Below are 56,053 nucleotides of genomic sequence, written 5' to 3'. Positions count from 1 at the left end.
GCTGGTTGAGTGCGTCGAAATCTGCATGCGACATATAGACCTCGCCACGAACCTCTAGAATAGCGGGTGCATTCTCAATGGTTTGGGGAATATCGGCCAGCGTTCGCGCGTTGGCTGTGACATTCTCACCAACCTCTCCATCGCCGCGCGTAGCCGCTTGAATCAGCTTGCCGTTTTCATAGCGCAGCGAAAGGGATAGGCCATCGATCTTGGGTTCCGCAGTATAGGCGAGTGGTGCTGCGTCATCCAGCCCGAGGTATTTGCGGATCGACCGGTCAAAATCGGCCACATCCTCATCGTCGAACGCATTGCCCAGTGACATCATGCGCACGGCATGGGTGACCTTGGAAAACCCGTCTGCTGCCCGGGCACCGACCTGATCACTGGGGCTGTCGGCGCGTTTGAGATGTGGGAATCGCATCTCGATTTCGGCATTGCGCCGTTTCAGCGCATCGTAGTCTGCATCCGAAATCTCGGGCGCATCTGCGCCGTGATACAGTTGATTGGCCTGCAAAAGCACCTTGGCCAGTTGAGCAAGCTCGGCCCGGGCCTGGTCTTCGGTCAGGTCTGCTGTTGGAATTGAATTGCCCATGGCCTCGCCCTGTCACGTCTTCTTGGACATCAGTGATAGGGCGAGGCCACGGCTAGGTCCAGACGTGCTGAGCCGTGAGTGTGGGTGCCGCCCTGGACCAACAGCGGCACAAGTGTTCGGATGTCAGGCGCCGACTGCGATACGGGTATCGTCCATGCTGTCGGATTGCGGATCACGCAGCACATAGCCGCGGCCCCAAACCGTTTCGATATAGTTGTCGCCGCCGGTTGCATTGCTGAGTTTCTTGCGCAACTTGCAGATAAACACATCGATGATTTTCAGTTCTGGCTCATCCATGCCGCCATAAAGGTGGTTCAGGAACATCTCTTTTGTCAGGGTTGTGCCCTTACGCAGGCTCAACAGCTCCAGCATCTGATATTCCTTGCCAGTCAGGTGAACAGTCTGGCCATCAACCTCAACCGTCTTGGCATCCAGGTTAACAGCAACGCGCCCGGTATGGATCACCGATTGTGAATGCCCTTTCGAACGTCGGATAATCGCATGGATACGGGCAACCAGTTCTTCGCGATGGAACGGCTTGGTCAGATAGTCATCCGCGCCAAATCCAAAGCCCTTGATCTTGCTTTCCGTATCGTCAGCCCCAGATAGGATCAGGATCGGAGTTTCCACCCGCGCGATCCGCAATTGGCGCAGTACTTCATGCCCGTTCATGTCCGGCAGGTTCAGGTCCAGCAAAATGAGATCGTAATCATAGAGTTTTGCCAGATCGATCCCTTCTTCCCCCAAATCCGTCGCATATACATTCAAGTTTGCATGTGTCAGCATCAATTCGATGCTTTTGGATGTGGTTGGATCATCCTCGACAAGAAGTATTCTCATTTCACTGCTCCAATTCAGGTCATAAAACTTCAATTCAATTCAAACCTGATCAAAAATGGTTAATCTGACGTTACCGTTGAATCATTTATTCACTTTCATCTTTAGGTTGTCGATATTTTTTTAGGGCTGTTACTTTCAATGCCTCGATTCCGTGTTCGGCGACGGCAGATACCCATGTGTTGAACTCTTCATCGCTGATGCCATATCGTTTCTTGGCGTCCGACAGAGTGATCAGGCCGTAAAGAACGCCACGCACAACAATGATTTTGCGAGACGCGACCCAGCGTCGTGTGTCAGCGGGTGGAAGATCTGCGCGCGACAGAACCGAGCCATCCGGCAAGGTAACAGATCGCGGCCCTTCAACTTTGTGCAAATACATCTTTCTACCCTTTTCCTGCTGCGACAAAGCTGACATCAGCCTACTTAATGCCGCGTGAAACCGCCCCTTGAGAGTGTGTAGAATTTTCCTATATTCTGCCGGTCTTTCTTAATCCGAACGGAATCGCCATGGCCCTCGCCGCCGAGACCCAACTCAATTCGCTTGGCTTTGCCAAACCGCCCTCGGAAACGCGGGTGGTTGTTGCCATGTCCGGTGGTGTCGACAGCTCGGTCGTTGCTGCCTATCTGGCGGACCAAGGCTATGACGTGGTCGGTGTGACACTACAGCTTTATGACCATGGCGCGGCGCTGGCCAAAAAAGGCGCGTGCTGTGCCGGGATCGACATTCATGACGCGCGGCGCGTGGCCGAAGAGCGTGGTTTCCCGCATTACGTTCTGGACTACGAGAACATCTTCAAAGACGCGGTGATTGATGAATTCGCCGACAGCTATCTGGCAGGCGCGACCCCAGTGCCCTGTATCCGCTGCAATGAGCGGGTGAAATTTAAGGACCTTTTGGAAACTGCCAAAGACCTTGAAGCCGATTGCATGGCCACTGGGCACTATATTCAGCGCATGATGGGCCCTAGTGGCCCGGAACTGCACAGCGCCGAGGATGCGAACCGCGACCAGTCCTATTTCCTGTTTTCGACCACGCCCGAGCAGCTGGATTTCCTGCGCTTCCCTCTGGGGCACCTGCCTTCGAAGGATGCGACCCGCGAAATGGCGGCGCAGTACGGGCTGGCCGTGGCGGACAAACCCGACAGTCAGGATATCTGTTTTGTGCCCAATGGCGACTATGCCAGCGTGATCGAGAAACTGCGCCCGGGTGCTGCGGAACCGGGTGAGATCGTGCATGCCGATGGCCGCGTTCTGGCGCGACACAATGGCGTTATTCACTATACGATCGGCCAACGCCGCGGCCTGGGCATTGGCGGCCTGAGTGAGCCGCTTTATGTGGTCAAGCTGGATGTGGACAAGAAACAGGTTGTCGTCGGCCCCAAAGAAATGCTGGCCACCCGAACTATTCCAGTGCGTGAAATCAACTGGTTGGGGGATGAGCCCTTCACCGCGCGCAGCGAATGGCATTTGTCGGTCAAAGTCCGCTCGACCCGACCCCCGCGCGAGGCGATTATTCGCCCCCTGTCCGACACGACCGCCGAGGTGGAGCTGCTGACGCCCGAGGAAGGGATCTCTCCGGGTCAGGCCTGTGTGTTCTATGCGAATGAGGGCAGCCGTATCTTTGGCGGTGGCTGGATCTGGCGCGGTTACTAAATCGCGTCAGTCCACGAGTTGCTGAGGATGTAGATCCCGGCGCAGATCATCACGTAAGGTACGAGCGTCTCAAGCCGTTGCGCCAAGCCTCCGGTCATGATTGGCGCGCGAGCGCCCAATAGTGCGAGCACACCCAGGGTCAGCGCCGCTGCTATGGCCCCAGCAACCCCGGCAAAGCGATAGCTTGGGGTGGAATCCGCCAAGAGCGGCGCGAGAACCGCAAACGTGTCCATCGACATACTGACAAACAGCAGCATGGTCACCAAGGTCGAAGCACCTGCAGATAAGCGCGCAGCCTGCTGCATCTCCTCCCCCCGGAATTGACGGAGTATTCCGATGATGCCAAGCCCCAAAGGGATCAATCCCAAATAGCCCGCCCAGTGCGGCACCACGTCATCGACCCCCAATGCCAGTAGGAAAGCGATGGTGATCACGATTATCTGCGCAAACAGGAACCCTGCAATGGCGCGACGTGGACCAGATACCATCATCAGCGCAACTAACGCGGCAAGATTGTCGAGATTGGTCAATATCTGCGCCGCAAAGGCCGAAGCAGCAAAGATCACATGATCCAGCATCACGCGTTCATTCTGTCCAAAACGGCCCTTGCTGCGCGCAGACCCGGTGCCTCGCCACCGCGCCCAAGACGCTCCATGGTCGTTGCCATGGCCCGGTTCTGAGCATCCGGTGCGCCGGCCACTTGCTTTAACGAATCCGCGATCTTCGTTGGATCACAATCCTCAAGCAGGCATTCGGGCACGGCATGGCTGTCCGAGACCAGATTGACCAGAGTGACCGTATCCAGCTTCACCATACGTTTGGCGATCTGCGTGGTCAGCCAGTTCAGGTTGTAAGCGATCACCATGGGCGTCGCCTGCGCTGCCAATTCCAACGAGACCGTACCCGAGGCCGCCAATGCCAGATCGGCGGCGGCAAAGGCTGCTCTTTTCTGGCTCTGCGCTTCGTCCGAGGGCAGTTTGCGCGGATCGACAACAACCGGGTGACCAGGCCAGTCGTTGATGTGGTCCGAAACCATATCGACCATATGCGCAACCGCCGGAACCACGACGCGGGTGTCGGCGCGATCTTTCAGGAACTCATCCAGTGCCGCACCGAAGATCGGGGCCAACCGTTCGACCTCCCCTCTCCGGGAGCCTGGCAACGCCAGCACGATTGGCGCATTGCCCAGATCATGATCCGCACGAAATTTCTGGATGTCCTGATCAGAGGCAAGCGGTTCGTTCACCACGGGATGGCCAACGAAATCACATTCCATCCCCGCGCGTTCCATATAGGGCGGCTCAAATGGCAGCAACGCCAGAACGTGATCAATCACCTTGGCCATTTTATTCGCCCGCCCCGGACGCCACGCCCAGACGCTTGGGGCTACGTAGTGAACGGTGCGAATGTCGCTGGAGGCTTTGACGATCTTGGCCACACGCAATGAGAAGTCCGGACTGTCGATGGTGATCAGCACATCCGGCTGCGTGTCCAAAACCGCCTGCGCGGTTTCAGCGATCCGGCGCTTTAGGTGAAAGAACTTGGGCAGGACCTCGACAAGGCCCATAACGCTGAGCTCGGACATCGGGAACTGACTGTTCAGGCCCTGTGCCTCCATCAATGGCCCGCCAACTCCACTGAATTCAACGTTTGGAACAAGGGTCTTCAACCCTTCCATCAGCGCACCGCCCAACCGGTCACCCGAAGGTTCACCGGCGACCAGAAAGACGCGCATCAGACCGCCCTTTCACGGACGAACAGGAAAAGGCCCAGACGGTTGCATTCGGCGATCACCCGGTCGCGCTGCAATACCATGACACCGCCCTTTTCGATGACAATACCGGTCAATCCGGCTGCCACGGCGCTGGCCACGGTTTCGGGGCCTATTGCAGGCAAATCCACCCGCCGATCCTGAGCTGGCTTTGGCGCTTTGAACAGAACGCCACCACCTGCATCCGGACGTTGGGTCAAGGATTGCAACATCCAGGCGGTGCCAAAAATGCTTTCGACAGCCAAAGCCTGCCCTTTGGACACGGCGCAAGCCTGCCCGATATCGGCGCTGCCCATGGCACGTAGAACACCGGCCGCCCGGTCTGCATCGACCAAATCGGCGTCAGATGGTTGCGCCTCGGTCAGGCAGCCCACAGACGGCAATAAGTCCGGTGCTATCTCATGAGCGGCTTTGACCGACAGGCCCGCATCCTCAAAGATACCAATGACCGCGCGCAACGCCCCGTCGTCGCCAGAGGTCATCGCCTTTTGCAAGATCGGAACCAATGGCAAGGTCGCCGCATCAATGCGCGCGGGATCAACCCGCGGTCGCCGAACTGCCCCGGCCATGCAAAGCTCGGTCACACCGCGCGCTTTCAACTCAGCGATAAAGCTGCCTAGCTGTTCGAGCGGAAACACGATGTCTGGTCCTAGCGTATCCGGCTCAAACCCTTCCATCGCACAGATCAACGGGCGCTCTGGCAAAGCGGCGACGACCTCATCCGGCAAGACACCTGTGCCTGCGATCAATGCCAGCATGCGCTTACTTCCTTGGTGTCAGGAAAGAACGATCCGTGTCACCGGTGACAAACTCGACAATGCGCCGGACATATTCGCTGTTGGTGCCTTCACCTGCCCGATGGGCACGTTCCTGAAACGTCCCCTCTCCACCGGTCAGTTCCTTGAACGCAGCCCGCAGCGCCGAGATATCCTCGCGTGATACGCCGCGCCGTTTCAGGCCAACCAGGTTGAGCCCGTCCAGTTCCCCGCGCGGGGCCTGGACCAAACCGTAGGGAATGACGTCGTTCGGCACCATGGTCAGCGCGCCGATGATGGCGCCGCGACCAACCCGCACCCATTGATGCAGGCCCGAGATCCCGCCGATTATCACATCATCCTCAATGACACAGTGACCGGCCGCGCCCGCGTGATTTACCATGATCACCCGATCGCCCATCTGAACGTCATGGGCCACATGCACGCCCGCCATCAGCAGGCAATCATCACCGATACGCGTCACGCCACCACCGCCATCGGTGCCGGTGTTGATCGTCACATGTTCCCGAATCCTGTTGCGCTGGCCGATTTCCAGCCGCGTGTTTTCACCCCCGAATTTTAAATCTTGAGGGATCTCACCGATGACCGAGAAGTTGAAGATGACCGTATCTCCACCGACCGAAGTGTCACCCGTGACAACCACATGCGATTTCAACTCGACCCGGTCGCCCAAACGCACCTGAGGCCCGACATAGCAGAACGGGCCGATCGAACAGCCCTGCCCGATCTGAGCGCCCTCTTCTATGATTGCGCTGGGATGAACACCGCTCATGCCGTTTTTTCCATGTCCCAATCAACATAGGCCGAGAACTCGGCTTCGGCGGCGACTTCTCCATCGACGGTAGCCCGGCCATTGAACTTGAACAGCTTTCCGCCTTTCTTGCCACGCAGGGTTTCCACATGCATCTCCAGAACATCGCCGGGCACAACCTTGCGGCGGAATTTGCACTTGTCGATGCTCATGAAGTAGATCAGCAGTTCCGTGTCGATCACATCCATGCCGACACCCAGCATGACGCCGGCCGTTTGCGCCATCGCTTCGACGATGGTGACACCTGGCATGATCGGAGTACCGGGGAAATGGCCCTGAAAATGAGGCTCGTTCATGGTGACATTCTTGATGCCTATGGCAGATTGATAGCCCTCGATATCAACCACCTTGTCGACCAGTAGAAACGGATAGCGATGCGGCAATATGCGCTGAATCAGCTGAATGTCGGCGCTTTTGGTTTCCGAGGTCATAAGTCACAAATCCCGTCTTGGAAGTCTCAGTTCTCGCGTGGTTAGCAATACAGGCGCGTAAGGGCAAGCAAACCTGTTTATTCGCCTTGTCCGTCCTGCAAGCCGGTTCCATCCCCGATGACCGCATTGATCCGGTCTATCGCAACATCGGTGATGTCCGATGCGTCCGAGCTGAGCAGCACACTTGAGCGTTCCAGAATGATCGAGCCGCCGCTTTCCCGCAGAATATCGATCAGAACCGGGCGCGCCAGTTCGTAAAACTGTTGCCGACTGTCTTCGCTGAGACGGGCCAAAGCGTCCAGTTTGGCCCGCTGACCTTCGCGGTGAGATTGCACTTTGATATCAAACGCTTCAGCCAAGGGGCGAAACTCTTCCGGCGTCAGTTCGCTACGCTTCTCAGTCAGAGTTTTTTCTTCAGTGCTCAGTTCAGCGACGATGCGTTCATTTTCCTCGCCCAGCAACGCGCCTTCCTGTTCAATCTCGCGTAGGACGCGCTGACCAAATTGGGATTCCGTAAACAAGCGATCACTAGAGATCGTTACGACTTCGCTTTGGGTCACACCCAACTGCTGTGCAAAACCGGGGATAGACCAAGCGCAGGCTAGAAAAACACACAGGGCCCGAAGGGGGCCCTGTAGGAGGTTGAAACCGTAATCAGCCATGAAAGATCAGAACCTGGCCTGAACGGTCAGATCAAAGCTGCGTTCTTTATCGAACTCTTCTTTCTTCAAAGCATGCGAGAAGTTGAATCGCAGCGGACCGAAGGGTGTTTCCCACAGGACGGACACGCCGATAACCTGACGGATCGATCCGTTTGCACCGACGATATCCGCGCCGGCGGTGTTGACGTTGCTGATATTGTAGAGATTGCCAATATCGTAGAACACACCCCCGCGCAGACCCAATTCTTCGGGCAAGCCCAATGGGAAGTCCGACTCGAAGCGCGCAACCCAGTAATAATTGCCACCAATGGCGTCATCCTGACCATTGGATAGATCACGGGGGCCAAGGCCGGCGGGTTCAAACCCACGGAAGACGCTGGGCCCCAACAAGAAACGGTCAACTGTGCGGCTAAAGTCGTCCCCTCTCCAGTGTAGTGCACCCATTTCAAGTGTGGCGCGCAAAACGACCTCTTCGCTTAGGATGCGCGTCTGCGCGATACCGCGTGCCGTCGTCTTAAAAAACTCATTGTCGCCACCCAGACCCGCCGCATCCACACCGACCTCGAACAAAACGCCTGCATTTGGGTTCAAACCACCGATGCGGCTATCATAGATATACGACACGCCAATCGAACTGCTGGTTCGTTTTCCCTGTGCGATTTCAGACGAAATAACAGCACCGTTGATCTCATCATCCTGCTGCGTCATCTCGCTGCGTTCCCAGCCATAGCGAAGGCGCAATGCGGACAGCTCCCCTATCGAGTAGGTCAACTGGGGATTAAAGAATAGGCGCTGGGTGTCGTAGCTCGCAAAACCGGAGTTGGTCCCCGAGAGGCCAAGCCCAAGATCAAAGCGTAATCTACGACCTAACAGGTAAGGTTCTGTAAAATTGATGGTGTACTGTTCGGATTCCTGCGCGGTCGAGATGGAAAAACCAAGATTCTGACCACGGCCAAGGAAATTGGATTCGTTCAATGCAACAGCAAGTCCGATACCGTCCGATACCGAGTAGCTACCGCCCAGCGAAAGCGAACCCGTGGGCTGTTCTTCAACATCCACGTCCAAAATAACCTGGCTTGGGCTTGACCCTTCGCGCGGCTCAACACTCGCTGTGGCAAAGAAACCCAAAGCGTTGATGCGCTCTGACGCCTGACGGATCGCTCGCGGATTGAACGGATCACCTTCGACAGTGTCAAACTGACGACGGATCACCTGATCCAGCGTTGTTGTGTTCCCTTCGATATCAATCCGTTCCACAAAGACGCGCGGGCCCTTGCTGAGTACGAATTCGATATCCAGTGTCAGGTCGCGATCATTCCGGGTGACACGCGGCTCGACCCGAAGAAAATCGACGCCCTGTTTCACGCCCAACCGTTCCTGCCGAGCGATCGAATTTTCGATCAGCGTAGGAGAATAAGTCACGCCGGGCTTGATCTTTAGCGCGTCCTGATAGGCTGCCGGGTCCACGCCAGGGATTTCACTTACCGTTGTGATTTTGCCGAATGAGAATTGCTGTCCCTCGGTTACATTCATCACCAGGAAGAACGCATCGCGTTCGCGCGTGAACTCTACATTGGCACTGTTTACACGGAAGTCGATATAGCCGCGCGATAGGTAGAAATCACGAATGACCTGCTTGTCGAATTCGATCCGGTCGCCGATGAATGTATCGCTGCGAAAGAACGTACGCAGGATGGTGGCCTGTTTCGTCTCCAACACGCGGCGCAAGCGGCGATCAGAATAGGCGCGATTGCCGACAAAGCTGACACGCTCGACCTCAATCGTGGTGCCTTCAGAGACTTCGAACACCAAATCAACCCGGTTTTCGCTACGGCGGATGATGCGCGGAATCACAGTCGCCGCCACACGCCCCTGCGCCGAGTAAACCTCGGCGATCAGATCGGAGTCGGCCTCGGCGGCCTGAGGCGTAAACACCCGACGGGGCTGCGATGAAATCACTTCGAGCAAGACGTCGTCTTTGACACGCCGATTCCCCTCGATACTGATCTGGTTGATTGTTGGGTATTCCTGAACCTCGATCACCAGGGTCGTGCCGCGTGGTGTCAATTCGACTGTTTCAAAAACACCACTGTCAAGCAAACGCTGATAGGCGTCGTTCAGCTGACCGCTTGTCACCGTCTGGCCCGGTTCGATCCCGGTTCTGGCGATGATCGTACCGGTCTCGATACGCCGGTTTCCATCTACGTCAAACGAATTGATCGTGAAACTTTGCGCGGTCGCAACGTTTGGCAGTGCCAGTAAACTTGCCGCAACAAAAAGGAAAAGAAACGTGAGCGTTTGCCACAAAATCTTGTTTGAAGACTTACGCCCCCCGCAGGATGTGCCCGCGCCTCGCCCGTCGGTCATTTTTATCTCAACCCAGAATTCTAAGACTTTAATGCTGAGTAACGGGTCTGGATGTGCTTGTCAAAAGGCCAAAATGCCCAACTGGCATTTGATTACCTTTGTCTTGCGCCGATACGCTGGGCCAGAATCAGAAACCGGCCAGATAAGCACCTAAACCAAGGGCCAAAGCGGTGACTGCAAAACTCAGCAACACATCCCAGTTCAGCATGAACAGGAAACTGAAGCTTTTATATGATTTGCGCAGTGCTTGTGTCATGGATCGCCCTCAATCTGGCGAAAATACTAACGTCAGATTGAGGCAAGAATGCGGCTTTGTTGTGCGCGAGACGTCACAATCAGCAGAACAAATCGTTTGTTACCGAAAACAGCATCAGGCTAAGAATCAGGGTAATTCCCACCGTCATCAAAATTCGCAGCGCTCGGTCACTGGGTGGCTTTCCAGCGACGGCTTCATAGGCATAAAAGACAAGGTGCCCGCCATCCAAAGCCGGAATTGGGAACAGGTTCAGCAAACCAACCGCGGTCGACAAAACCGCGATAAAGAAGATGAAGTTCTGCGCACCCTGACTGGCCATGGCACCCGAGGTTTCGGCAATACCAATCGGGCCAGAGATATTGCAGGTGCTGATCGCGCCAGTAATCATATGCCACATCCCCGACAGCGATCCGTCGATAATGCGGATGGTCTGCCTAACACCTCCGGTCAGCGAATCCCAGATGCCAGCGGGTTGGGTCGCAGGTTCCAGCATCATGCCGCCTACGATCCCGATACGCCAATGGGTGACAAAGCCGCCTTCGGATTGCGGTTCATCTGTGCGTCGCGGGGCCAGAGCAAATTCCAGATCAGCCCCATCGCGCCAGACGTTCAGCAGCAATACGCGTCCATCCGAACTTTCGACAAATTCCTTAAGCTGGTCGAAGGCAAAGATTGGCTGCCCATTAACGGCGGTGATTACATCCCCCTGTTCCAATTGGATATCCATCGCGGCACTGCGGGGTGCAACCTGACGGATCAGCGGCGGGAACAACCAAGGCGCTTCGACATCCAGCGTCTCACCATCGCGGATTACGGTATAGTCCAGAACAGGTTCAACAGGCAGCGATCCGGTGAATTCGCTCCAGTTGCTTTCCTCATCGAAATCAGGCGTGGTGATACCGGCAATCGCGACGATCTCATCGCCAACCTGAAGGCCTTGAACGGTTCCCGGCAAAGGTTGCAATTCACCCACTGTCAGAGGTTCGCGCGAGACGCCTTGCGACCAAAAGATCATCCCGAAGACGATGATCGACATGGCAAAGTTGAATACCGGACCCGCTGCAACGGTTGCAGCACGGGCCCAGAGCGGTGCGCCATGCATGGTACTGCGCAGCTCTTCCGGGCTTTGTTCGGCGATTTCTTCCATCGCCTCTTCGTCCTTACCCGAGGCCGCGTTGGAATCGCCCTTGAATTTGACGTAGCCCCCAAACGGCAGCAGCGCGATCTGCCATTTTGTGCCACGCTTGTCGAACCGGCTCCATAACACCGGGCCGAACCCTATGGAAAACACGTCTGCATGAATGCCGGACCAGCGACCAACGATATAATGCCCGTACTCGTGCACAGCCACGATGGCGGACAAAGCGATCACAAAGGCCACAATCGTCCAAAGCAAATTGCCGAATTGCGGGATCAGGGAAAGTACGTCCAATATTCTATCCTGCTCGTTTGTGCACGGCGTCATCTGCCCATTGCCGTGCCAGATGGTCCGTTTGCTGTACGTTATCAAGTGTCAAAGGGGCATCAATAAGACATTGTTCCGCATCAAATCTGTCCAGAACCATGGCGACACAATCTGCCATGTCCAGAAATCCGATCCGACGCGCGATGAAATGATCCAGCGCCCGCTCTTTAGCGGCGTTGAAAACCGCGCCCGACAATCCTCCGCGTTCCATGACATCCCACGCCAGCCGAAGCGCGGGGTAACGGGCCAGATCGGGCTTTTGAAAGTTCAGCTGGCCAATCGCCGCCAGGTCAAGCCGTTCGACCGGCAGGCCTTGCCTGTCCGGCCAGTGCAGCGCATAGCCAATCGCGTGGCGCATATCGGGCGCGCCCATATGGGCCATCACCGCGCCATCCCGGAACCCAACCAGCGCATGCACGATAGATTCGGGATGCACCAGAACTTCGATCCGCTGCGGGTCTAACCCAAAGAATTCTTTGGTCTCGATCACTTCAAGCGCCTTGTTGAACATCGAGGCGCTGTCGATGGTGATCCGCTGCCCCATATCCCAGTTCGGGTGGCTTGAGGCCTGTTCAACCGTCGCTTTGCCCAGATCTGAGACGGGCCAGTCCCGAAAGGCCCCGCCACTGGCCGTGATGATGATCCGCTCAACCGCGCTCATGTCCTCGCCCACAAGCGCTTGAAAAACCGCTGAATGCTCACTGTCCACCGGAAGCAGGCGCGCGCCATGCGTTTTGGCTGTGTCCAGCACCAAAGCCCCGGCACAAACAAGCGTTTCTTTGTTGGCCAGCGCCAGCGTCGCGCCTTGCTTCAGCGCCTCGATCCCTGGTGCCAGCCCGGCCGCGCCCACGATGGCCGACATGACCCAATCTGCAGGCCGCGTCGCTGCTTCGGTCAGGGCCTGCGCACCAGCGGCCGCTTCAACACCTGAGCCTTCCAGCGCATCACGCAGGTCGGGCAACCGATCCTCATAAGCCGTCACAGCGATATCTGCACGCAACTGACGGGCATCTGAAGCCAGCTGAGCGATATTGGCGCCCCCGGTCAGGGCGACCACGTCATAGTGATCCGGCGCACGGGCGATCAGATCAATTGTGTTCTGGCCGATCGAACCGGTCGCACCGAAAATCGAAACCTTGCGCATCACATCGCCCCGGGTGAATAGATCAAACCCGCTAAAAGCACGAACAGCGCCGCACCCATCATTCCATCAAACCGATCCAGAAACCCGCCATGACCGGGGATCAGATTCGAGCTGTCCTTGACCCCAAACCGGCGTTTGACCGCGCTTTCAGCAATGTCGCCAGCCTGGCTGGCCATCGAAGCCAGCACCGAAATCACCACAAACATCACGCCAAACCCGCCCTGGACGGCGAACAGGATGCCAACCAAGGCAGCAGCTGCCCAGCCCCCTGCTGTACCTGACCATGTTTTTTTGGGGCTGACCTTGGGCCAGAATTTCGGGCCACCCACGGCCTTGCCGACAAAATACCCCGCGACATCGGTTGCCACGACCAAGGCAATCAGCCAGATCATCGCGGTAAAACCCAACGTCTCTCGTATCGAAATAAAGCCCAGCCCTGCCCCGGCAATCCACAGCATAAAAACCGCGCACAACCCGCGGGAATGGTTAACCTGCCCGGCCGAAACCAAAGCAAGCGCGGCAACGATTGGCAGAGTATAAACCTGAGAAAATTCAAAACGCCAAAGCTCTGCGACGCCAAACACCACCGCGCAGGTCAGGATTCCCAATTGCACCGCGACGCTTGTGCGCTGCGGCTCGATCATCCGAACGAGTTCCCATGCCATCAGCCCACAGGCCACCGCGATGAAGGTTTCGAACCAGATACCGCCCAGCCAGACTTCAATCGCACCAATGGCGACAAGCACAATGGCAGACAGAACCCGCGTCGTCAGATCAGACCATCGGCCATCGCTCATGCGATAACTGCCCCGAAACGCCGCTCACGTGATCCAAAGTTGTTGCACAAGCGCTCCAGCTCGGCGGCGGTGAAATCAGGCCACAACGTGTCGATGAACTCGTATTCAGAATAGGCGGATTGCCACAGCAAGAAGTTCGAGATGCGCGCCTCACCACTGGTGCGGATCACCAGATCAGGATCCGGCAGAACCCGTGTATCCAGGTATTTGGGCAGCGTTTCTTCGTCCACATCATCGGGATGCAAGCGCCCTTCGGCCACATCACGGGCCAGTCGTTTGGTCGCACGCGCTACCTCATCCCGGCCGCCGTAGTTCAGCGCGACGGTCAGATGCACCAGATCGTTGTTTTTGGTTTCTTCTTCCAGAGAATCCATAAGATCGGTCAGCTTTGAATCCAAACGCACCCGATCCCCTATAAACCGCACGCGAATGCCATTTTCGGCCAGCGTCTTGGTTTCCTTGATGATATAGCGGCGAAACAAGCTCATCAGCCCTGCCACTTCGACCTGCGTACGTTTCCAGTTCTCGGTCGAAAAGGCAAAGACGGTCAGGTACTTGATGCCCAGCCCCGGACAGGCTTCAACCACCTCGCGCACCCGACGCGCACCCGCGTGATGACCGAACAACCGAGGCCGCCCACGTGCCTGCGCCCAGCGACCGTTACCATCCATGATGATCGCCACATGGCGCGGGCCAGACCCTGGCTCGGTTTGGGGATCTTTGGGCATAAGACCGGCTCAGACCTGCATGATTTCTGACTGTTTCGTCTCAAGTGCGGTATCGACAGCCTTGATCATCTCATCCGTCAGGTCCTGCACTTCGCTTTCCCAGAACTTCTGGTCATCCTCGGACATGCCATCCGATTTGGCCTTTTTGATCTGGTCCATCCCATCGCGGCGTACATTTCGGATCGAAACCCGCGCGCTTTCGGCATATTGCCCAGCAACCTTGCCCAGCTCGCGACGGCGTTCTTCGTTCAATTCAGGGATCGGCAGCATAATGATCGTGCCATTCAGCTGGGGATTGATCCCCAAACCACTTTCGCGGATCGCTTTTTCGACCTTGCCCACAAGGCCCTTGTCCCAGACATTCACCGTCACCATCCGCGGTTCCGGAACATTGACCGTGCCAACCTGATTGATCGGTGTCATCGCCCCATAAGCGTCGACCATTACCGGCTCCAGCATCGAAGCCGAGGCCCGACCGGTCCGCAAAGAGGCAAATTCGGTTCTGAGGTTGGACATCGCGCCATCCATGCGGCGCTTTAGATCATCGGTGTCCAGTTCGAAGTCGTCAGACATGCTGCTCACTCCCCGTCTTCAAGTCTGTTTGGATGGGTCTTACGCCATCACATATGGGATGTATAGCAATCATGGGCAGGAATTGCGGCAATGACCAGCAGAGTTTCGGTCCTTTTTGCCGGCTTTTGATCAGCAAGGGCAGGCAGATAACCTGACCCACCCTCGCTGCTGTATTACATTAGGCGTTCACGTCGACTACGACGCGCCCTTTGACCTGACCTTTCAGGATATCCGCCCCAAGTGTTGGCAGATCAGACAAGGTCGCGGGATGCACCATCGCCTCGAGCTTTTCCATCGGCAAGTCGGTCGCGATCCGCTGCCAGGCCCGAACGCGGTTTTCGTAGGGCTGCATCACACTGTCGATGCCCAACAGGTTCACGCCACGCAGCAGGAAGGGAATCACCGTCGTTGGCAGCGCCGCACCGCCTGCCAGACCCACAGCCGCAACCGAACATCCATACTTCATCTGCCCTAAGACACGCGCCAGCATGTCACCACCAACGGCGTCAATACACCCGGCCCAGGTTTCGCTTTCCAATGGGCGTTTGGTGGTCTCATTCAACTCGTCGCGTGGAACAATCGTCGTCGCACCCAAGGATTTCAGATAGTCCCCGGTCTCAGGTCGCCCGGTCACAGCCGCGACCTCATAGCCCAGATGCCCCAGGATCGCGGTCGCAACCGACCCAACACCCCCGGCGGCCCCGGTTACCAGCACAGGCCCATGGCCCGGTTGCAGCCCATGATCTTCCAGCGCCATAACCGCAAGCATTGCGGTAAAGCCTGCCGTCCCCACCGCCATCGCCTGCCGGGCATCCAAACCGTCTGGCAAGGGAACCAGCCAATCGGCCCGCGCATTGGCTTTTTGCGAATATCCGCCCCAATGCGCCTCTCCCACGCGCCAGCCGGTCAAAACGACCTTGTCGCCCGGCTTGTAGCGCGCATCCGACGAGGCCTCGACCGTCCCGGCATAGTCGATCCCCGGTACATGAGGGTAATTCCGGACCAGACCACCGCCTTTGGGAGACAGGCAAAGCCCGTCCTTGTAGTTCACCGTCGAGTACTCCACCGCAACGGTCACTTCACCATGCGGCAGATCCTCGGTTGAAAGCTGTTTAACCGACGCGCTCGCCAGCCCGCTTTCGTCATTCTTGTCCATAACCAACGCATTGAACATGTTTATAATCCTTTCGCTTTCTCTCGACCGGCCCATCACTTCACCTGGCCCAAAATATCCCGGGGGAGTCGCGCAGCGACGGGGGCAGAGCCCCATTCCCCCATGTCAGATCCAAAAATGACCCTGTACTGTTGCGTTCCGCATCCCGTCAGGCGTTTCCACTTCAAGCTTGGTTCCAGTGTCCCAATGGCTCAATCGCATCATCCCAATCGAAACATTGGTCGTGAAATCAGGCGACCAGGCGGAAGATGTCACCTGACCTACCTGTTTTCCCTCTGCATAAACCGGCCAAGGTTCAACGCAAGGCGGCACGGCATCACCCTCAATCGCAATCGGGCGAATTTGCTGCACCGGGCCTTCCTTGGCAACGCGCAACAAAGCATCCCTGCCCACGCAGCCAATGGCCGTGTGCGTGTTACAGAACTTACCCAACCCGCATTCATGCGGCGTATTGTCGTCCGTCATGTCATTGCCATATGACAGCAACCCGCCTTCGATCCGTTCGATCAAGTTCGGGCAGCCGGCGCGCACCTGCAAGTCTTCACCCGCGTTGAACAGCGCGTTCCACAGAGGCATCCCGATATCGCCGCCTTCGACATAAATCTCGAACCCGCCCTGTTTGGAATAGCCCGAGCGGGCGACGGCCAAATCGCGCCCCTCGAATTCGAACATATCGAATTTGAAGAACCGAATATCACGCACCCGGTCCCCGAACACCCGTGCCATCAGCTCGTCTGCCTTGGGCCCCTGAATGGCCAAAGGCGATACGTCGGGTTCATCCACCAGCACGTCCAGCCGATAGCCATTGGCCAAGCCTTTGACCCACAACAGCAAATCGCTGTCGGCAATGGATATCCACCAACGATCTTCAGACAGTTTCACCGCCACCGGATCGTTCAGCATACCGCCAGTCTCATCCACGATAGGCACATAGTAGCACTGCCCCGGCAGCATACCCCGCAGATCGCGCGGCGTCAGCATCTGCATCAATCGCGCAGCATCCGGCCCGCGCAGTTCCACTTGTCGCTCACACGAGACATCCCAGACTTGAACATGGGACTTGAGATGACGGTAGTCTGCCTCGACGCTTTCGAACACCGTCGGCAACAGCATACGGTTGTAAACCGTATAGCCTTTGACCCCTGCAGCCGTGACACCTTCCGAGAAGGGTGTGCGCCGCAGACGGCGAGACAATGATATTTGCGGCATTCAGCCCTCCGTTGGCATGAAACACAGATCGCTGACCGGCGCGCCAGAGCCGGTCTCGGTCAGCATTTTGTGTAACTGACCACGGTGATGCGTCTGATGGTTGAAAAAGTGCATGATGCATTGCGCATAAGGCAATGTGACTTCGGCCTCTTTTGACGCTGAATACCAGATAAATGGCCCTGATATGGGATCATTGCCCAGCGTCTCTGCCCAGTCTGAGATACGGGTGTCCATAGTGTTTCGCAGGCTCAGCCAGCTTTCCAGATCAGGGCACAGATACACGCTTTCATGTATGCCACCGCCGGGACGGTGAATATTGGCCTCTGGCCCGTCGCCCTTGTCGAAACGTGACATCCAGATCCAGTCGCCCCAGAGAAGATGGTTCGCGGTGCCCAAGATCGAGCCGAAAAACGCACCGCGTTCGCGGGTCAACTCTTCTTCGGTCAGCGCCTCAAGGAACTCTGACAACTGGTTGTTTTGCCAATGATTATACCGCGCCATTTCACGGGCATAGGCTCCGGTAATCATCACTTTGGTCCGTGCCAGTCGATCGGGCAAATCTCGGCGGATTTGCCACCGAAATCCCACACGCGACCATAGTCCCGAACCTTGGATTTGACTCCGCGTGCAACGATGATGTCCGGCCCCATCCAGTATTTCGAATTCGAGACCATCACCGGATGTTCGGGGTCTTTCCCGGCCAGCATTTCAATCTCACCCTGAATTTTACGGCCGATCACAATCCGGCGCTTGGTCCCATCGCGTTCGATCTGGACCGGAGCTCGCTCAGCACCGATAATCTCGCTCACCAGCATGGTAAACAGACCCGTGGTGCCACCTGCTTGACCGCTGAAGATCTGCAGCAACCCGTTATAGGCCTTGCCGCTGGCGCGTTCGTCAACATAGGCGGCAACCTTCCATTGCCCCTCGCCCATGCGACCGGGAATATCGACCAGAAGACCCACGTTCAGACCGCTGAGGTCTTCGCCCTCGTAATGCCCCTCGTCGATGATCACGCCCATCCACGCATGGCAATGGCCCTCGGTCGGGGGATGTGCGCCCAGTGAGACAACACAAGGACAAAACACATCGCAGGAACAGTTCAGGATCAGCTCGCCTTTGATGCCCCACTCCGTCGGGCTCATCTCGCGCCGCTTGGGATTGGGCATCCGACTGTCGATCCGCTGGCTGATTGGCAGCCTATCGGCATCAATCTTTCTGTTCTTAGCCATTCGCTTATCCTCCGTAGCTCAGGGGGAACGCCAGTAACAGCACACCACCTGCAATCAATAGAAACCCCATGGGCCGCGTCACGCGGTGCCCGATCTGGGGCAATTTCTCCAACACCATGAACACAGTCGCCAGACCCATCCAAAGCAAGCTCATGACGCCGCCCACAAAGCCGAGCGCCATGAAACCCCAGCAACATCCGACACAGAACGTGCCTAGGTCCAAGCCCATGCGCACTCCGCCGGTGAAGCCTGTTTTCCAATGTCCCAGAAAGTAAGTCATGGGTGCGTGGCACACCCCATGGCACACCTCTTTCACGCGCGAGAACTGGAATGTGCCAACAACAATCATTAGCCCACCGGCGACCCAGCCGGATTTGGCAATCCCCAGCATATCGACCACCCCGCCGAACAGCAAAACAAGTTGAACCCCGGTGATCAAAGCCGCAAATCCGACCCAGACGACCGCATATCCAGCCAGCACGCCCAGCCATCCGGCGCGCGTTCCATTGGCGCTGTATATCAGATCATCGTAGCTGCGCAGGGTTGGCACCAGGGTCGGCAGCATCATCGCTGCCATCATGATGGCCCACATCCAAAACAACGGCCCGAACTCGGCCATGGGCATATACATGTCCATCCGCGGGTCCATCGCCGCCATGGCTTGTCCCATCGGGCCGGGCCGACCGATCCAATCAAGATCCATGCTGCGGCTCATCGAGAGCATCATCCACCACGCCCACAGGATGGCTGCGTAAAAGCCCAGCCACATTCCAGTGCGTAGAACCGCGCGACTCATGCGCCCCTCCCGACTCAGTCCTTGCTTTTCAAATGTCAGACTTTTAAATGTCAGACAAATAAAATCTGACTTTCGGGCAAGTAATTATGAAAATCGATCCTCAGAAACCGGCTGATCTATCTGCCCAAATCGCGCAGGCCATACGGGACGCTATAATCTCAGGCCAATTGATCGTCGATGAACGCCTGCCGTCTGAGGCGGAACTTGCCGAGCAGTTTCAGGTGTCGCGCCCCACAGTGCGTGAGGCATTGAAACGATTGGCAGCACAATCGCTGATCCGCACCCAACGCGGGGCGACGGGCGGAGCCTTTGTCAATCGGCTCAGCTTTGAGGATGCTTATTCTCAGCAGATCACCACCTCGACTTTGCTATTGTCGATGAATGCGGTGCGGTTCGATACGGCGTGCGAGGCGCGATACGCGCTGGAACGCGCCTGTGCGCCTTTGTCGGCCAAACGTCGAACAGCGGATCAACTGGCCACGATGCGGGCCGAGATTTTTCGACAAGCCCAGCCCGGTCTGACAGACGAAGCGTTCTGCGCATCAGATGTGGCCTTTCACCGGGCGCTTGTAGATGGGGCCGACAATCCGGTTCTGTCTTATCAACTGGCCGGTGCGGTTGAGGCCATGCAGCCCCTGATGAACATGATCACTTTTACGGCCCGATCCCGCGAAGCGATCATCGCCTACCACACAAAAATCGCAGATGCGCTAGAAGCCAGCGACGCCAAAACTGTCGATTTCGCATTGGTTGAGTTGGAAACCTATACACGGCAACTGGCTCAGGATGTGGCCGAACGCAAGCGCAAGCCAGCCTGAACAAACAATACCTTTCCTTTGCAAACCAACAGATTATCTGTAGCGGACCGAATAATATCTGAGGCCGATATGATCACCACTCTGAACGTAATTGCCGCGTTGCTTACAATCGGCTTTGGACTCTTTGGGTTTCTGGCCCCGGCCTACACGGCCAACGCGTTGGATCTTGCACCCACGAACAGCACCATGGGGTTAAGCGAGATACGCGCCTCGGTCGGCGGGTTGTTTGTTGTTACCGGGATCGCGGTGATCTGGCTGAATGCGCCGATGGCCTATACCATGCTGGGCGTGGTCTATGCCGGGGCTGCATTGGGTCGGTTCGTGTCTCTTGTGCTGGACAACCCACCGTTTGTTAAAGCCGCGACGTTTGGTGGAATCGAGCTTGTGTTGGCGATCTGGCTGATCGCAGCGAACTTCAATAAAGCTACGTAACATACTGTTAAATAATGATCAGTGTTCATTTATTCGGGATTTGCAACCCGATGAAACCTCACCTATATAGGGTATGTCCTTCGGGACTATGGACATAAACGCGCTCGTAATAAGCGGATCGGACCCGGGGGCGGTACCCGGCGGCTCCACCAACCATCCTTCGTTTGAGGATTCTGGGGCCGAAATAGGATCGACGAACGTCTAAAGGGGTTAGCTTTGTCTCGGCTGTCTGCCACCGTTATCGGCGAAACTAGTACAATTGCAAACGACAATCGTGCTCCGGTTGCAGTTGCTGCGTAAGCAGTAGCAAGACCGAAACTTAAGCCCTTGCGCCTAGCCGCGTAAGGCGGGGTTCGCAGGTACCTGGCAACAGAAACCTGCATTTCCAATACGCCTTATGTCTGAGTTTAATTCTTTTTCTGCAAAGATTTAGAGTTTCTTCATCCCTTTTGCTCATGGTCGTCCCAAACAGATAGGAGAGCCGGGATGACTCACACTGATATCCTAAAAGCATGGTATGCTGAGGTTTGGGAACAGGGAAATACCGACGCGATCGATCAGTACTTCGCACCGGATACAATGGCAGAAGGATTGATCCCTGAAATGCAGGTCGGTGCGGATGACTTTCGCGACCTCGTTATGGCCTTTCGCCACATTCTTGGGGAAATCTCGGTTGAGATGCCCAAGATCATCGAAAACGGCAACTGGGTTTCGGCGATCTTGCACGTTAAAACCTTCCGCGCCGATAATGGTGCACCGCTGGAGGTGACAGGTCAGGTCATGGCGCGCTTCAAGGACGACAAGATGGTCGAAGCTTACAACCAGTTCGATTTTGTTTCGCTTTTCGAACAGCTTGGTCAGTTCCCACAGGATACTTTACCTGTCTGCATGACCGGCCAGCGGTTGGATTGGGCCTGATCCGAAGGCGGTACAATCTTGACCCTTTGGTTGCTTGCACGTTAGCAAGGGCCATGGGGTAAGATTGCGAACGCCCCGTGAGGCGCCAGCCCAAGTTTCGCATGTATCCGAGATTGCAAGGAAACATGCCATGGCATCGCCGAACTCAATTACCCCAAAGCAACTGTTGCGTCTGATCGGAACACCTCAGGCCCCGATGCTTATCGATATCTGCGTGGACGAAGATTTTGAGGCCGACCCGTTTCTGATCCCCGGATCGTGCCGACATCCGGCTTCCGATATTGACGGTCTGATAAAACGTGTTGGGAACCATCACTGCGTGATTATCTGCCAAAAGGGTAAGAAAATCAGCCAAGGTATCGTCTCGTGGCTGCGTAGCGAAGGTTGCAAGGCTGAGTATCTTGAAGGTGGCATGTACGCCTGGCGGGACTTGCCGGGAAATCTGCGTATTCCAGCGGCATCTTTGCCGCGCTCAATAGATCGACATACTGTCTGGGTGACGCGGCACCGACCAAAGATAGATCGTATCGCCTGCCCCTGGCTGATCTGGCGTTTTGTTGACCCGAAAGCTAAGTTCTTATTCGTCGCGCCCTCCGAAGTTGAAAGCGTCGCGGAAAAGTTCAACGCGACGCCATTTGATGTTGAAAACACAGAATGGAGCCATCAAGGCGACCGCTGCACGTTCGACACCATACTCGACAAGCTATACCTGCGATCGGATGCTCTCGACCGGCTTTCGACTGTGGTTCGGGCGGCTGATACTAATCGCCACGACCTCGCCCCTGAGGCTGCTGGCTTACTGGCGGTTTCGGTTGGTTTGTCCCGGCAATACCGCGACGATCACCAAAACCTTGAGGCGGGACTGCATCTCTATGATGCGCTGTACCGTTGGGCCCGTGACGGGTTTGATGAAACCCACGACTGGCCAACGGACCGGAAGTCATGACGCCAACACTCCGCGATATGATACGCGTATTCGGCAGGATCGGGCTGCTGTCCTTTGGTGGCCCAGCCGTTCAGATCTCGCTGATGCATCAGGAACTGGTCGAACGCCGCCCCTGGCTGGATGAACAAACCTATCTGCGCGCCTTATCGCTATGCATGTTGCTTCCGGGCCCCGAAGCCATGCAGCTTGCCACCTATGCCGGTTGGCGGTTGCGCGGGGTCATGGGTGGATTGATCGCTGGAACGCTGTTTGTACTGCCAGGAGCCCTTGTGATCGCGGTTCTTGTCGCGCTTTATGCGGCCTTTGGCGATCTGCCACTGGTTCAGGCAGGGTTTCTTGGGATCAAGGCCACCGTGATCGTTATCGTTCTGCAAGCCCTGCGAAACCTGTCGCGCAAGGCTTTGAATGACACCCGGCACCGCGTTCTCGCAGCCTTGGGTTTTCTGGGGATATTTCTGTTCAACATCCCGTTTCCACTAATTATTCTGGCAGCGGCCTGTTGGGGCTATGCCTCATTCAGAGGTTCTGCATCGCAAGAACAAGCACCTCCTGCCCCTACTCTTGCCAATCCCTTTCGCACTGCCGCGATCTGGCTGACGCTGTGGCTTGGGCCGCTGATTGCGCTGTCGCTGTCCGGGCAGCAATTGCTGAGCGATCTAGGTTGGTTCTTTGCTCGTCTGGCCGTTGTGACCTTTGGCGGGGCCTATGCTGTACTGGCCTATATGACTCAGACCGTCGTGGACCAGTACAACTGGATCAGCACGGGCCAAATGATCGATGCGCTGGGCCTTGCAGAAACCACCCCTGGACCCCTGATCCTGGTTACTCAGTTCGTGGCGATGCTGACGGGGCAAATTAGCGGTGGGCTTTCGTTGGCGCTCGCCGCAGGTGCGGTGGCGCTATGGGCAACGTTTGTGCCCTGTTTTCTTTGGATTTTCCTAGCCGCCCCCTATCTGGACCGGCTGGCTTCAAGACCACGGCTGGCCGCAGCGCTGCATGGAATCACAGCCTCGGTCGTAGGTGTGATTCTGAACCTGTCACTGTGGTTTGCCCTGAATGTCTTGTTCCATGACATATCCCAGTTTCAATGGGGCCCGCTTTCGCTTCCTGTTCCGGGATTCGGATCACTGGACTTCACCGCGCTGTTGCTCACATTTGTAGCTGGGGTGTTGATTCTTAGGGTAAAACTGGGGATGGCCACGGTGTTGACGCTGATGATGGGTGCAGGGATATGCCTGCATCTGTTCTGATCAATCCATCGATTCCCGCTCTTTCGTTTCCGGTTAAAACGCCTATGCTGGAGACGACCACTTTCGAGGATGACCCATGTCGCAAGACATTGACTATGGAAACCTGATGCACACCGCCATGCGCGGCCTTATCAAAACTGTTCTGACCGATGTGTCCGAAACCGGGCTGCCCGGTGCCCACCACTTTTTCATTACCTTTGACACCCGCGAACCGGGTGTGCAAATCGCGGAATGGCTGCATGAGCGCTATCCCGAAGAGATGACAATCGTGATGCAGCACTGGTTCGAAAACCTTGAGGTCGGGGATACCGGTTTTGCCATCACGCTAAATTTCGGTGACGCGCCCGAACCGCTGTATATCCCCTACGCGGCGATCAAGACATTCGTTGATCCTTCAGTTGAATTTGGCCTTCGCTTTGAAAGCCCCGAGGATGAATTGGACGAGGACGAACTTGTCGAAGAGACGATCGAGGTTGAAGACCCCGAAGAACATCACGACGCTGATGTGGTCTCGCTGGACAGCTTCCGCAAATAGTCTTCTAAACCCCGCCGCAACGCGGGGTTTATTGCTTTTTCAGGAAAGTTTCGACTGAGCGCGATTTTTTCCCATCGATAAAGCGTGAGAATGACAGGTTCAGCCCGCCATCAGCCAATGTCCGGTCATATTGCTGCAATTCGTACCCGCCGGATTCGTTGATAAACAGCGAAAACACGGTCAGAGTATCACCTTCGATCCGGCCCCAGACAAAGGGTTCACCCTGCATCGGGTCCAGTGGCACCTCATGCCCAAATACATTGCGTTTCATCGCAGCCGAGAACACATCGGGCCGCTCGGAGGTTTGGAAATCAATCGAGAATTTCTGCTCTTTCACCCGCCCATCGGCCTTGTAGGTGGTGGTTTTCCAGCTGACATTGAACCCGTTTTTAGTGTCGTGGATGGAAACGCTCATATCCCGGGGGGTTGATGTACCATCCGCATCCACCACATTCGCCGATCCGATATAATCCCCGACAAAGGGCTCGATATTGGCGGCGTGGGCAGCAATGTTCAGCAGCCCAAGCCACAGCGTTGCAACCAAAACCGCCGCCATGGATTTCAAGGGCACAAACCTTAGGGTACCGGGCATCTCGTCCTCCTCAACAGAAGCCTGTTTATTCTAGCTAAGCATGATCGCTGCACAATGCCACAATCCCTTGTTGCAAGAACAAAATGACGCAGCCCGGCGCTATACCTTTGGCAGCCTTAGGGCTAAGGTGCGCGCAACTGGCCGATTGCGCGATACGCTTAAGGCAGCTAAACGGCATACGACTGCATACCAGACGGAGTACCCGATGTCTCAGACCCGCACCGAAACCGACAGCTTTGGCCCGCTAGAGGTTCCTGCCGATAAATATTGGGGCGCGCAGACACAGCGCTCGATCATGAACTTCCCCATCGGGTGGGAGAAACAGCCCGTCGCCATCGTGCGTGCGCTGGGCGTGATCAAGAAAGCATGCGCGATTGAAAACAGGGCAACCGGCAAACTGGATGCCAGGATCGCCGATGCGATCATTCAGGCCGCAGGTGAGGTGATTGAAGGCAAGTTTGACGACAACTTCCCTCTGGTCGTCTGGCAGACCGGGTCTGGAACACAGTCGAACATGAACTCGAACGAGGTCATCGCCAACCGCGCGATCGAGATTTTGGGCGGCGTTATCGGCTCGAAAGACCCAGTGCACCCGAATGATCACTGCAACATGGGCCAGTCGTCGAACGACACCTTCCCGACCGCCATGCATATCGCCGCTGCCATGAGCGTACGCGATGTGCTGCTGCCGGGCCTTGAGAAGCTGGCTTCGGGCCTTGAACAAAAGGCCTCGGAATTCAAAGACATCATCAAGATCGGACGGACGCATACGCAAGACGCGACGCCTTTGACGCTGGGTCAGGAATTCGGCGGTTACGCACACCAAATCCGCCAAGGGATCGCCCGCGTACATGCCGCGATGCCGGGGATCTACGAGCTGGCGCAAGGTGGTACGGCGGTTGGCACCGGCCTGAACACGCAAAACGGCTGGGGCGAAGCCGTTGCCGGCCACATGGCCGAGATCACCAGCCTGCCCTTTGTGACAGCGCCCAACAAGTTCGAGGCGCTGGCCGCCCATGACGCCATGGTCTTCCTGTCTGGCGCTTTGGCGACGATTGCGGGCAGCTGCTACAAGATCGCCAATGACATCCGCTTCCTCGGCTCTGGCCCCCGGTCCGGTCTGGGTGAGTTGATCCTGCCCGAGAATGAGCCCGGCTCGTCGATCATGCCCGGTAAGGTGAACCCAACGCAGGCCGAGGCACTGACACAGGTCGCGGCCCACGTGATGGGCAACAATGCCGCGATGACCTTTGCCGGATCTCAGGGGCATTTCGAGCTGAACGTCTACAACCCGATGATGTCCTATAACCTGCTGCAGTCGATCCAACTGCTGGGTGATGCCGCCGACAGCTTTACTGAGCGTATGCTGCTGGGCATCAAGGCCAACGAGCCGCGCATCGACAAGCTGATGAAGGAATCGCTGATGCTGGTGACAGCATTGGCCCCGACCATCGGCTATGACAACGCCACCACGGTCGCCAAAACTGCGCATAAGAACGGCACCACCCTTAAGGAAGAAGCCATCGCGCTGGGCTTTGTGGATGAGGCGACCTTTGACGCCGTTGTTCGGCCAGAACAGATGATCGGCCCGAAAGATTGATGGGCAAGCCGGTTAATCTGAACCGGTACCGAAAGGAAAAAGCGCGGGCCAAGGAAAAGGCCCGCGCAGATCAGAACGCTGTCGCCTTTGGGCGCACCAAAGTTGAAAAAGTGGTCGTAAAACTGCAGCAGGACAAGCAGAAACGCGATCTCGACAATCACGAGCTGGATGAATGAGCGGTCGGCCTGTCAAACGCTCTCTGACCCTCAAAGGACATCGCACATCGGTGTCTTTAGAGGATGAATTCTGGCGGGCTTTTCGCGATATCGCGCTTGAAAAAGATCAACCCATCAACTCTTTAGCCGCCGAGATTGATGTCGAGCGTGACCCGGAAACGGGCCTTGCCTCGGCCATCCGTGTTTTCATTCTAAACTGGTATCGCAACAAGCTTTGACCCTTGTCAGCCGCGCCATGATAGGTGTAGCGTCAAATGAGAACAAAAAGGGTACATTCATGAGCGACACATTTATCGGGCCGGATGCTCAACCCAGATGTGCCTGGGCCAAGGCCGCGCCGGAATTTCTGGATTATCACGACAATGAGTGGGGCTATCCAGTGGCCGATGACCAGCGGTTGTTCGAAAAAATCTGCCTCGAGAGCTTTCAGTCCGGTCTCAGTTGGCTGACGATCCTGCGCAAGCGTGAGAACTTTCGCGCGGCTTTTTGTGATTTTAATTTCAACAAGATGGCCGCGTTTTCTGATGCAGATGTCGAGCGCCTGTTACAGGACACTGGCATCATCCGTCATCGTGGCAAAATCAAAGCTGTGATCAACAACGCCCGCCGCGCGCAGGACCTAGCGGCCTCTGAAGGCTCCTTTGCGGCCTATGTCTGGCGGTTCGAGCCAGAAACCCCTCCGCCGCCGCAAACCGCGTCAACCTCAGCAGAATCCATCGCCATGTCCAAAGATCTTAAAAAACGCGGGTGGAAGTTCGTGGGGCCCACCACCGTCTTTGCCTTTATGCAAGCGATGGGGCTAATCAACGATCACGCAGAAGGTTGTGCCTTTCGGGAAAAAGCGGCGCAGATGCGCCGCGATTTTGTCAAACCCGTCTGAGACTTAGCAGGAAGCTTTGAAAATCTTGTCGATATTCCCACCCAGGGCTGCGTTGAACTCCGCATCAGACTGTTGCTTAGACAGCCCTTCTGTCAGCGCGCGCGAGAAGGATGCGATCATTTTACTGTTCTGATCCAGCAGATCACAAGCTTGTTCGGTCGAATAGCCGCCAGACAGCGCTACAACACGTACAACACGCGGGTGATCCGCGACCGAGTCATAAAGACCCGCAGCACTCGGGATCGTCAGTTTCAGCATCACATCCTGCCCGTCGGACAGCTGGTCGAGGTTCTTGACGATCTCAGCTTTCAGGATGTCTTCGGCCTCGGCCTTGGTTTCGGAATGGATGTTCACCTCGGGCTCGATAATGGGAACCATCCCGGCGGCCAGAACTTCGCGTGCAACGTCGAATTGCTGCGCAACCACGGCAGCGATACCTTCGGCATTTGCTTCGTGGATGACCGAGCGTTCCTTGGTGCCGAACACACCATCGGCCTTACCCAGAGTTTCAGCCAGACCGGGGATCGGTTTCATCAACTGAACACCGTTTGCCTGATCCTCCAGGCCTTTGTCGATTTTCAGAAACGGCACAATGCCTTTGACCGACCACAGGTAGTCAGCCACTTTGCGGCCTTGGATGTCTTCACCGAGCGTGCGTTCGAACAGGATCGCGCCGATCACTTTATCCTTGGTGAAATCATCGGCCAGAATGATCCGCGCGCGCATCTTCTGGATCTCGCCGAACATTTCGGCGTCCGATCCATAGTCCGAGGCTTCCACGCCATAAAGCGCCAGCGCCTTTGGTGTTGATCCGCCGCTTTGATCCAGTGCTGCGATAAACCCTGCGCCTGTGGACATCTGCGCGCGCTGTTCTGCTTTGGACATAATGCTTTCCCGTAAAAACTGATTCCGTTGTCCTTCGAATACAGTACGGCGTGAGGGGATGGTAGTTTGTTAGCGCTCAACCATGCGCAACCAGATGCCATCCTTTGATCTGACAGTCAGATGTGCGACGGGAACAGGTGTTTTGCCCGGGATTGTTTCGAATTTGTAGGCACGTAGCAGCATAGACAGGATCAACGGCCCTTCAACCATTGCAAACCCAGCACCTGTACAAACGCGGGGGCCGGCTGAGAACGGAATATAAGCCTCTCGCTGACAGGTCTTGCCATTCTCTGTGCTCCAGCGGGCGGGGTCGAACGCATCCGGATTGTCCCATAGCCTCTCCTGCCGGTGCAGGTGCCAGGGGCTTATGACGATTTGTGAGCCTTTGCGGATTTCGCGACCCCGGAACTGTTCAGGACAGCTGGCCTGCCGCACCATCATCGGAACAGGCGGATATAGGCGCAGTGCCTCGCGGAAGACATCCCTGCTGACCTTGAGGCGTGACATGGCCGCGAATGTGCGGTCGTCCAACGCCTCTGCCTCGGATGCAACCTTGTCCTGCCACTCGGGATAAAGCGCCATCAGGTACAGCGTCCACGCCAGGGCGGAGGCACTGGTTTCATGCCCTGCCAGAAAGAAGATCGCCACCTGATCGACCATCTCATCCGTGCTGAACCGCTTGCCTGTATGGGGATCAGCCGTGGTCATGATCTTCGTGGCCAGATCATCTGGTGCCCGGCACTGTTCGATCGCGTTCGCCCGTTCTGCTGTCAGCCGACCAATCAGAGAGCGAATATCCTGTGCACTTTGGCGGGTGTTCCTGGAATGAAACCGGGGCAACCAGTGTGGGAGAGGCACAAAAGCGGCCAGGTTCAACAAAGGCTGCGCGCGCTGATAGACGCGGAATTTCTGAAAGACCTCAGTGGCGATTTCATTGTCGATTGGTACAGAAAACAACGTGCGAAAAATCACATCGGCTGCGGCGTGGCTGGTGATTTCTTCACATTCGATCTGCTGGCCTGTTTTGTCGCGCAGTCTTGCTACGCAGGCCTCGGCAGCCTCACGCATGGCCGGAAAGGTATCTTTCAGACGACCGCCCTCGAAGGCCGGATCAATGATGCGCCGCTGCCGTTTCCAGGTCTCGCCATTGGTCAGGAATACTGAGTTACCCAACAACGGCCGCAGCCCCTCGCTGATCCGACTGGATTTTGGAAAATCATCCGGTCTTTTCTTAAGGACCGTATCAATCAGATCAGGCTGGTTGATCATGTAAGATCGGAAGAACGGCGTGCGAAACTCAGCCATCCAGGCGCGATAAAGGCGCTGAGGCTGCGCCGAGAGCAAATCCCGCCGAAACAGTTTCAGATAACGCCATAATGAAACACCATCCGGGCGGGATTTTGGCTTGGGCGGCGTCATGGGCTAACGTTTCTGTATTTGGAAACCGGGGTTTCGATACGCGTTTTAGACGGCTGCCGCCCCGCAAATCGCGCACCCAGCGTCTGTGGCCCAGCGGTGATGCGGAAATAGTCATAGGTGCCAGGTTGATCAAAGGCACAGAGATATTGGAAATGCAGCCGGAAGAATTTCCAGCGCAATGCCTGCCAACGCTCAGGCGACAATGTCTGCGTGAAAGCCGCAGACAGGACCAAGGGCCAGATCTTGTCCGGCCCGGCCACACCGGAAACCGCAACCGGATCGCATAACGCAAAGGAGCATCCATCGCCAGGGGCCGAGACATCTACCCAGGTCAGATTTTCTTGAGTTGACAGAAATTGCAGATCGCCCCGCAGTTTCCTGGCATCTGGCAGGAATGACACCATCGGGACCACCTGCCCCAGGCTCAGGAATGAAAGCGCCGGACCTTCCGACGCGTGGCCATTGCCACGGATGACATCGGCCAACACCGAAACGCCCAAATGCGCCCCGGAACTGTGGCCAACCACAAGAACCTCATCCACATTGTCTTGCAAGGATGCGCTGATCAGCGCGGCGAACTGATCCAGACGATCCTGCAGTTCCGCTGGCGTTTCCCCATTCAATCGCGCGGAATAGGCATAGTCATGCATCAGGTAGTAAGCAAACAAGCGGTTGTCGATCTGGCGGAACCAGTGCAGCAGCGCATAGGCCAAGGCGAGCGCAGGCAACAGCGCCCAAACGCCAATCCAAATCCCCAGTACTGCCGTTACTCCGGCCACAACGCCCAATGCGGCAAGCAGTTGTAACAGCAGCATCCCGACAGGATAAAGCGCTGCAATCACCGGTCCTTTTCTCAGCTTGCGAAGACGTTGCAGCGTTCCGGTTGAGACATAAATCCAGGCCGTGCGGGCAAGCTGCAGGTAGGTCCCCAGGATCGACCCGGACATGCTGTCGCGCACGATGTCAGACCAGACCAGAACCTCGATATCCGTTTGCACCTCAACCCCGTCCTGAGTTGAGTTGACATGCCAGCCAAACGGCCCCTCGCCTGATTTCGGCGCAATCGCGATATCATATCCTGAAATCGCAGCCTGTTGGTGGGATTCGGACCGATACAGCTCACGATAGCGCCGGGCAGGAATCGGGTCGTAGCCCGGGATATAGAACACCCGCCGTCTGCGCACCTGTGGCTGTTTTGTCTGACTGCTCATGGCCTTACCTTCTGCTGCGCAGGTTAACGCAGCATTGCGGCCAAGGTAAGATGGATCAGCCGAGTACCGCTAGCGCCGGGAAAGTTTCCAGCAGCCACCAGCTGAATTCGGTGAACAGACCGGTGATCAGCATGATGCCAACAAACAGCAACAGCCCGCCCATCACCTTTTCAATCGTACCCATGTAGGGCTTGATCCGATTCATCACATGCATCGAGCGGTTCAGGAACATCGCTGCCAGCAGAAACGGTATGCCCAAACCTGCCGCATATACGCCCAACAGAAGCGTGCCGCGCGCGACCGAAGCCTCGGACGCGGCAAGTGACAGGATCGCCCCAAGCTGCGGGCCGATGCAGGGTGTCCACCCGAAGGCAAAGGCGAGACCCAGAATGTAGGCTCCAAATACGGACCCTCCGGAATCACCAGTTTCAACCCGCGCCTCACGATCCAAGAGCGGGATACGGAACACGTTCAGAAAATGCAGGCCAAAGATGATCACCACCGCGCCGGAAGCTTTGGCAAAAAGCTCTTGATTCTTCAGAACAAACGCCCCAAAGGCCGATGCAGTGAACCCCAGCAGCAAGAAGACGGTTGACAGACCCAGCACAAAAAACAGCGCAGACAGCGTCGCCTTGCGTCGGGCACGCGCCTCATCCTGCATCTCGTTGATGGTCACACCGCTCATATAGGCCAGGTAGGGTGGCACAATCGGCAAAACGCAGGGTGACAGAAAGCTAATCAACCCGCCGATCATGGCGATGAACATGGCAGGCAGAAGTCCCGCGTCGATGATATCTATTCCGAACATAGACCTGCACATATGGCATGAAAGCGGCTTCGTCACGGGGCCAATCAGTCACAACCTCGTGGTTGCACGCTGGACACCATGGCAAAGTGGAAATATCTGACCCTTATGTCAAATCCAACTGAGACCCTTGATGCGCTTGGGCTGCTTTGCCCCCTGCCTGTGCTGAAGGCGCGCAAACGGCTGAAATCCATGCCCGGCGGCGCGGTGCTGCGCGTATTGGCTGATGACCCCGCCGCAATCGTAGATGTACCGCATTTCTGCACTGAGTCTGGCCACAAACTCGTTTCGCAAGGCGAAGAGAACGGGCATCAGGTCTATCTGATCCAGAAACAAGGCTGATCGAGGCCCGAAGAGGCAACGAAAAAGGCGGGCAAGAGGCCCGCCTTTTCTATTTGGTTTAGCTGCCCAACGACCACCAACCGCGCCGTTTGGGCTTGGCGGGTTCGCTTGGTTGCTCTGGCTCTTCCGCCACCGTTTCCAGAACGGGTTCGGCCTGAACCTCTTCGGCAACGGGTTCTGCAACCTCTTCCACAGATACCGGTTCTTCAGCGGCTACTTCGGGTTCAGCCTGTTCCGGTTCGGGCTCCGCTGGTGCAGGTGCTTTCTCGACTGCTACCTCAGCTACATCGGGTTCTGTCGCAAGCTCTGACGGTTCAACCGAGGCATCCTCAGCCGCTTGAACTTCAGGCTCTTGCTGAACCTCGGCATCCGCCACCTCGACCTCTGCCGCAACGGGTTCGGCGTCTTTTTTCTTGCGACGCGGCGCCCGGCGGCGTTTCGGCTTGGCGGGTTTTTCCTCTTCGCCCGTGGCCTCCGGGTCTTCCTGAGCGCTTTCCGCTGGGATGTCTTCCGGCGTTACCTCTTCGGGCGTTGCCTCGGACGCGTCATTCTCGCCATCCTGTTGCTCGCCAGAATTTCCACCCTTCTTACGGCGACGACGGCGACGTTTACGCTTGGGCTTGACCTCTTCTTCGGCCTGAACGGTTTCGTCCTCGACCTCGTCCTCATCAGTCTCGTCAACCATATCCATCAGCGACGCATCAACAGATACAACCGGCGCGGTCGCCTCGGGCACGATCCGGCTGGCCGTCTTGAATTTCTCCATCGAGAAATCCGGGCTGACCAGATGCAAATCCCCTTCGACACGCACAGAGAGACCATAGCGCGCCTCGATCTGAGCGATGTGCTCGCGCTTCTGGTTCATCAGGAAGTTGGCAATCCCAACCGGGCAACGCACCAGAACTTCGCGCGAACGGCGGCGGGTGCCTTCCTCTTCGATCTGGCGCAGAATCGACAGCGCCATATTGTCATCCGACCGGATCAGGCCGGTGCCATGACAATGCGGGCAAGGCTGCGTGGTCGCCTCCAGCATGCCGGGGCGCAGGCGCTGGCGCGACATCTCGAGCAGGCCAAAGCCGGAAATACGGCCCACCTGAATGCGCGCGCGGTCGGTTTTCAGCTTGTCTTTCAGACGCTTCTCGACGGCTGAGTTGTTCTTGCGCTCGTCCATATCGATGAAATCGATCACGATCAGACCCGCCAGGTCCCGCAGACGCAACTGGCGTGCCACTTCCTCGGCGGCCTCAAGGTTGGTCTTGAGCGCGGTTTCCTCGATCGAACCTTCCTTGGTCGCCCGACCAGAGTTCACATCGATCGCCACCAACGCCTCGGTCACACCGATCACGATATAGCCACCGGATTTCAGCTGCACGGTCGGGTTGAACATCCCGGCCAGATAGCTTTCGACCTGATAGCGTGCGAATAGTGGCAACGCGTCCTCATACCGTTTCACGTTCTTGGCGTGGGACGGCATGATCATTTTCATGAAGTCCTTGGCGATGCGATAACCGCCCTCGCCTTCGACCAGAACCTCATCAATATCGCGGTTATAAAGATCACGGATCGACCGTTTGATCAGATCGCCTTCTTCATAGATTTTCGCAGGTGCAATGGATTTGAGCGTCAGCTCGCGGATCTGCTCCCATAGACGCTGCAGATATTCATAGTCGCGCTTGATCTCGGACTTCGTGCGCTTGGCCCCCGCAGTACGGATAATCAACCCAGCGCCCGTTGGCACATCGATCTCGGCGGCGATTTCTTTCAGTTTCTTACGATCAGGTGCGTTGGTGATCTTACGGCTAATGCCGCCGCCACGGGCTGTGTTGGGCATCAGAACACAATAGCGCCCTGCCAGAGACAGATAGGTGGTCAGCGCTGCCCCTTTGTTGCCGCGCTCTTCCTTGACCACCTGCACCAGCAGAACCTGACGGACCTTGATGACTTCCTGAATTTTGTACCGGCGCGGGCGGGGCTTGCGCGGCGGGCGAATATCTTCGCTGTCATCCTCGTCAGCCACAGATTCGATGGATGCGTCTTTTTCAGCCGCGTCCGATCGTGCTTCACCCTCTTCACCTTCCTCGGTATCGGAGTCAGATTTGGCCTCTTCGATCTCGTTCGAAGGCTCCGCTTGCTCAGATTCCGAGGTCTCTTCAGCGACCGCTTCTGCTTCGGCCTCAGATGCGTCTTCCAGCGCGGTGTCTTCCACACCCTCTTGAGCTACCTCCTCGGCACCCGCATAATCGGAGGTCTCAACTTCATCAACCGGTTCTTCGACGGGTGTTTCGGCTACACGATCCGCAGGCGAGGTTCCTTCCTCAACCGCCAGGTCCGCTTCTTCACCCTCTTCCAGGTCGATGGTTTCCATGCCGGTCGGTTCGTTCGACACTTCAATCGACTCAACCGCATCATCGGATTTCACATCCGCCGCCTTGGTACGTGAGCGGCGGCGCTTTTTCGGCTTGACCTCTTCCGCCTCATCTCGCGCTCTCATCGCTTCGGCATAAGCGCGCTCTTCCTCCATCAGCGCCTCACGGTCGGCGACGGGGATCTGATAGTAATCGGGATGAATCTCGGAAAACGCCAGGAATCCATGCCGGTTCCCACCATAATCCACAAAGGCCGCCTGCAGCGACGGCTCTACCCGGGTTACTTTTGCAAGATAGATGTTGCCAGCAAGCTGGCGTTTGTTTTCGGATTCAAAATCGAACTCCTCGACCTTGTTTCCGTCGACCACCACGACGCGGGTTTCCTCCGCATGGGTGGCATCGATAAGCATTTTCTTAGCCATTTGTCCTTGGTGCACCGCGCCAAACGCGTTGTCCTGACCCGTCCAGGCGGACAGGCGCATTTGGGAAGGTGTCTTGTCAGGGCGATATTAGACGGCGCGCGGCAGGGTCTGGCGCTCTGGCCCCCTGCCCGGTCTTTCAAACGTTGCGCGCGCGTCATCGCGGTTCTTCTCCGACAGGCGCGGCTCACCGCTGCCTGCCCATTTATTCCTTTCGCCCGACGCATCGGGTTCAGGCACTCCACTGCCCCGGGGAAAGGGGCACAATCGGTCTGCTTTGCGATGAAAACCAAAGTTCACCTTCGGCAAAACAGCGAAACTCAAAAAATCGGGACTTAAAGACACGAAAAAGGTCCGGCCCGTCCGGACACAATAAAAGCAGTCCTGTGGAAAACACAATGGGCAAACTGCATCCCGCCTGCCAACACAGCGCAGGATCCCCTTCATCTGGCCAAAAATATCCCGGGGGTGAATTAAGCCGGAGGCTCAAGAGGGGGCTGACCCCCTCCCCTTGTTCACAAATAATCCGACCGTTGAAGACCGTATTTGGCCATCTTCTCGTTCAAAGTCCGGCGCGGCAAGCAGAGCTCATCCATCACTGACGCGATCGATCCCTTGTGGCGGCGCATCGTGTTGTCGATCAGCATCCGTTCGAACGCTTCGACGTATTCCTTCAAAGGCTTACCTTCGGTGGTCATCACCGGCTGCATTTCCTCGTGATCCGACATCAGCAATGACGCAATCGTCCCCGACCCGCGCCGCGATTGCAGCACGGCGCGCTCGGCAATATTGATCAACTGACGCACATTGCCCGGCCACGGAGCCTGCAACAATTGTGCGGCTTCTTGCGCACTCACCTGCGGTGCATCGCAGCCATATTCCTCGGCAAACTGTTCACTCAGGCGGGTGAACAGGGTCAGAATATCTTCGCCTCGCTGCCGCAAAGGCGGCATAGTAATCCGTAACGCCGCCAGACGGTAGAACAGATCAGGGCGCAGCACGTCCTCGCTGGTCTTTCCGGCCTCTTGCAGGTTGGAAATCGCCACAATGCGCGTTTCTGCCGGGGTGCCCTGTTCGTTCATCACGCTTAGCAAGCGCGCCTGTAGCGTGTCGCTCAGCGCTTCAACGTCTTCTAGAACCAGTGTTCCACCGCGCGCCTCTTCAATCGCGGGCAGTTGCGCGTCCTCAGGCATCATCGGCCCGAACAGGCGTTTAGACAAAGCCTCTTCTTCCAGCGCCGCGCAGGAGACCAGAACGAATTTCTTGCCCGCTCGGCTGCCCACTGCATGCAGAGCATGCGCAACAAGGGTCTTCCCAGTCCCGGTTTCACCGTCAATTAGCACGTGGCCATCGGCTTGACCGAGATCCAGAATATCCTCGCGCAAACGCTCCATCACAGGGCTAGCGCCAATCAGTTTGTTCATGATCTGGGTGCCACCCGATAGCTCTCGGCGCAGGGCCCGGTTGTCCAAGGTCAGACGGCGGGCATTGCTGGCCCGCTTCGCCAATTCCGACATACGATCCGGGTTAAAGGGCTTCTCAAGGAAATCAAACGCGCCAACGCGCATCGCTTCAACCGCCATAGGGACGTCGCCGTGACCGGTGATCATGATCACAGGCAGAGTGCTGTCCGCCCCCATCAGCTTTTTCAGCAATTGAATGCCATCCATGCCGGGCATCTTGATGTCCGAGATCACAATCCCCGGATATTCGGGACCCAGAACCTTCAGCGCATCCTCAGCGCTGGCAAAGGTTTCGGTGTCATACCCCGACAATGCCAGCCATTGGCTGATTGACTGGCGCATGTCCTGTTCATCATCCACAATGGCGATCTTCATGGCTTGGGCCATAGTCTTCCCTTTTATTCTGCGGCCTCAAGGCCGTCGCTGCCCAAGATGGGCAATTGCATTTCAAACACCGCGCCGCCGTGCTGGCCGTTACGCGCAGTCAGCCGTCCGCCATGGTCGTTCACGATCCCGGACGAGATGGCAAGCCCCAGCCCGACGCCATCGCCGGGCTGTTTGGTGGTATAGAACGGTTCGAACAGGTTCTCGATGTCATCGATCCCATAGCCATTGTCGCGCACGGTCAGCACCGCCATATCTCCCGCCGCCAGGATGATCTCCACATCCGGCTCTGCCACCGATTTGGTAGCGTCCAGAGCGTTTCGCAACAGGTTGACCATGACCTGTTCGATCCGCATCCGATCTCCGTTCACCAACACCGGCTCTTCGGGCAGAATCTGAGTGATCTTAACATGTCTTTGGCGCAACTGAGGCTCCATCATCGACAGCGACGAAGCCAGCGCTTCTCCAAGATTTACGGGCGAAAACGCATCCGCACCCTTGCGCGCATAGGATTTGAGCTGTCGGGTGATTGCGCCCATCCGCTCGATCAGACCATCGATGCGGCCAAAGCTGGCCAATGCCTCTTCGGGCCTGTTTCGGCGCAAAAGCAGCCGCGCACCCGCCAGATAGGTTTTCATTGCAGCCAAAGGTTGATTCAACTCGTGACTCACCGCTGCCGACATCTCTCCCAACGCCGCCAGTTTCGAACTTTGGGCAAGCGTTTGCTCGGCCAAATCCAGCGTCTTTTCAACCCGTTCCCGCTCAGCAATTTCCCGCTGCAGCCTTGTGTTCAATGCGCGAAGCTCTGCCGACTCGCGCTGGAACAGCGCCATCCGCAAGGTGGCGCGGCGGCTGAGTGCGTAGAAGGCGAGCGCCAGTAGAATCGCAAATCCCATGATCTCAAGCGCCAAAACGCTGTTCACCCGCTCGCGCACCGACTCGAATGTTGTGAAGGATGTCATTTGCCAGCCGCGAAACGGAATCCGTTTTTCCATCCGCATCACCGCCTCACCCTGAAGATAGGCATCTGGTGGCAACGCGGTCCAATCCGTTGTGACGCGGATCGCGCGTTGAATGGCGCTGAGCGGTGGTTGGCGCAGCATCGCCGCCTCTTCATCCAACCCGCGCCATTGTGGTTCGGTCGACAGGATGATGTTGCCAGCGCTGTCAGTGACCAGCACCGCATGTGCAATCCGCGCCCAGGCAGTTTCGAACTTCTGCAGGTCGACCTCGACCACGATCACGCCGAGTATGTCCGAGTTGCCCTGGATACGGCGTGAATAGACAAAACTATAGCCACCGGCCTCTCGCGGGATGACCGAGAAAATCGTCGAATTTGACCGTATCGCATCCACAAAATAAGGCGCGTTGCGATGCGCCTCACCCAGACGGTTACGATCAGTTGCGGCAACTGATCGCCCATCGCTATCCAGCAGCATCAGCGAAGCTGCGCCAATCTCTTCGACAAATGAAATCAATCGCTGGGTCGACAGCGTATAGTCGCTGGAGCGCAGGGCAGAAATCAGCGTCGGATCGCGCGCCAACAATTGCGGCACAATAGCATTGCGGCGCAGCTCACTGACCAGGTTGCCCGAGTCGAGTGTCAGCCTGAGCTCGGCCCGATTTCGCGTATCTTGGGTAAAACGATCCGTCAGCAAACGGTTCGTCGTCCAGACCGTCACAACCGTGGCGGCCAAAAGGACAAAAACGGCCAGTCGCAATCGCCAACCAAGCGGCGCGCCGCGAAAGGGCCGTAGAAGTTTGGACCAGCCAGTGCGAACCTCTGTACTCATCCCCAGAAGGTACGCGCGCTATGATCTGACCTCAAGTCACGCTGGCGACAGGACGCCCGACAATGCGCGGAACAATGCCGTACCGTCGGTGCCACCATGCCCCTGATCCGCGGCCCGCTCCGGATGCGGCATCATGCCGAGAACGCGACGATTTTCCGACAGGATGCCCGCGATATCCCCGACCGAGCCATTCGGATTCTCGGTATAGGTGAACGCAACGCGGTCCTTATCCCGCAGCGTGGACAATGTATCGTCATCGGCGAAATAGTTGCCGTCATGGTGGGCAATCGGGATTCCGATCACGTCACCTGCGTTGTAGCCTTCGGTAAACGGGCTGCTGCTGGTTTCGACTTTCAGGCCCACGGTCTTGCAGATGTATTTCAGGCCCGCATTTCGCAGCAACGCGCCCGGCAAAATGCCGGTCTCGGTCAATATCTGGAAGCCGTTACAGACCCCCATTGCATATCCACCGCGTTTGGTGTGATCGATCACCGCCTGACAAATCGGCGACTGGGCCGCGATAGCGCCGCAGCGCAGATAGTCGCCATAGGAAAATCCGCCCGGAACACCGACGATATCAACGCCGTCAGGCAGCGTCGCATCTTTGTGCCAGACCATATCGACCTGTAAACCGGCTTGCTTGAAAGCCACGGCAAGATCCCGGTCACAATTCGATCCGGGGAAGACGATAACGGCAGCGCGCATGGCAAACCCTCCTTATGGGCCTGGATCAGACCAGTTCGATCTCGTAACGCTCGATGACCGTATTGGCCAACAGCTTTTCACACATCTCGGTCACATCCGCCTCGGTCGCGCCGTCTGCAAGCTCCAGATCGATCACCTTGCCCTGCCGAACGCCTTCGACCTGATCAAAGCCCATGGCGCCTAGTGCGTGCCGTACCGCCTCACCCTGAGGGTCAAGCACCCCATTCTTGAGCATCACATGCACCCGTGCTTTCATTTTCGCAACTCCACCTGGGGCCGCAGGCCGGCCCTATTCCGTTGCGCGGGGGATAGCGTGGTTGGGTGCATTGAACAACCCTGTATGATCCGCAGTTTGCCGCAGGTGGTACCCTAGCCGTCACCCTTGGACAATGCAGGATAGTGCGCATCGATCGCATTGAATGTGCCGGTCAAAACCATTTCGACCGCAACGGCCATTAACAATATCGCCATGATACGGGTCACAACGTTGATCATCGTCTCGCCTACAAGGCGCGAGATTTGATCCGCGAACAACAATCCCAACCCGACTATTGCACAGGCAATCAATATCGCAGCACCCAGCGTCAGGATTTCCGTACCGTCAGACAGCTGATGCGAAAACACAATGGTAATTGCAATCGTGCCGGGCCCGATCGTCAAAGGGATCGCCAACGGAACAACAGCAAAGTTCAGCTTTCGTTGATGTCCGTCCGCTACGGCGGCCTGATCGCCAGGGGTGCGATCCTCGGCCTTCAGCATCGACATACCTATTCCGAAAATGATGATACCGCCCGCGATCCGGAAAGACGGCACATCTATGCCAAAAATCCCAAGGATTCTTTCGCCTGTCAGCACGGCGGCCAATGCGATTATCGTGACAGAAATTGCAACGACAATCGCAACATGACGACGTTCCGCTGCCGAACAGTTCTTGGTCATGCTGAGAAAGATCGGAATGTTATAGAGCGGGTTAAAAATTGCCAGCACGGCGGCCAAGAACTTCAGGAAAACTGCCTGATCAAACAATTCCGTCATGCGTTAGATCACCCCGATCGCAAGCTATTTGGCTGCTTAAATCCAAACATGATCAGGAACGCATAAGCTGTCAAACGTTCTGAAACAGAAAAAGCGCCGCTAAGGATAAGCGGCGCCTTCACGGAATTCAGACCAGTATCGCCTAGTTGATCAGCGTCGGCTTGGTCACGTTGCTTTGGGGCAGAACGCCCAGGCGACGCGCGACCTCGGAATAGGCATCTGTCAGATTGCCCAGATCGCGGCGGAAGACGTCTTTATCCAGTTTCTGGCCTGTTTCAATATCCCACAGGCGGCAGCTGTCGGGGCTGATCTCATCGGCGACGATCAATCGTTGATAGTCACCATCAAAGACGCGGCCGATTTCGATCTTGAAGTCGATCAGTCGAATGCCAACGGCCATCATGACGCCGCTCATGAAATCGTTCACGCGCAGGGCAAGGCTGAGGATATCGTCCATATCTTGCTGGCTGGCCCAGCCAAAGGCGGCAATGTGTTCCTCGGTAACCAAAGGATCACCCAGAGCATCGTCTTTGTAGCAATATTCGACAATCGGACGTGGCAGCTGCGTGCCTTCGGCGATGCCCAGACGCTTGGACATGGTCCCGGCCGCATAGTTGCGTACGATGATTTCCAGCGGCACGATTTCGCAATTGCGCACCAGCTGTTCCCGCATATTCAGGCGACGGATGAAATGGGTCGGCACACCGATCTGGTTCAGACCGTTCATGAAGAATTCAGACAGGCGGTTATTCAGAACGCCCTTACCGTCAATCACGTCCTTCTTCTCCGCGTTGAAAGCGGTGGCGTCATCCTTGAAATACTGCACGATTGTGCCCGGTTCAGGACCTTCATACAGAATCTTGGCTTTGCCTTCGTAGATTTTCTTGCGACGCGCCATAAGCGACCTTTCCAGTCTGAGCAGTGGGAATGAGTCCCGCTGGTTGGCGCCCTCATAGTCCATGCCCCCCTTCCCCGCAAGTTTGCAACGCAGCGAGACTTTGACACAGCGCAAATCCCTTGCACCCGTGCTGCCGTATGGTCATATCATCAACAGAGTAATAGCAACCCAAGAGGTCCTTGTCTCATGACCACCTTTGACGAACGTGAAAATGCGTTTGAAACGAAATTTGCGCATGACGAAAAAATGCAGTTCATCGCCCGTATGCGCCGCAACCGGTTCATGGCTGTCTGGGCCTCGACCCTGAAAGGCGAAACCGTAGAACAGGCGCGCAAATATGGTCAGGAACTGGTTCAAACCGACCTGAAGCACGTCAACGAAGATGACGTCGTCAATGCGGTCAAAGGCTACTTGGGCGATCTTGCCGATGAAGCCAAAATTCGCGCGAAGATGGCGGAACTTCTGGTCGAAGCCAAAGAACAGGTTATGGCTGAGGCCGACATCTAAGTCTCTTTGCAGCACCGCTCATGATGTTCATGAGTATTATGAATTTGATTTGACGCCCCGGTCATGTGACACGGGGCGTCTGTTATTCATAATGGCGCTTTGCGCCAATTTTCGGGCTTTTCTCATGACAAATGCGCTCACCGACCTTCTAAACACCGCCGACATAATTCTGGCCGATGGTGCAACGGGGACCAACCTATTCAATATGGGTCTGCAATCGGGTGACGCGCCCGAGCTGTGGAACGTGGATTCGCCTGAAAAAATCAAGGCTTTGTATCAGGGCTGGGTCGATGCTGGCAGTGATCTGTTCCTGACCAACACCTTCGGCGGAACAGCGGCGCGTTTGAAACTGCACGATGCGCAGAACCGCGTGACCGAGCTGAACCGGATCGGGGCAGAGCTTGGCCGCGAAGTCGCCGATGCGTCCGGGCGCACCGTTATTGTTGCTGGTTCTGTCGGACCAACGGGCGAGATCATGGAACCAGTCGGCAGCCTCTCGCATAGCGATGCGGTCGAGATGTTTCACGAACAGGCCGCCGCTTTGAAAGAAGGCGGCGCAGACGTCTTGTGGGTCGAAACCATAAGCGCCCCCGAAGAATTCCGCGCGGCGGCCGAAGCGTTTGCTCTGGCCGATATGCCATGGTGCGGCACCATGAGCTTTGATACTGCAGGTCGCACGATGATGGGCGTAACCTCCGCCGATCTGGCGCAGTTGGTTGAAACTTTCGAGAACCCGCCACTGGCCTTTGGTGCCAATTGCGGCACCGGCTCTTCGGATATCATGCGCACCGTTCTAGGATTTGTCGCGCAAGGCACTCAGCGCCCGCTGGTGTCCAAAGGGAATGCAGGCATCCCAAAATATGTAGATGGCAGCATCAAGTATGACGGAACGCCTGATCTGATGGCCCAATATGCCGTCATGGCGCGGGATGCGGGCGCGAAGATCATAGGCGGTTGCTGTGGCACAATGCCCGCCCATGTAGAGAAAATGCGCGAGGCGTTGGATACGACCCCACGGGCCGAACGCCCGACGCTGGATCAGATCACCGATGCGTTGGGGCCCTTTTCGTCGGCCTCGGACGGAACCGGAGAGGAAGCGGCCCCGGAACGGCGCACGCGTCGGCGCCGCCGGGCCTGATTGCGCTCAGCGCCCCTCGAACTTGGCGGGGCGCTTCTCCAGAAAGGCCACGACACCCTCGGCAAAGTCACGCGAGCGCCCGCAGTCTCCCTGCAGGCTCGCCTCGGTCTTGAGCTGCTGGGTCAGCGTGTTTTCATATGTACCGCGCAGGGCCGTTTTTATGGCCGCGAAGCCAGCTGTTGGGCCGTTCGCCAAGTACTCGGCGCGCTTGCGCCAATGCGCGGCGAAATCATCATCGGCGACCGCTTCCCAGATCAGGCCCCAGTCATCGGCCTGACGGGCACTGATCTTTTCGGCAAAAAGCGCTGCGCCCATGGCCTTGGCCAAACCCATCTGGCGCGGCATGAACCAGGTGCCACCAGCATCAGGCAACAGGCCGATCCGGGCAAAGGCCTGCAGGAAGTATGCGCTTTCACTTGCGATCACCACATCGGCGCATAAGGCAAGGTTCGCCCCTGCCCCCGCAGCCGCGCCGTTTACCGCTGCAATGGTTGGCACCGGGCAATCGTGGATCGCTTCGAGCATCGGCTCATATTCGTCGCGCAAGGACCGTTCCAGATCGATCTTGCCGGTTGATGAGGCATCGCCCAGATCCTGACCCGAGCAAAAGGCCGGTCCAGCCCCGGTCAGCACCACACAGCGCGCGTTGCGAGCGGCCTCTTTCATCGCATGGGTGATCTCTGCCCGCATCTGAGTGGTCAGCGCGTTCATTTTGTCCGGGCGGTTGAGCGTCAGAACGGCGAGGCCGTCAGTGATATCCAACAGGATCGTTTCGTAGTTCATATAAAGCCTCCCCTCGCGCCAGGTTTTGCGAACCCTGACCTATTCGAACAGCAAGGGAAAGTGGAACCGAACGTCAGCCGTCGAGAATCTTGCGCAGCCGTTCTTTTTCTTCATCGCTGAGCGTATCATCAGCCTCAACTGCTTGGGCCCTTGATCGGTTGCGGACAAACGCCCATCCCATGCCCGCTGCAGCTAGCAACATGAACGGCCCTGCAAGCCACAGCATTAGGTTGGCGCCTGAGATTTGGGGCCGGAGAAGCACATATTCACCATACCGGTCGACGATAAAGGCCATCGCTTCTTCGTCACTATCCCCGGCAACCAGACGCTCGCGGACCAAAAGGCGCAGATCGCGAGCCAGATCCGCGTTGCTTTCATCGATGCTTTCGTTCCGGCAGACCAGACACCGCAGTTCGGCGCTCAGATCACGGGCCCGCTGCTCAAGCACCGGATCATCCAGAACTTCATCAGGCTGCACAGCATATGCCGGGGCAACCCACAGCATTAGGATCAGGATCAGGCGTTTCATTCCGCAGGCACCCCTGACGCAGGCGTTTTGCGTGCGCCAGCAGCCACCCGGAAACGGCGATCGCACAGGCTGAAAACGCCACCCAAGGCCATCAGGATACATCCTGCCCAAATCCAGTTGGCGAAAGGTTTGATATAGGTCCGCACGACCCAACCCCCATCGGCCTGTTGGTCACCGATCACCACATAGAGGTCTCGCCAAATGCGATAGTCAATCGCAGCTTCAGTCGTGGGCATACGTGCAACTGGATAATCCCGCTTTTCAGGATGAAGCATTCCCAAGGACCGACCGTTTGTCTCGACCGAGATATCGGCCATGGTCGAGAAATAGTTCGGCCCCTGAACGCGCCGCACATCTTCCAGCGTCAGGGTGAACTGTCCAACTTCAAAAGGTGCTCCGGGCTGAGCAACACGGATGTCTTCGACCTCCCACGCGGTCAGGCCAGCAATCGCAAAGATCGTGACACCCAAACCGGTATGGGCAATCGCCTTGCCCCAATCCGCACCGGGCAGGCGGAACAAGCGCCTGAGGCTGCCTTTTCGGCCCGTTCTGCTCCAAAGATCGATGATTGCGCCGCAGGTGATCCAGACCCCAAGAAACAGCCCCACAGGCCCCAGCGCACTGCGCCCCGTCTGCATGGCCCAAACCAAAAGCGCCACAGCCAGCGCCAGCAGAAACGCGTAGCGCAAAGACCATGCGGTTTTTCCAAGTCTGCCACGCTTCCACGGCAGCAATGCACCGATTGGCAGAACTAGCCCCAGCAGCACCATGAATGGCGTGAAGGCAAAGTTGAAAAATGGCGGCCCGACCGAAAGCGTCCGGTCAAACATCATCTCGGCCACCATCGGCCACATCGTTCCCACGAAGACCACGAAACAACTTACCGCCAGCAGGACATTATTCACGACCAGCGCGCTTTCACGGCTGATGACGCCAAACACACCCTTGGCCTCCATAGTCTGGGCGCGGGCCGCGAACAGGGTCAGCGCACCGCCGGTGAAAAAGACCAGGATCATCAGGATGAACACACCCCGTTCCGGGTCGGTGGCAAAGGCGTGGACCGATGTCAGAAGCCCCGAACGGACAATGAATGTTCCGATCAGCGAGAACCCAAAGGCGATGATCGCCAGAAGAATGGTCCAGCTTTTCAACGCCTCACGTTTTTCAACAACGATGGCCGAATGCAACAATGCTGCCGCCAGCAACCAGGGCATGAACGAGGCGTTTTCAACCGGGTCCCAGAACCAAAACCCGCCCCAACCAAGCTCGTAATAGGCCCACCAGGACCCAAGTGCGATACCAATCGTCAGAAACACCCAGGCCGCTAGTGTCCAGGGCCGCACCCACCGACCCCAGGCCGCATCAACCCGACCTTCGATCAGTGCGGCAACGGCAAAACTGAACGACATGCTCAGGCCCACATATCCCAGATACAGAAACGGCGGGTGAAACGCCAAGCCGGGGTCCTGCAACAGCGGGTTTAGATCACGCCCATCAAATGGCGCAATTGCCAGCCGATCAAATGGGTTCGATGTAAACAGAATAAACGCAAAAAACGCTACGGCGACGGCCGATTGAACTGCCAGAACACGCGCCTTCAAGGTAGGTGGCAGCCCGCCGCCAAACAGCGCTGCCATGGCCCCGAACAAGGTCACGATCAGAACCCACAACAGCATCGATCCTTCGTGGTTGCCCCAGGTTCCGCTGATCTTGTAGATCATCGGTTTCGCCGAATGACTGTTTTCCACCACGATCCGAAGCGAGAAGTCCGAAGTCGTAAATGCCCAGACCAGCGCCCCAAAGGAAAACGCCGTCAGCAAAAATTGGGAGATCGCCGCAGGTTCGGCAAAGACCATCCATCCGGTCCAGCGTTTCGCGGCCCCGATCAGAGGGACCACGCTTTGAACGATGGCAATCATAAATGCGAGGATGAGGGCGAAGTGACCAAGCTCTGTAATCATGCCTCAGGATATATCGCTCAGCTACGTGGTGCGCCAATAACTTTCGCCAAATTCTTCCGAACATAGTGTCGCGGCTCAGGCGTGCCTCAGCCGTTTCCATTCGGTCAAGGCCGGATTGTCATCCGCTTGTGCGACCTCAATCTGCAAACCCGCATCCGGGCCCGGATCAGCAATGCCAGGGCTGTCACTGCGCATCTGAGCCAGGCTGCGCAAATTGGCCAGTACCTTGGGTGCACGCATCATCGTATCCGAAATCTCACGCTGCAGCTCCTGCGCCTTGGCCTGATGGCGCGCGCCGAAATAGAACGAAACGATCACGCCCAAAAGCCACCAAAGCGGTTCCGGCACCAGTGCAATGCCCTGCATCCGAGCAGCAAACCACAAGGGATCGATCATCGCGGCCACGAACAAGCCCAACGTCCCCAAAGCCAGTGCCGGGCGGGGCAAACGGTTCAAACCATCCATAAACCGGTCAAAAGCACCCTTGCGCGGCACTTGAAACTCGGCCCAGAACTGCGCCATCGCCTGGCTTTGAACCGTCATTGCCCGCTGCGCACCCTCTTCGGCGTTTTCCCGAAAAACCTCTGCCGTTTCACGCACAACATTGCGCCCGCCACCAAACAGAAAACCCAGAATGCCCGATATCAGCCCCATGCTGCGACCCTTTCCTCAAACTGCGCGTCGGTCAGGTGGTACTTCGAAGAAAGGAACTCCTCGGCGCGTTTGATCCACCCCCCTTTGCCTCCCGCACGGCCACGCGCATATTTGCGCGAGGCAGGCCTGCGATCGGCCAAGCGAAAATAGTAGTTCCGTCGCGCCACCCCATATGCATCGCGCAAGGCTACCTCCCCCGGCAGGGCCGCCTGCGCGCAGGCGCGAGTGGTCTGCGGCCCGATCACGCCGTCCACTGAGACGTCAAACCCCATCTCGCGCAGCAAACGCTGCAGGATTTTCACGGCCTGACTGCCCGCATTGACATACATGTCAAAAACCGACGCATGCAGCACGACGGGCAACGCTGAAATACGTGGTTTTTCAAAATAGTGGCGCACAAAAATGTCAATCGCCTGCCGCTTGCTCAGCGCGCGCACATCGCTCGTGTCAATGTGCCCGTCACCCGTCAGATCAAGTCCCAACCGCCGCATGGTGTAGATGGTCACACCAAAATTCGTAGCACCACCTGGATCATCCGGATCATCCACAAATCCACCTTCGCGCGCCACAATCTCTGTCGCTATATCCCGAACCGTCTGCATGTCGTCCCTCGAATGCTCTGTCAGGTGAAACGGTCCGTCAGTAAGCTTAATATCCTCAAACGACACGGGGCGCTGCCCGCCCTTCGCGCGCAACGCCCCTTGATCTTCTGCTTCAAAATACCTCTGCCGGAGGCACGCAGCAGCGCTGCGTTCAGCTGTCGCTGGGCTCTTGATAAACGCCTTGTTCTTTCAGCGCGTCCATCACCTCTTTCGGCATATAGGTCTCGTCATGTTTGGCCAGGATTTCAGTCGCTTCAAATACACCGTTCACGTAACGCCCGGTCCCAACCATCCCCTGATTTTCCGAAAACAGATCGGGCAATACACCGGTAAAGGCCACCGGCACGCTTTCGCCACCATCGGTCACGACAAAACGCACAGTCTCGCCCTGCCCACGCTGGATCGAGCCTTCCGCGACCAGGCCGCCAATCCGGAAAACTTCCGTAGGCTCGGGCGGCTCGGCGATCACTTCGCTGGGGGATCGGAAGAAATTGATCCCGTCCTGCAAGGCCCATCCAATCAACGCCGTTGAAGCCACCAAGGCAACAACTGCCACCAGAATGACCTGTATCCGACGACGTTTCTTGAGCGATTTCATACCGTCCTCACGGAAAAAGCGGCGCCATCATCAGGCCCTGGGTTTCATCCTCACCTAACATCAGATTGGCGTTCTGCAAGGCCTGACCGCTGCTACCTTTTGTCAGGTTATCCAGTGCCGCTACCACGATCGCACGCCGCTCAATCCGATCCGCCACCACGCCGATATGGCAGAAATTCGAGCCGCGCACATGGTGGGTCGATGGGGCCTCGCCCATTGGCAGCACTTCGATGAAGGGCTCGTCCGCATATGCCTTAAAAAGCGTTTCATAGACGCTTTGCGGATCGCCCTTTACGTAGCTCGTCGCAAGAATACCCCGGTTGGCCGGGATCAGGTGGGGTGTAAATTGTATATGGACGGTCCGGCCAGCAAGTCTGGAAAACTCCTGATCGAACTCCCCCAGATGCCGATGCGTACCTCCGACAGCATAGGCATTTGCGCCCTCGCTCAATTCAGCATGCAACAGGTTTTCCTTAAGCGAGCGCCCTGCCCCCGACACCGCGCATTTAAGGTCCAGAACGATATCGTCCAGATCAATCACTTCGGCGCTGATCAGCGGCCGCAGCACATATTGCCCTGTCGCCGCGTTGCAACCCGTGCCAGCGACCAGCCGCGCAGTGCGGATGTCATCCCGGTAGAACTCGGTCAGACCATAAACAGCCTCTTCCTGCTGCTCCAAAGCACTGTGCGGGTTACCGTACCATTTCTCGTACTCATCCGGGTCCTGCAGCCGGAAATCTGCAGACAAGTCGATGATCTTCAGGTTTTTTGGCAGATCCCGGATCACCTCCTGACTGGTCTTATGTGGCAAGGCGCAGAAACACAGATCAATCTGCGAGAAATCGATTTCCGAGATTTTGCATAGATCCGGCAGGTCCATATGGCGCAGATGCGGAAAAACCTGCGCCATAGACAGCCCGGCTTTGCGCTCGGCGGCCAGGGCAACAATGTCCATATTCGGGTGCTCGGCAATCAGCCGCACCAGTTCAGCGCCAGTATAGCCCGAGGCGCCCAGGATTGCGATTTTATGGGTCATATCAGACCTCTTCTTTACATGTGTCACGGGATGTGACCGCCGATGTGACGGTCTTTATATTCAGAATTTCGAAAAGGATGCGCCTTGACCTAAGTCAGGCCGCCTCGAACGTGATTTGTCGTCGGAGGAACTGGGTCGCACGGTCGCTGACAAACCCGGGCTTACCCGTGGTCAGGAATCCGCCGCCGCCATCGCCCAGCATATTGGGGTGGCGCTGCAGATAGTCCGCCAGGCTTTCGGCAACCAGATCACCCTGGCTGAACACTTGCACATCCGGACCCAAAGCCGCCTGAAAGGTTTCGGCCATAAGCGGATAATGTGTACAGCCCAGAATAGCGGCCTGAGGCTCTGGCATTTTCCGTTTCAGCGCATCCACGTGGCTGCGCACCAGCGCTTCGGCCAGGATCATATCGCCATCTTCGATGGCGTCGACCACACCGCCGCAGGCTTGTGCTTCGACATCGACACCAATCGCGCGGAACGCCAGTTCCCGCTGAAAGGCCCGACTGGAGACGGTGGCAGGTGTGGCAAACAGCGCCACATGCTTAACCGCCACTTCCCGCGGGGGTGAGTTGTCGCCCCATTGCCGTTCTGTCAACGCCTCGATCAGGGGCACAAAGACGCCCAGAACCCGCTTGCCCTCGGGCACACCGGCCTCCTGCATCCGCCGCAGCGCCGCCGCACTTGCGGTATTGCAGGCCAGAATCACCAGATTGCAGCCGCGATCCCACAGATCGTGCACCGCCTTACGGGTCAACTCATAGATATCGTCGGAATCGCGCACGCCATAAGGCGCATGCGCACTGTCCGCATAATACAGGAAATCAACGTCCGGCAGGTGTTTCTGCGCGGCGTTCAAGACGGTCAGACCGCCCAAACCGGAATCAAAGATACCTACTGCCATTTGCCCCTTCAGGCGCGATGCCGTTCCTCGAATTCATAGCCGTAGTCATAAGACTTCAACGGCTTCGGAGACAGCTCATACGTGGCTTTGCGCAGGAAATCCATCATCTTGCGCGTATCCTTGCCAAGCGGGTCTAGAACATCACGCCCGATGGGTTCGCCAATTACCACTTTTACCGGGGTATCGACGCGTTTCTTGAACTCTTTGATCAAAAGCCCCATGCGCAACGTGTTGTGTAAATGGCTGGCGATCTGGAACAGGCGCGAGGTGTGGCCGTCAAAGAACACCGGCACCACGGTCGCATTTGATTTGGCCACCATCCGCGCGGTGAACCCGCGCCAGCCCGGATCCATCGGATAGGCAAACGGGTTGACTGCCGTGCTTACCGTCCCGCCCGGGAAAATGCCAATCGCCCCGCCATCGCTCAGATAGTTCAGCGCGGTTTTTCGGGTTTCTAGGTTCAGCTTCATCGCCTCTTTCGTCTCATCGAATGAGATCGGCAGGATAATGCGGTTCAGCTCTTCGGCCTTACGGAAAACCCGATGCGCTAGGATGCGAAAATCTCCACGCATCTCGGACAACATGTGCCCCATCATCAATCCGTCTAGGATGCCATAGGGATGGTTTGCAATCAGGATCAGTGGACCGTCTTTGGGGATGTTCGACAACGCCCCACCAACAACATCCAAGGTCAGACCGTAGCGTTCAACCATAACGGCCCAGAAGTCACGCCCGCTGGCGACGTCTTTTTCGTACCCATCCGCACGTTTGATCAGGCGGATCCGACCAGTTGTATTTTCCATAAGCTTTATGACCATCCGGCCACCCTTGGTTTCGGCAGAATGGGCATAAGAAATGTCACGAACGACATGACGGCGCGAGGGCATCTAAGATCTCCGGTATTTCGCCTGCATTATAAATTAAGCGACACTTTTGCCTAGCTCTTGTGACAGATTTGTGACGCCTCATTCCGCCGCAGCGCGCAATTCGGGGCCTCCGCTGCGGATGCTTGCCAGCAATTCTTCGCGCCTTTTTGCAGCATTGGCCTCATTTTCCAGCAAAACAGGGCCGAAACCTCGGATTTCCAGCGGTAAACGCGCCAAGGCTGCAATGGCGTCGTGCGTGTCCTGCGATAGCAGAGGCAGAACCTGTTTCATGTCACTTTCATATTGCTTGATCAGCGCACGCTCCATCCGTCGTTCAGCGGTATAGCCAAAGATATCCAGCGGCGTGCCGCGCAGCGTTTTCATCCGGGCCAACAATTTCAATGGCCCCATCATCCATTCGCCAAAGGCGCGTTTTCGGGGTCTGCCATTGCCATCCGTCCCGCCCAGGATTGGAGGAGCCAGGTGGAAGGTCATTTTGAAATCGCCGTCAAACTCTACCGTGGCCTTGTCGCGACTGCTCAGCAACAACCGTGCAACTTCATATTCATCCTTGTAGGACAACAGCTTATGATAGCCTTTCGCCACGGCTTCACGCACCGTTTCATCCTGAATGTCATCGACCAGCTTACGGTAGCGTTTGCCCAGACGGGCCGATTGGTAATCGGTCAGATGCTGGGCCCTGAAATCGATCATTTGATCCAGAGTCTTTGGCAACTCAGCAACAGACGGTGCCAGCACCGCCTGTGCCTCTGCCGGAAACAGAACCGCCCATCGGCCAAAATCAAAAGCGCGTTTGTTGCGTTCAACCGCGGTGCCGTTCAGTTCGATCGCAGCCATAATGGCCGAATGGCTGACGGGCAAGATGCCCCGCTGCCAAGCGGCCCCGAACACCATCATGTTTGAGTAAATCGAGTCCCCCATAACGGTTTTTGCCAGATCGGTCGCGTCAAACAGGCTCACCCCATCCTTAAGACGTGCCTGCAACGCCATTTCCAATTGATCGCTGGGGATACGGAACTCGGTATCGCGGGTGAAATCACCTGTCACCGTTTCGTGGTTGTTCACCACGGCGCCGGTTTGCCCTGCCCGTGTCAGGCCCAGCGTCTTGGCCCCGGCAGAGACAACCAGATCGCCGCCTATCAGCGCGTGGGCCTCACCCGTGGCCACACGAATGGCGCTGATATCTTCCGGCTTGTTGGCCAGACGGCAATGGATATGCACAGCGCCGCCTTTCTGGGCGAGCCCTGCCATCTCCATCATGCCGGCGCCTTTGCCGTCGATTTGCGCAGCCTGCGCCAAAACGGCCCCAAGCGTGACAACACCCGTGCCGCCAACACCAGTGATGACGACGTTATGGGTCCCGTTGATTTCGGGCAGCTTCGGCATTGGCAGATCGGGTAGATCAAGCTGCTTCGTTGCTTCTTTCCGGATTTTCGCACCTTCCAGCGTGACGAAAGACGGGCAGAACCCGTTCAAACACGAGAAGTCCTTGTTACAGCTGGATTGGTCAATTGCACGTTTGCGGCCCAATTCGGTCTCTTTCGGCACGATTGAGACGCAGTTGGATTGCACACCGCAATCGCCACAGCCCTCACAGATATCGGTGTTGATGAACACGCGCTTGTCCGGATCTGGGAATTCGCCTCGCTTCCGCCTGCGACGTTTCTCGGCAGCACAGGTCTGCACGTAGACGATGACGGAGACACCTTCTATCTCGCGAAAACGGTCTTGAACCTTCATCAACTCTGCGCGTTCAAAGCTTTCCACGCCCGCAGGCAACGCGCTCAGGTTCACGTCTTCCTTTTCATCATAGACAAGTGCGACATGCTGAACGCCCATGGCCTTTACCTCGGCCACGATCCGCTCGGCGGTCAGATCACCCTCGTTCCCCTGCCCACCGGTCATGGCGACCGCGTCGTTGAACAGGATCTTGAATGTCATGTTCGTCCCCGCCGACAGCGCCGCGCGGATCGCCTGGACGCCCGAATGGTTATACGTTCCGTCGCCCAGGTTCTGAAACACGTGTTCGGTGGTCGAAAACGGTGCTTCACCGATCCAGTTCGCGCCCTCGCCCCCCATTTGGGTGAAACCAGTCGTCTCGCGATCCATCCACTGCACCATGTAATGGCAACCGATGCCGGCATAAGCCCGGCTGCCCTCAGGTACTTTGGTCGAGCTATTATGCGGGCAGCCCGAACAGAAATACGGCAGACGTGTTGCGATTTCTTGTGCGTTGTCCGCTCGGCGCGCCTCGGACAGTTTTGATAGACCGGCACGCACCCCGTCTGTGTCGCGGCCTTCTTCGATCAAAATCTCGCCCAGCTTCTCGGCAATCATGATCGGATCAAGCGCATCGCGGGTCGGGAACAATTCTTCCCGATGCAGCGCGCCCGCACCGCCTTTGTACCAGCCATAAACCCGGCGACCGCGACGGTCGTCAAAGATGGCCTCTTTAACCTGAACCTCGATCAGTTTTCGTTTTTCTTCAACGATCACAATCAGGTCCAGCCCCTCTGCCCATTCATGGAAACTGGTCATATCCAGTGGGAAGGTTTGACCGATTTTGTAGGTCGTAATGCCCAGACGCTCCGCTTCTGCTTCATCGATACTCAACAGCGACAGCGCATGGGTCAGGTCCAGCCAGTTTTTGCCTGCCGCGACGAATCCGACCTTGGCACCGGGTTTGCCCCAGACCCGTTTGTCCAGCTTGTTGGCCCTGCAGAACATTTCGGCCGCAAAGCGTTTGTAATCAATGACCCGCGCCTCTTGCAGATGCGGTGTATCGCCCAGCCGGATGTTCAACCCACCCTCGGGCATGTCAAATTCAGGCATCACCAATTGCATCCGATCCGGCCTGCCATCCACAACCGAGGTGACCTCGATCGTGTCTTTCATGGTCTTCAACCCGACCCAGACACCCGCAAAACGGCTAAGCGCAAAGCCATAGATGCCGTAGTCCAGAATTTCCTGAACGCCCGCCGGGCTAACCACCGGCATATACATATCGACCAGAGACCATTCCGATTGGTGCAACACGGTCGAGCTTTCGCCCGTGTGGTCATCGCCCATGGCCATCAACACACCGCCATGCTGTGCAGTGCCCGCCATATTCGCGTGGCGCATCACGTCGCCGGACCGATCAACGCCCGGACCCTTGCCATACCAAAGGCCAAAAACCCCATCGAATTTACCATCGCCGCGCAGACCGGCCTGCTGACTGCCCCAGAGCGCAGTTGCGGCCAGATCCTCGTTCAATCCGAATTGAAAAGTCACATCGCTCTGGGTCAGATACTTTTGCGCACGCATCATCTGCTGATCGACCGCCCCGAGCGGCGAACCACGATACCCGGTCACCAGACCTGCTGTATTTAAGCCCGTTTGCTGGTCGCGTGCCTTCTGCATCAACATCAGCCGCACAAGCGCCTGCGTCCCGTTCAAAAGAACAGGTGATTTCTCAAGATCAAACCGGTCATTCAGCGAAATCTGTGGCTGACTCATCAGACGTCTCCCTTCGTCAGATCAGTGTGCTTTATCTTCGCGCATATTAGGTCACAATTGCTGACCTGTATAGAGTTTATCCACTGAAACCTAAGCATTTCGTGGTTTGTTTGTGGAACTTGTTACCTATTTCATATAGGTCTTCCCGAGGATAACGAAAGTTGCGGCGATGGATTGGGACAAGCTTAGAATATTTCACGCAGTTGCGGACGCGGGCAGCCTGACCCATGCGGGCGACAAGCTCAATTTGTCTCAATCCGCCGTAAGCCGCCAGATCCGCGCTTTGGAAGAATCACTCGACGCAACCCTGTTTCACCGCCATGCCCGCGGCCTGATCCTGACCGAACAGGGTGAGTTGCTGTTCGACGCCACCTCGGCCATGTCCAAACGTCTTGATACAGCGGCTGCCCGTATCCGCGACAGCGAAGAAGAAGTTTTCGGCGTTTTGCGCGTCACCACGACCTTTGGCTTTGGCACATTGTGGCTCGCCCCGCGCCTACCCAAGCTTTATGAGGAATATCCCGATCTGAACATCGACCTGATGTTGGAAGAACGTGTGCTGGACTTGCCCATGCGCGAAGCAGACGTGGCCATTCGCATGAAAGAGCCCAGCCAAGCTGATTTGGTACGCAAACGCCTTATGACCGTTCAGATGATGCTGTATGCAACGCAGGAATACATCGAAACGCATGGCGGGATGTTGAATGCGCTTGAGGACATCAAGGATCATCGACTGATCTGTCAAACACCCGCGGCCCCCCAGGTGGGCGCAAGTGCCTCGATGGTGCGGCACCTGATGACCTACAATCCGAGGTCACTTTTGACGGTGAACAACTATTTTGGGGTGCTTCAGGGCGTTTTGCACAATCTGGGAATTGGTGTTCTACCTGACTACGTGACCCAGGACTTCCCGCATTTGCTGCCGGTTCTTTCCGATATCGAAACTGCCGATGTCCCCGTCTATTTGGCATATCCGGAAGAATTGCGTCACTCCAAACGTGTCGCAGCCTTCCGTGATTTCGTTCAAGATGAGATCATTGAACAGCGTAAGCAAATGAAAAGAATGGGTAAACTTTAGATATGCACTGACAGCATATCGGACATGACCAATCTACACGCTGTTATTCCTTGAACGTTCACAAACTGCCACCTAAATGAACTCTCGAAGGCGGTGATGCTGAAACGCTCATCATCTTCATACCTCCCTGTTGGACTACGGCCGAGCTTAGTGCTCGGCCTTTTTTTTGGTTTTCTGACATTTGCATCCCTCAAGGCGTGAATAAGTCTGGGAAAACAGGCGGGTGCGCACTAAGATCACAAAAAAATGATCGAATTTCTAAGATCGAGGGAAAATTCATGCTCCACCCACTCCGCCTGATTTTGGCGCTAGTATCTGTCATGTTCCTGACCCTGCCGCTTCATGCGCAGGTACCAGGGACCACTTCGAGCGAAACGTCGACCAGCGTGACAGTTCCAGAAGACCTTACACCGGAACAAGTGGATGATCTCGTTGCACGCATGTCAGATGACCAGGTCCGCTCGATTCTGTTGGAGCGTCTGGACGCGGTGGCCGAGAAAAACGCAGCCGCTGCAGAGGATCGCGAGGATCCAATTACCGAGCTTAATGAAGTCTGGACCGAAATGGTCACCTCGTGGACACATGTCATAACCACCGTCCCCAATCTCTTCAGCGCGCAAGCGACCGCCATCAAGAATTTTGTGGCCACTTTCACTTCATACGGTGCATTGGTCTTGATGGGGTTGGTTGCCAGCGTTCTGGTTGTGGGCTTGATCGCCGAAAAACTAT

59 protein-coding genes and 1 other RNA gene (2 of these 60 running past the window's edge) are annotated in these 56,053 nt (G+C 56.7%); 17 read left to right on the top strand and 43 right to left on the bottom strand.

Annotation, left to right across the window (positions count from 1 at the left end):
- The 3 genes from ligA to sciP all read right to left on the bottom strand — a co-directional run.
- Positions 1-592: the start of an NAD-dependent DNA ligase LigA gene (gene ligA / locus ACR0KG_RS11970; RefSeq protein ID WP_480827404.1), read on the bottom strand. The gene continues 1,535 nt to the left of window position 1, outside the view; the window shows 592 of its 2,127 coding nt (coding positions 1-592); the start codon lies at positions 590-592; its stop codon lies off the left edge, out of view.
- Positions 593-715: 123 nt separating this feature from the next.
- Positions 716-1,432 (bottom strand): response regulator transcription factor CtrA, encoded by a 717-nt coding sequence (gene ctrA, locus ACR0KG_RS11965; protein ID WP_480549277.1) that lies wholly within the window; start codon positions 1,430-1,432, stop codon positions 716-718.
- Positions 1,433-1,517: 85 nt separating this feature from the next.
- A complete protein-coding gene (sciP, locus tag ACR0KG_RS11960; RefSeq protein WP_480541548.1) occupies positions 1,518-1,811 on the bottom strand; it encodes a CtrA inhibitor SciP in 294 nt (97 codons plus the stop codon).
- A gap of 128 nt (positions 1,812-1,939) precedes the next feature.
- Here sciP and mnmA point away from each other — a divergent pair, with 128 nt between their 5' ends.
- Positions 1,940-3,085, top strand: coding sequence for a tRNA 2-thiouridine(34) synthase MnmA (gene mnmA, locus ACR0KG_RS11955; RefSeq protein ID WP_480549280.1), 1,146 nt, complete (start codon positions 1,940-1,942; stop codon positions 3,083-3,085).
- Here the strand turns inward: mnmA and ACR0KG_RS11950 are convergent.
- The 18 genes from ACR0KG_RS11950 to ACR0KG_RS11865 form a co-directional block, all read right to left on the bottom strand.
- On the bottom strand, positions 3,082-3,663 hold the full coding sequence (locus tag ACR0KG_RS11950) for a cadmium resistance transporter (protein ID WP_480827403.1): 582 nt from the start codon (positions 3,661-3,663) through the stop codon (positions 3,082-3,084). The genes mnmA and ACR0KG_RS11950 overlap by 4 nt on opposite strands.
- The gene (lpxB, locus tag ACR0KG_RS11945) at positions 3,663-4,820 is read right to left on the bottom strand and encodes a lipid-A-disaccharide synthase (protein WP_480827402.1); all 1,158 of its coding nucleotides are present in this window, start codon (positions 4,818-4,820) and stop codon (positions 3,663-3,665) included. Before lpxB ends, ACR0KG_RS11950 begins: the two co-directional genes overlap by 1 nt.
- A complete protein-coding gene (locus ACR0KG_RS11940) occupies positions 4,820-5,614 on the bottom strand; it encodes an LpxI family protein (protein ID WP_480549286.1) in 795 nt (264 codons plus the stop codon). Before ACR0KG_RS11940 ends, lpxB begins: the two co-directional genes overlap by 1 nt.
- Before the next feature lie 4 nt (positions 5,615-5,618).
- On the bottom strand, positions 5,619-6,404 hold the full coding sequence (lpxA, locus tag ACR0KG_RS11935; protein ID WP_480549288.1) for an acyl-ACP--UDP-N-acetylglucosamine O-acyltransferase: 786 nt from the start codon (positions 6,402-6,404) through the stop codon (positions 5,619-5,621).
- On the bottom strand, positions 6,401-6,874 hold the full coding sequence (fabZ, locus tag ACR0KG_RS11930) for a 3-hydroxyacyl-ACP dehydratase FabZ (RefSeq protein ID WP_480498222.1): 474 nt from the start codon (positions 6,872-6,874) through the stop codon (positions 6,401-6,403). The genes lpxA and fabZ overlap by 4 nt, the downstream gene beginning before the upstream one ends.
- Positions 6,875-6,951: 77 nt before the next feature.
- The gene (locus ACR0KG_RS11925; RefSeq protein WP_480541560.1) at positions 6,952-7,434 is read right to left on the bottom strand and encodes an OmpH/Skp family outer membrane protein; all 483 of its coding nucleotides are present in this window, start codon (positions 7,432-7,434) and stop codon (positions 6,952-6,954) included.
- A gap of 108 nt (positions 7,435-7,542) precedes the next feature.
- Positions 7,543-9,903 (bottom strand): outer membrane protein assembly factor BamA, encoded by a 2,361-nt coding sequence (gene bamA, locus ACR0KG_RS11920; protein WP_480549290.1) that lies wholly within the window; start codon positions 9,901-9,903, stop codon positions 7,543-7,545.
- Between the two features lie 127 nt (positions 9,904-10,030).
- Positions 10,031-10,159, bottom strand: a complete 129-nt coding sequence (locus tag ACR0KG_RS11915; RefSeq protein ID WP_480541564.1) for a hypothetical protein — start codon at positions 10,157-10,159, stop codon at positions 10,031-10,033.
- Between the two features lie 79 nt (positions 10,160-10,238).
- Positions 10,239-11,591 (bottom strand): RIP metalloprotease RseP, encoded by a 1,353-nt coding sequence (gene rseP, locus ACR0KG_RS11910; RefSeq protein ID WP_480541566.1) that lies wholly within the window; start codon positions 11,589-11,591, stop codon positions 10,239-10,241.
- A gap of 4 nt (positions 11,592-11,595) precedes the next feature.
- Entirely contained in the window at positions 11,596-12,768 is a 1,173-nt protein-coding gene (gene dxr, locus ACR0KG_RS11905) for a 1-deoxy-D-xylulose-5-phosphate reductoisomerase (protein WP_480549292.1), read from the bottom strand.
- Entirely contained in the window at positions 12,768-13,565 is a 798-nt protein-coding gene (locus tag ACR0KG_RS11900; RefSeq protein ID WP_480549294.1) for a phosphatidate cytidylyltransferase, read from the bottom strand. The genes dxr and ACR0KG_RS11900 overlap by 1 nt, the downstream gene beginning before the upstream one ends.
- Positions 13,562-14,293: an isoprenyl transferase gene (locus ACR0KG_RS11895; RefSeq protein WP_480549296.1), complete on the bottom strand. Its 732-nt coding sequence runs from the start codon at positions 14,291-14,293 to the stop codon at positions 13,562-13,564. Before ACR0KG_RS11895 ends, ACR0KG_RS11900 begins: the two co-directional genes overlap by 4 nt.
- 9 nt (positions 14,294-14,302) lie before the next feature.
- A complete protein-coding gene (frr, locus tag ACR0KG_RS11890; RefSeq protein WP_170536861.1) occupies positions 14,303-14,866 on the bottom strand; it encodes a ribosome recycling factor in 564 nt (187 codons plus the stop codon).
- Between the two features lie 178 nt (positions 14,867-15,044).
- Positions 15,045-16,040, bottom strand: a complete 996-nt coding sequence (gene acuI / locus ACR0KG_RS11885; protein ID WP_480827401.1) for an acryloyl-CoA reductase — start codon at positions 16,038-16,040, stop codon at positions 15,045-15,047.
- Between the two features lie 105 nt (positions 16,041-16,145).
- Positions 16,146-17,249, bottom strand: coding sequence for a dimethylsulfoniopropionate demethylase (locus ACR0KG_RS11880; RefSeq protein WP_480541572.1), 1,104 nt, complete (start codon positions 17,247-17,249; stop codon positions 16,146-16,148).
- A complete protein-coding gene (locus ACR0KG_RS11875) occupies positions 17,250-17,777 on the bottom strand; it encodes a DinB family protein (RefSeq protein WP_480549302.1) in 528 nt (175 codons plus the stop codon). It lies immediately after the preceding gene.
- On the bottom strand, positions 17,777-18,481 hold the full coding sequence (locus ACR0KG_RS11870; protein WP_480827400.1) for a DUF1326 domain-containing protein: 705 nt from the start codon (positions 18,479-18,481) through the stop codon (positions 17,777-17,779). The genes ACR0KG_RS11875 and ACR0KG_RS11870 overlap by 1 nt, the downstream gene beginning before the upstream one ends.
- 4 nt (positions 18,482-18,485) lie before the next feature.
- Positions 18,486-19,277 carry a DUF2182 domain-containing protein gene (locus ACR0KG_RS11865; protein ID WP_480827399.1) on the bottom strand — a complete coding sequence of 264 codons (792 nt, stop codon included), beginning with the start codon at positions 19,275-19,277 and terminating at the stop codon, positions 18,486-18,488.
- Between the two features lie 86 nt (positions 19,278-19,363).
- On the opposite strand from ACR0KG_RS11865, the gene ACR0KG_RS11860 reads away from it, so the two are divergent.
- The 7 genes from ACR0KG_RS11860 (at position 19,364) to ACR0KG_RS11830 (ending at position 24,176) form a co-directional block, all read left to right on the top strand.
- The gene (locus ACR0KG_RS11860; protein ID WP_480827398.1) at positions 19,364-20,095 is read left to right on the top strand and encodes a FadR/GntR family transcriptional regulator; all 732 of its coding nucleotides are present in this window, start codon (positions 19,364-19,366) and stop codon (positions 20,093-20,095) included.
- A gap of 69 nt (positions 20,096-20,164) precedes the next feature.
- Positions 20,165-20,527, top strand: coding sequence for a DUF4345 family protein (locus ACR0KG_RS11855; protein WP_480827397.1), 363 nt, complete (start codon positions 20,165-20,167; stop codon positions 20,525-20,527).
- Between the two features lie 36 nt (positions 20,528-20,563).
- Positions 20,564-20,911, top strand: a transfer-messenger RNA (tmRNA) gene (ssrA, locus tag ACR0KG_RS11850).
- A gap of 102 nt (positions 20,912-21,013) precedes the next feature.
- Positions 21,014-21,445 carry an ester cyclase gene (locus ACR0KG_RS11845; protein WP_480541584.1) on the top strand — a complete coding sequence of 144 codons (432 nt, stop codon included), beginning with the start codon at positions 21,014-21,016 and terminating at the stop codon, positions 21,443-21,445.
- 130 nt (positions 21,446-21,575) lie between these two features.
- Positions 21,576-22,391 (top strand): chromate resistance protein ChrB domain-containing protein, encoded by an 816-nt coding sequence (locus ACR0KG_RS11840; protein ID WP_480827396.1) that lies wholly within the window; start codon positions 21,576-21,578, stop codon positions 22,389-22,391.
- Complete coding sequence (gene chrA, locus ACR0KG_RS11835) at positions 22,388-23,641, top strand: chromate efflux transporter (protein WP_480827395.1); 1,254 nt, start codon at positions 22,388-22,390, stop codon at positions 23,639-23,641. Before ACR0KG_RS11840 ends, chrA begins: the two co-directional genes overlap by 4 nt.
- 76 nt (positions 23,642-23,717) lie before the next feature.
- A complete protein-coding gene (locus ACR0KG_RS11830) occupies positions 23,718-24,176 on the top strand; it encodes an SspB family protein (protein ID WP_480549315.1) in 459 nt (152 codons plus the stop codon).
- A 28-nt stretch (positions 24,177-24,204) separates the two neighbouring features.
- Here the strand turns inward: ACR0KG_RS11830 and ACR0KG_RS11825 are convergent, their stop codons facing one another.
- Entirely contained in the window at positions 24,205-24,768 is a 564-nt protein-coding gene (locus tag ACR0KG_RS11825) for a hypothetical protein (RefSeq protein WP_480549317.1), read from the bottom strand.
- A 205-nt stretch (positions 24,769-24,973) separates the two neighbouring features.
- Here ACR0KG_RS11825 and fumC point away from each other — a divergent pair, with 205 nt between their 5' ends.
- Genes fumC through ACR0KG_RS11805 form a run of 4 tightly spaced genes read left to right on the top strand, consistent with a single transcriptional unit; the run spans position 24,974 to position 27,424 of the window.
- Positions 24,974-26,368 carry a class II fumarate hydratase gene (gene fumC, locus ACR0KG_RS11820; protein ID WP_480827394.1) on the top strand — a complete coding sequence of 465 codons (1,395 nt, stop codon included), beginning with the start codon at positions 24,974-24,976 and terminating at the stop codon, positions 26,366-26,368.
- On the top strand, positions 26,368-26,544 hold the full coding sequence (locus tag ACR0KG_RS11815) for a DUF4169 family protein (RefSeq protein WP_480549321.1): 177 nt from the start codon (positions 26,368-26,370) through the stop codon (positions 26,542-26,544). The genes fumC and ACR0KG_RS11815 overlap by 1 nt, the downstream gene beginning before the upstream one ends.
- Positions 26,541-26,762 (top strand): ribbon-helix-helix domain-containing protein, encoded by a 222-nt coding sequence (locus tag ACR0KG_RS11810; protein WP_480549323.1) that lies wholly within the window; start codon positions 26,541-26,543, stop codon positions 26,760-26,762. Before ACR0KG_RS11815 ends, ACR0KG_RS11810 begins: the two co-directional genes overlap by 4 nt.
- Before the next feature lie 59 nt (positions 26,763-26,821).
- Complete coding sequence (locus ACR0KG_RS11805) at positions 26,822-27,424, top strand: DNA-3-methyladenine glycosylase I (RefSeq protein WP_480549325.1); 603 nt, start codon at positions 26,822-26,824, stop codon at positions 27,422-27,424.
- 3 nt (positions 27,425-27,427) lie between these two features.
- On the opposite strand, the gene ACR0KG_RS11800 is transcribed toward ACR0KG_RS11805, so the two are convergent.
- The 4 genes from ACR0KG_RS11800 to ACR0KG_RS11785 all read right to left on the bottom strand — a co-directional run bounded on the left by ACR0KG_RS11800 (position 27,428) and on the right by ACR0KG_RS11785 (position 31,747).
- Positions 27,428-28,309 (bottom strand): fructose bisphosphate aldolase, encoded by an 882-nt coding sequence (locus ACR0KG_RS11800; protein WP_480549327.1) that lies wholly within the window; start codon positions 28,307-28,309, stop codon positions 27,428-27,430.
- 69 nt (positions 28,310-28,378) lie between these two features.
- Complete coding sequence (locus tag ACR0KG_RS11795; protein ID WP_480827393.1) at positions 28,379-29,728, bottom strand: cytochrome P450; 1,350 nt, start codon at positions 29,726-29,728, stop codon at positions 28,379-28,381.
- Positions 29,725-30,939, bottom strand: coding sequence for a hypothetical protein (locus ACR0KG_RS11790; protein ID WP_480827392.1), 1,215 nt, complete (start codon positions 30,937-30,939; stop codon positions 29,725-29,727). The genes ACR0KG_RS11795 and ACR0KG_RS11790 overlap by 4 nt, the downstream gene beginning before the upstream one ends.
- A gap of 55 nt (positions 30,940-30,994) precedes the next feature.
- The gene (locus tag ACR0KG_RS11785) at positions 30,995-31,747 is read right to left on the bottom strand and encodes a cytochrome c biogenesis CcdA family protein (RefSeq protein ID WP_480549331.1); all 753 of its coding nucleotides are present in this window, start codon (positions 31,745-31,747) and stop codon (positions 30,995-30,997) included.
- A 105-nt stretch (positions 31,748-31,852) separates the two neighbouring features.
- On the opposite strand from ACR0KG_RS11785, the gene ACR0KG_RS11780 reads away from it, so the two are divergent.
- Positions 31,853-32,086, top strand: a complete 234-nt coding sequence (locus ACR0KG_RS11780) for a sulfurtransferase TusA family protein (protein WP_480498428.1) — start codon at positions 31,853-31,855, stop codon at positions 32,084-32,086.
- Between the two features lie 58 nt (positions 32,087-32,144).
- Here ACR0KG_RS11780 and ACR0KG_RS11775 read toward each other — a convergent pair whose 3' ends face one another.
- The 7 genes from ACR0KG_RS11775 to purC form a co-directional block, all read right to left on the bottom strand.
- Positions 32,145-34,874, bottom strand: a complete 2,730-nt coding sequence (locus ACR0KG_RS11775; protein WP_480827843.1) for an Rne/Rng family ribonuclease — start codon at positions 34,872-34,874, stop codon at positions 32,145-32,147.
- Positions 34,875-35,386: 512 nt separating this feature from the next.
- On the bottom strand, positions 35,387-36,721 hold the full coding sequence (locus ACR0KG_RS11770; RefSeq protein WP_480541607.1) for a sigma-54-dependent transcriptional regulator: 1,335 nt from the start codon (positions 36,719-36,721) through the stop codon (positions 35,387-35,389).
- An 11-nt stretch (positions 36,722-36,732) separates the two neighbouring features.
- Positions 36,733-38,511 (bottom strand): ATP-binding protein, encoded by a 1,779-nt coding sequence (locus tag ACR0KG_RS11765; protein ID WP_170536903.1) that lies wholly within the window; start codon positions 38,509-38,511, stop codon positions 36,733-36,735.
- Between the two features lie 36 nt (positions 38,512-38,547).
- A complete protein-coding gene (gene purQ / locus ACR0KG_RS11760) occupies positions 38,548-39,216 on the bottom strand; it encodes a phosphoribosylformylglycinamidine synthase subunit PurQ (RefSeq protein WP_480827391.1) in 669 nt (222 codons plus the stop codon).
- A 25-nt stretch (positions 39,217-39,241) separates the two neighbouring features.
- Positions 39,242-39,472 (bottom strand): phosphoribosylformylglycinamidine synthase subunit PurS, encoded by a 231-nt coding sequence (gene purS / locus ACR0KG_RS11755; RefSeq protein ID WP_117872765.1) that lies wholly within the window; start codon positions 39,470-39,472, stop codon positions 39,242-39,244.
- Positions 39,473-39,585: 113 nt separating this feature from the next.
- Positions 39,586-40,251: a MarC family protein gene (locus ACR0KG_RS11750; RefSeq protein ID WP_480827390.1), complete on the bottom strand. Its 666-nt coding sequence runs from the start codon at positions 40,249-40,251 to the stop codon at positions 39,586-39,588.
- 142 nt (positions 40,252-40,393) lie between these two features.
- Positions 40,394-41,149, bottom strand: coding sequence for a phosphoribosylaminoimidazolesuccinocarboxamide synthase (gene purC, locus ACR0KG_RS11745; protein WP_480541761.1), 756 nt, complete (start codon positions 41,147-41,149; stop codon positions 40,394-40,396).
- Positions 41,150-41,335: 186 nt separating this feature from the next.
- On the opposite strand from purC, the gene ACR0KG_RS11740 reads away from it, so the two are divergent.
- Together ACR0KG_RS11740 and bmt are read left to right on the top strand one after the other, a co-directional pair.
- Positions 41,336-41,656, top strand: coding sequence for a DUF1476 domain-containing protein (locus tag ACR0KG_RS11740; RefSeq protein ID WP_480498172.1), 321 nt, complete (start codon positions 41,336-41,338; stop codon positions 41,654-41,656).
- Between the two features lie 124 nt (positions 41,657-41,780).
- Complete coding sequence (gene bmt, locus ACR0KG_RS11735) at positions 41,781-42,794, top strand: betaine--homocysteine S-methyltransferase (RefSeq protein WP_480549343.1); 1,014 nt, start codon at positions 41,781-41,783, stop codon at positions 42,792-42,794.
- Between the two features lie 6 nt (positions 42,795-42,800).
- Here bmt and ACR0KG_RS11730 read toward each other — a convergent pair whose 3' ends face one another.
- From ACR0KG_RS11730 to ACR0KG_RS11685, 10 genes are all read right to left on the bottom strand, one after another.
- The gene (locus tag ACR0KG_RS11730) at positions 42,801-43,577 is read right to left on the bottom strand and encodes an enoyl-CoA hydratase-related protein (protein WP_480827389.1); all 777 of its coding nucleotides are present in this window, start codon (positions 43,575-43,577) and stop codon (positions 42,801-42,803) included.
- A gap of 73 nt (positions 43,578-43,650) precedes the next feature.
- Positions 43,651-44,106, bottom strand: a complete 456-nt coding sequence (locus tag ACR0KG_RS11725; RefSeq protein WP_170536916.1) for a cytochrome c-type biogenesis protein — start codon at positions 44,104-44,106, stop codon at positions 43,651-43,653.
- Positions 44,103-46,067: a heme lyase CcmF/NrfE family subunit gene (locus tag ACR0KG_RS11720; RefSeq protein WP_480827388.1), complete on the bottom strand. Its 1,965-nt coding sequence runs from the start codon at positions 46,065-46,067 to the stop codon at positions 44,103-44,105. Before ACR0KG_RS11720 ends, ACR0KG_RS11725 begins: the two co-directional genes overlap by 4 nt.
- A 75-nt stretch (positions 46,068-46,142) precedes the next feature.
- Entirely contained in the window at positions 46,143-46,721 is a 579-nt protein-coding gene (locus tag ACR0KG_RS11715; protein WP_480549349.1) for a holin family protein, read from the bottom strand.
- Positions 46,712-47,323, bottom strand: coding sequence for a holin-associated N-acetylmuramidase (locus tag ACR0KG_RS11710; RefSeq protein WP_480827387.1), 612 nt, complete (start codon positions 47,321-47,323; stop codon positions 46,712-46,714). Before ACR0KG_RS11710 ends, ACR0KG_RS11715 begins: the two co-directional genes overlap by 10 nt.
- Positions 47,324-47,474: 151 nt before the next feature.
- On the bottom strand, positions 47,475-47,921 hold the full coding sequence (gene ccmE / locus ACR0KG_RS11705) for a cytochrome c maturation protein CcmE (protein ID WP_480827386.1): 447 nt from the start codon (positions 47,919-47,921) through the stop codon (positions 47,475-47,477).
- Between the two features lie 7 nt (positions 47,922-47,928).
- Positions 47,929-48,957 (bottom strand): N-acetyl-gamma-glutamyl-phosphate reductase, encoded by a 1,029-nt coding sequence (gene argC / locus ACR0KG_RS11700; protein WP_480827385.1) that lies wholly within the window; start codon positions 48,955-48,957, stop codon positions 47,929-47,931.
- A 94-nt stretch (positions 48,958-49,051) separates the two neighbouring features.
- Positions 49,052-49,861, bottom strand: a complete 810-nt coding sequence (locus ACR0KG_RS11695; protein WP_480827384.1) for a glutamate racemase — start codon at positions 49,859-49,861, stop codon at positions 49,052-49,054.
- Positions 49,862-49,869: 8 nt separating this feature from the next.
- Positions 49,870-50,748, bottom strand: a complete 879-nt coding sequence (locus ACR0KG_RS11690) for a lysophospholipid acyltransferase family protein (protein WP_480549358.1) — start codon at positions 50,746-50,748, stop codon at positions 49,870-49,872.
- Positions 50,749-50,826: 78 nt separating this feature from the next.
- Positions 50,827-54,246: an indolepyruvate ferredoxin oxidoreductase family protein gene (locus ACR0KG_RS11685; protein ID WP_480827383.1), complete on the bottom strand. Its 3,420-nt coding sequence runs from the start codon at positions 54,244-54,246 to the stop codon at positions 50,827-50,829.
- Positions 54,247-54,415: 169 nt separating this feature from the next.
- Between ACR0KG_RS11685 and ACR0KG_RS11680 the strand changes: the two genes are divergently transcribed.
- Complete coding sequence (locus ACR0KG_RS11680; protein ID WP_480827382.1) at positions 54,416-55,324, top strand: LysR family transcriptional regulator; 909 nt, start codon at positions 54,416-54,418, stop codon at positions 55,322-55,324.
- A 278-nt stretch (positions 55,325-55,602) separates the two neighbouring features.
- Positions 55,603-56,053 carry the 5' portion of a mechanosensitive ion channel family protein gene (locus tag ACR0KG_RS11675; RefSeq protein WP_480827381.1) on the top strand. 1,817 nt of this gene lie beyond the right edge of the window, so only the first 451 of its 2,268 coding nucleotides appear in the window; it begins with the start codon at positions 55,603-55,605; its stop codon lies beyond the right edge, outside the window.

It is taken from the genome of Ruegeria sp. H4 (assembly GCF_056533065.1).
This window is presented reverse-complemented; position numbering and strand designations above follow the sequence as displayed.

Bases quoted from the DNA above. Each gene is read 5' to 3' on its own strand.
- ACR0KG_RS11680 (WP_480827382.1), top strand. From the start codon at position 54,416: ATGGATTGGGACAAGCTTAGAATATTTCACGCAGTTGCGGACGCGGGC.
- ACR0KG_RS11800 (WP_480549327.1), bottom strand. From the start codon at position 28,309: ATGTCCAAAGCAGAACAGCGCGCGCAGATGTCCACAGGCGCAGGGTTT.
- ACR0KG_RS11900 (WP_480549294.1), bottom strand. From the start codon at position 13,565: ATGAGCGATGGCCGATGGTCTGATCTGACGACGCGGGTTCTGTCTGCC.
- frr (WP_170536861.1), bottom strand. From the start codon at position 14,866: ATGTCTGACGACTTCGAACTGGACACCGATGATCTAAAGCGCCGCATG.
- bamA (WP_480549290.1), bottom strand. From the start codon at position 9,903: ATGACCGACGGGCGAGGCGCGGGCACATCCTGCGGGGGGCGTAAGTCT.
- ACR0KG_RS11880 (WP_480541572.1), bottom strand. From the start codon at position 17,249: ATGCCGCAAATATCATTGTCTCGCCGTCTGCGGCGCACACCCTTCTCG.
- mnmA (WP_480549280.1), top strand. From the start codon at position 1,940: ATGGCCCTCGCCGCCGAGACCCAACTCAATTCGCTTGGCTTTGCCAAA.
- ACR0KG_RS11740 (WP_480498172.1), top strand. From the start codon at position 41,336: ATGACCACCTTTGACGAACGTGAAAATGCGTTTGAAACGAAATTTGCG.
- dxr (WP_480549292.1), bottom strand. From the start codon at position 12,768: ATGCGCAAGGTTTCGATTTTCGGTGCGACCGGTTCGATCGGCCAGAAC.
- ACR0KG_RS11790 (WP_480827392.1), bottom strand. From the start codon at position 30,939: ATGAGCAGTCAGACAAAACAGCCACAGGTGCGCAGACGGCGGGTGTTC.
- ACR0KG_RS11690 (WP_480549358.1), bottom strand. From the start codon at position 50,748: ATGCCCTCGCGCCGTCATGTCGTTCGTGACATTTCTTATGCCCATTCT.
- ACR0KG_RS11720 (WP_480827388.1), bottom strand. From the start codon at position 46,067: ATGATTACAGAGCTTGGTCACTTCGCCCTCATCCTCGCATTTATGATT.
- ACR0KG_RS11840 (WP_480827396.1), top strand. From the start codon at position 21,576: ATGGCATCGCCGAACTCAATTACCCCAAAGCAACTGTTGCGTCTGATC.
- ctrA (WP_480549277.1), bottom strand. From the start codon at position 1,432: ATGAGAATACTTCTTGTCGAGGATGATCCAACCACATCCAAAAGCATC.
- ACR0KG_RS11775 (WP_480827843.1), bottom strand. From the start codon at position 34,874: ATGGCTAAGAAAATGCTTATCGATGCCACCCATGCGGAGGAAACCCGC.
- ACR0KG_RS11770 (WP_480541607.1), bottom strand. From the start codon at position 36,721: ATGGCCCAAGCCATGAAGATCGCCATTGTGGATGATGAACAGGACATG.
- ACR0KG_RS11825 (WP_480549317.1), bottom strand. From the start codon at position 24,768: ATGCCCGGTACCCTAAGGTTTGTGCCCTTGAAATCCATGGCGGCGGTT.
- ACR0KG_RS11940 (WP_480549286.1), bottom strand. From the start codon at position 5,614: ATGCTGGCATTGATCGCAGGCACAGGTGTCTTGCCGGATGAGGTCGTC.
- ACR0KG_RS11950 (WP_480827403.1), bottom strand. From the start codon at position 3,663: ATGCTGGATCATGTGATCTTTGCTGCTTCGGCCTTTGCGGCGCAGATA.
- lpxB (WP_480827402.1), bottom strand. From the start codon at position 4,820: ATGCGCGTCTTTCTGGTCGCCGGTGAACCTTCGGGTGACCGGTTGGGC.
- sciP (WP_480541548.1), bottom strand. From the start codon at position 1,811: ATGTATTTGCACAAAGTTGAAGGGCCGCGATCTGTTACCTTGCCGGAT.
- ACR0KG_RS11895 (WP_480549296.1), bottom strand. From the start codon at position 14,293: ATGCCCAAAGATCCCCAAACCGAGCCAGGGTCTGGCCCGCGCCATGTG.
- ACR0KG_RS11865 (WP_480827399.1), bottom strand. From the start codon at position 19,277: ATGAGTCGCGCGGTTCTACGCACTGGAATGTGGCTGGGCTTTTACGCA.
- purC (WP_480541761.1), bottom strand. From the start codon at position 41,149: ATGGCGCGTCGCAAGAAAATCTACGAAGGCAAAGCCAAGATTCTGTAT.
- lpxA (WP_480549288.1), bottom strand. From the start codon at position 6,404: ATGAGCGGTGTTCATCCCAGCGCAATCATAGAAGAGGGCGCTCAGATC.
- ACR0KG_RS11750 (WP_480827390.1), bottom strand. From the start codon at position 40,251: ATGACGGAATTGTTTGATCAGGCAGTTTTCCTGAAGTTCTTGGCCGCC.
- ACR0KG_RS11860 (WP_480827398.1), top strand. From the start codon at position 19,364: ATGAAAATCGATCCTCAGAAACCGGCTGATCTATCTGCCCAAATCGCG.
- ACR0KG_RS11915 (WP_480541564.1), bottom strand. From the start codon at position 10,159: ATGACACAAGCACTGCGCAAATCATATAAAAGCTTCAGTTTCCTGTTC.
- ACR0KG_RS11875 (WP_480549302.1), bottom strand. From the start codon at position 17,777: ATGATTACCGGAGCCTATGCCCGTGAAATGGCGCGGTATAATCATTGG.
- ACR0KG_RS11715 (WP_480549349.1), bottom strand. From the start codon at position 46,721: ATGGGGCTGATATCGGGCATTCTGGGTTTTCTGTTTGGTGGCGGGCGC.
- ACR0KG_RS11710 (WP_480827387.1), bottom strand. From the start codon at position 47,323: ATGCAGACGGTTCGGGATATAGCGACAGAGATTGTGGCGCGCGAAGGT.
- chrA (WP_480827395.1), top strand. From the start codon at position 22,388: ATGACGCCAACACTCCGCGATATGATACGCGTATTCGGCAGGATCGGG.
- ACR0KG_RS11785 (WP_480549331.1), bottom strand. From the start codon at position 31,747: ATGTTCGGAATAGATATCATCGACGCGGGACTTCTGCCTGCCATGTTC.
- fumC (WP_480827394.1), top strand. From the start codon at position 24,974: ATGTCTCAGACCCGCACCGAAACCGACAGCTTTGGCCCGCTAGAGGTT.
- ccmE (WP_480827386.1), bottom strand. From the start codon at position 47,921: ATGAAATCGCTCAAGAAACGTCGTCGGATACAGGTCATTCTGGTGGCA.
- ACR0KG_RS11765 (WP_170536903.1), bottom strand. From the start codon at position 38,511: ATGAGTACAGAGGTTCGCACTGGCTGGTCCAAACTTCTACGGCCCTTT.
- ACR0KG_RS11815 (WP_480549321.1), top strand. From the start codon at position 26,368: ATGGGCAAGCCGGTTAATCTGAACCGGTACCGAAAGGAAAAAGCGCGG.
- ACR0KG_RS11795 (WP_480827393.1), bottom strand. From the start codon at position 29,728: ATGACGCCGCCCAAGCCAAAATCCCGCCCGGATGGTGTTTCATTATGG.
- purQ (WP_480827391.1), bottom strand. From the start codon at position 39,216: ATGCGCGCTGCCGTTATCGTCTTCCCCGGATCGAATTGTGACCGGGAT.
- ACR0KG_RS11725 (WP_170536916.1), bottom strand. From the start codon at position 44,106: ATGAAACGCCTGATCCTGATCCTAATGCTGTGGGTTGCCCCGGCATAT.
- bmt (WP_480549343.1), top strand. From the start codon at position 41,781: ATGACAAATGCGCTCACCGACCTTCTAAACACCGCCGACATAATTCTG.
- ACR0KG_RS11845 (WP_480541584.1), top strand. From the start codon at position 21,014: ATGACTCACACTGATATCCTAAAAGCATGGTATGCTGAGGTTTGGGAA.
- ACR0KG_RS11730 (WP_480827389.1), bottom strand. From the start codon at position 43,577: ATGAACTACGAAACGATCCTGTTGGATATCACTGACGGCCTCGCCGTT.
- ACR0KG_RS11685 (WP_480827383.1), bottom strand. From the start codon at position 54,246: ATGAGTCAGCCACAGATTTCGCTGAATGACCGGTTTGATCTTGAGAAA.
- acuI (WP_480827401.1), bottom strand. From the start codon at position 16,040: ATGTTCAATGCGTTGGTTATGGACAAGAATGACGAAAGCGGGCTGGCG.
- fabZ (WP_480498222.1), bottom strand. From the start codon at position 6,874: ATGACCTCGGAAACCAAAAGCGCCGACATTCAGCTGATTCAGCGCATA.
- ACR0KG_RS11805 (WP_480549325.1), top strand. From the start codon at position 26,822: ATGAGCGACACATTTATCGGGCCGGATGCTCAACCCAGATGTGCCTGG.
- ACR0KG_RS11855 (WP_480827397.1), top strand. From the start codon at position 20,165: ATGATCACCACTCTGAACGTAATTGCCGCGTTGCTTACAATCGGCTTT.
- ACR0KG_RS11780 (WP_480498428.1), top strand. From the start codon at position 31,853: ATGTCAAATCCAACTGAGACCCTTGATGCGCTTGGGCTGCTTTGCCCC.
- ACR0KG_RS11870 (WP_480827400.1), bottom strand. From the start codon at position 18,481: ATGGCTAAGAACAGAAAGATTGATGCCGATAGGCTGCCAATCAGCCAG.
- ACR0KG_RS11810 (WP_480549323.1), top strand. From the start codon at position 26,541: ATGAGCGGTCGGCCTGTCAAACGCTCTCTGACCCTCAAAGGACATCGC.
- ACR0KG_RS11830 (WP_480549315.1), top strand. From the start codon at position 23,718: ATGTCGCAAGACATTGACTATGGAAACCTGATGCACACCGCCATGCGC.
- ACR0KG_RS11695 (WP_480827384.1), bottom strand. From the start codon at position 49,861: ATGGCAGTAGGTATCTTTGATTCCGGTTTGGGCGGTCTGACCGTCTTG.
- purS (WP_117872765.1), bottom strand. From the start codon at position 39,472: ATGAAAGCACGGGTGCATGTGATGCTCAAGAATGGGGTGCTTGACCCT.
- argC (WP_480827385.1), bottom strand. From the start codon at position 48,957: ATGACCCATAAAATCGCAATCCTGGGCGCCTCGGGCTATACTGGCGCT.